Here is a 55,469-nt window from a genome sequence, read left to right on the forward strand (position 1 = left end):
GGACATGCCGGCCCCCTTTCAGTCCTGCGGTCGCTGACGGTAGCGTCGGGGCGCTCCCGTCGGAGGAAGCAGCCTCCACCTGAATACCGGCGGCGAAGCTGCGGCAAACGCGGTTCCAGCAGAATGTCACATGTCGGCAACACGCTGTAGCGCCAAGTCGACAAATCTGCGCAGGAAAGAGGGGGTGTGCGGCTTTTCGGCCATGTGTGAGTACTACCCGATCCGGTTACGCCTCGATCCGATTTGCGGATCTCAGGCGGGCGAAGCTTCTCGCCAGCAGTCGCGACACATGCATCTGTGAGACGCCCAGCTCGGCGCTGATCTGGGACTGCGTCAGATTGTTGTAGTACCGGAGCAGCAGGATCCGCTGTTCGCGCTCGGGCAGTTGTACGAGCAGGTGCCGTACGAGGTCGCGGTGCTCGACGCCGGCCAGTGCCGGGTCCTCGTACCCGAGCCGGTCGAGCAGCCCGGGCAGCCCGTCGCCCTCCTGGGCGGCCTCCAGCGAGGTCGCGTGGTACGAACGCCCCGCCTCGATGCAGGCCAGCACCTCGTCCTCGGAGATGCGCAGGCGCTCGGCGATCTCGGCGGTCGTGGGGGAGCGCCCGTGGGCGGTCGTGAGGTCCTCGGTGGCCCCGCTGACCTGCACCCACAGCTCGTGCAGCCGCCGGGGCACGTGCACCGTCCTGACGTTGTCGCGGAAGTACCGCTTGATCTCGCCCACGACGGTCGGCATCGCGAACGTCGGGAACTGGACGCCCCGGTCGGGGTCGAACCGGTCGATCGCGTTGATCAGCCCGATCGTGCCGACCTGTACGACGTCCTCCATGGGCTCGTTGCGGCTGCGGAAGCGGGCCGCGGCGTACCGCACCAGCGGCAGGTTCGCCTCGATGAGGGCGCCCCGTACGCGGTTGTGCTCGGGCGAGCCCGGGGCCAGCCCTTTCAGCTCCCCGAAGAGCACCTGTGTGAGGGCCCTGGTGTCCGCACCACGGCTCTTGGGAGTGCTCACCGGGGGATCGGGCGCGGTCTCCGGCGGGAGGGGCTGGAGCTGCTGGGGCGGAGCTTGAGGCGCTGTACTGGCCGGCACGGTCACGCCACCCCTTTTCTCGGTCAACCACGACAACTCATCCGTCAAAAGCGGTCATAGCATCACAAGACATGTGCACTGTGTGCAAGCACCGTATAACTCCGTGTTGACGGCAACTCGGGTCTTAAACATGCGAAAACCCCGCACCGGAGCGGTGCGGGGCCTGCCGGTGCGGGGGATCAGAACTCGTAGTCGGCGATCACCCACGTGGCGAATTCACGCCACTGTCCGGCGGCCGCCTGGTGGGCGGGGTGCTCGATGTACCGCTTCAGCGCATCGCGGTCTTGGACCGCCGAGTTGATGGCGAAGTCGTACGCGATGGGCCGGTCGGTGATGTTCCAGGCGCACTCCCAGAACTCCAGCTCGGGGACGACCCCGTCGAGCTCCTGGAAGGCCTTCACGCCGGCGACGACGCGCGGCTCGTCCCGCTCGACACCCTCGTTGAGCTTGAAGAGGACCAGATGGCGGATCAAGGGGCACTCCTACTGGATCAGCTGGGTCATGAACTCGCCGACCCCCTGGGCGGCGCTGGACACGCCTTCGAACCCTACCTGGACCAGGTCGGCCGCCCGGGCGGGGGAAGTGATGATCGTGTACAGCGCGAAGGAAACGAGCACGTACAGCGCGATCTTCTTCGTTTGCACCATCGGTGCGGCCTCCCCTGCCGGTCCCGTGAGTCGCGTGAGTCTAACCGCACAACGCGAAAGCCCCGACTCGGGGAGTCGGGGCTCTCGTTCTGAGCGGTAGCGGTGGGATTTGAACCCACGGATAGCTTGCACCATCACACGCTTTCGAGGCGTGCTCCTTAGGCCACTCGGACACGCTACCGAGAGAGAGCTTAGCCCACACCGGGGCGTGCTCCGAAATCGGTTGGTCAGCGGTCCCGGAAGAAGGCCGTCAGCCGGTCCGCGCACTCCCTCTCCAGCACGCCCTGGATCACCTCCGGCCGGTGGTTCAGCCTCCGGTCCCGTACGACGTCCCAGAGCGAACCGGCGGCGCCCGCCTTCTCGTCGAGCGCCCCGTACACCACCCGCTCCACCCGGGACTGCACGATCGCGCCCGCGCACATGGTGCACGGCTCCAGGGTGACGACCAGCGTGCAGCCGGTGAGCCGCCACGCGCCGAGCGCGTGCGCCGCCCTGCGGATGGCCAGCACCTCGGCGTGCGCCGTGGGGTCGCCCGTCGCCTCGCGCTCGTTGTGGCCCGTCGCGAGCAGCGAGCCGTCGGGAGCCAGCAGGACGGCGCCGACCGGCACGTCACCGGCCGCCGCCGCCCGCGCCGCCTCGTCCAGTGCCAGGCGCATGGGCGCCCGCCACCGGTCCCGCACCGGGTCGGGTTCGGGTCGTTGTTCCTCAGTCACTGCCGGGGTCACTACTGGACGGTCTCCAGTACGTCGGCCGCGCCCAGCGCGTCGGCGATCTCCGCCAGCGCGTCCGTGCCGAGCGCCAGCAGCTCCTTCTCGGAGAGGCCCAGGTCCGCGAGGACCCCCGGCTCCCCGAGCGGACCCGCCGGTACGGCGCCGCCGTCGTCCGCCCTGATCTCCTCCTCGTCCGTGTCCTCCATGGCCTCGTCCGGTTCCCCGTCCTCGGTGCCGTCGAGATCGACGAGCTCCTCCAGGACGTCCGGGTCCTCGGGGTCCCGGCCGAGCAGTTCGTCCGTGAGCAGGATCTCCCCGTACGAGGAACGGGCGGCCGCGGCCGCGTCGGAGACATAGATGCGCGGGTCCTCCTCGCCGTCCACCCGGACGAGGCCGAACCATGCGTCTTCCTGCTCGATGAAGACGATCACCGTGTCGTCGTCGACCGCTGCCTCGTGGGCCAGATCGGTCAGGTCGGACAGCGTTTCCACGTCGTCGAGCTCCGTGTCGCTCGCTTTCCACCCGTCTTCGGTGCGCGCGAGCAGTGCGGCGAAGTACACCGTGACTCTCCCACTGGTCTTGAGAAGTGCCGGTTGGAGTTCCTCCCGGCCGGAGGGTGTCGCTGGTCGGGGAGAAACCGAATCGCAGCTCCGAGCCCCGCCCACTCGGAATCGTGGCAGAAGAAAGCGTTCCGCGAGAGGTCTTCCGCTCTTGCGTCGTGTACCAGTCCTGCGAGAGGCCCCCTACCAGCGGAAGGTGCGCATCCGCATCTGCTGCCGCATCCGGGCCGCCCGGGCCCGGCGCGGCTGCACCCGTTCGCGCAGCGCCTTCGCCTCGTTGAGCTCGCGCAGGAACTGGGCGCGCCGCCGCCTGCGGTCCGCCTCGCCCGTGGTCTCCCGCTGTTCCGGATCGCCTTCCCGCCGCTGATCCTGGTCCCGGTCTCCGTCCGGCATCGGCCACACCACCCCAAGCCCGCGTCTGCCCTCACCCCACCTTCCCTCCGCCCGGCGTGTTGATGCCAGCACGAGGGGCCCCTACTGCCCGGTTACTGTTGACGTCATGCGGATCCACGTCGTCGACCACCCGCTGGTGGCGCACAAACTCACCACGCTGCGCGACAAGCGCACCGACTCCCCGACCTTCCGGCGCCTCGCCGACGAGCTGGTCACCCTGCTCGCGTACGAGGCCACCCGGGACGTGCGCACCGAACAGGTCGACATCGAGACCCCGGTGACGGCGACGACGGGCGTGAAGCTGTCCCACCCCCGCCCCCTGGTCGTACCGATCCTGCGGGCCGGACTCGGCATGCTGGACGGCATGGTGCGGCTGCTGCCGACGGCCGAGGTGGGCTTCCTCGGTATGATCCGCAACGAGGAGACGCTCCAGGCGGAGACATACGCGACCCGCATGCCGGAGGACCTCTCCGGCCGCCAGGTGTACGTCCTCGACCCGATGCTGGCCACCGGCGGCACGCTGGTCGCGGCGATCCGCGAGCTGATCAAGCGCGGCGCGGACGACGTCACGGCCGTCGTGCTGCTCGCCGCGCCCGAGGGCGTCGAGGTCATGGAGCGCGAGCTGGCCGGCACCCCGGTCACCGTCGTCACCGCCTCGGTGGACGAGCGGCTCAACGACCACGGCTACATCGTGCCGGGGCTCGGCGACGCGGGCGACCGGATGTACGGCACCGCCGGCTAGCGGACCGCCGTACGTCCCGGCACCCCGGTCATCAGCACTTCGCGGAGGGCGCGGGCGCGGGCCTGGCCAGGACGGCCAGCGCCTCGTCCGCGTCCTTCTTCTTCGTCAGGGTCTTGAAGCCGGAGCCCAGGATCAGGTCGACGTCGGCGCCCTTGCGGGCGTCGGCCTTCCGCGCGGCGCCCTTGAGCTGCGTACCCAGCACGGGCATGACGCCGGACACCGCCTTGGGCGCGCCGAGCAGTATCCCGGCGCCCTTGACCTTCTTGTCGTACTCCGGCGGCGCGTTGCCGACCTTGCCGATGGCGAAGCCGCGCTTCTTCAGCTCGTCGGCCGTCTCCTTTGCGAGACCGCTGCGCTTGGTCGCGTTGTAGACGTTGACCTTGATCGCGCGGGGCTTGGGCAGGGCGGCGGCGCGGGCCGGCGCGGACGTCGCCGCCGGTCTGTCGCAGCTCTTCACGCGCCCGGCGGCCGAGGTCTTCGTCGTGCCCCCGGTGAAGACGTCGATGAGCTGCAACGTCCCCCAGCCGGCCAGACCGAGGGCCACGAGGGAGGACACCACCACGAGGATGGTCCTGCGCCGGTTCCGGGGGCGGCGCATGCGCGGGAACTTGTCGCCCGTAATGCGGTACTTTCCGCCCATGCCGGGGGGAGTCAGCATGCTCATGGGCGCAGCGTAGTGCGCACGGGGAGCAATGCCTACTAAATGATCAATGACACCGGGCAGGCCAACCCGTAAGGCCCAATCGGGACAGCTGTTCGGGTCGTCGCGTACCGACGGGCCGGGGCGTCACATGCCGTCGAGTTCGAGGACGCGCGCGTGCAGCACCTGGCGCTGCTGGAGCGCGGCGCGGACCGCGCGATGCAGCCCGTCCTCCAGGTACAGGTCGCCCTGCCACTTCACGACGTGGGCGAAGAGATCGCCGTAGAACGTCGAGTCCTCGGCCAGCAGTGTCTCGAGATCCAGCTGGCCCTTGGTCGTCACCAGCTGATCGAGGCGGACCGGGCGCGGCGCGACATCCGCCCACTGCCGGGTGCTTTCCCGGCCGTGGTCGGGATACGGCCGGCCGTTTCCGATGCGCTTGAAGATCACACGGAAAGCCTACCGGGCAAGCGGCTCCGGGCGCAGCCATGAGGACGGGGTGCAAACGTCGTATTCAGTGCGGAAACGGGACCGAATCACGAGCGGAACGGTGCCCTCCGGTGATGTGGCCGGGTGTGGTGACCGCGTGGGGGCCCGCGTTCCACCGCTCGGGCGGGCCGGGCGGGGCATTCCCCCGTTCGGAGTACCCCGCGTCCCGGGGGTCACTTCGCCGGGGGCTTCTTCGCCGCCTTCTTGGCCGCCGCCTTGGCCTCCTGCTTGAACGCGCGGACCTTCGTCAGGGACTCCGGGCCGGTGATGTCCGCCGCCGACCGGAACGACCCCTCGTCGCCGTACGCGCCCGCCGCCTCCCGCCAGCCCTGCGGCCGTACGCCGAGCTGCTTGCCCAGCAGGGCCAGGAAGATCTGCGACTTCTGCTTGCCGAAACCCGGAAGCGCGTTCAGCCGGGCCAGCAGTTCCCGGCCGGTGGCGACATCGCGCCAGATCGCCGTCGGGTCGCCGTCGTACTCGTCCACCAGGTACTGACAGAGCTGCTGCACGCGCTTGGCCATCGACCCCGGATAGCGGTGCACGGCCGGCTTGGCCGACAGCAGCTCGACGAACGCCTCCGGGTCGTACGCGGCGATCTCGTGGGCGTCGAGGTCGTCGCCGCCCAGCCGCTGGGCGATGGTGTACGGGCCCGCGAACGCCCACTCCATGGGGATCTGCTGGTCGAGCAGCATGCCGATCAGGTCGGCGAGTGGGCTGCGGCCGAGCAGTTCGTCGGCCTCCGGTTGCTGGGCGAGGCGGATCTCAGGGCTCATGCCCCGATGATCACCCGGACGGGGCCGCGGCGCACACGCCCGCCGGGCGGACCGGCGCGAGGCGTCCGATCATCGGAGGGCGACCCTCCGGAAGGACCGGCCCATGTCCGACACACCGCCTCGGCCTCCGGGTGATCCCGGGTGGGGCCCTAGCCCGCCGGACGGCGGCCTCCCTCCGCCCGGCTGGGCCGGCTACGCGCCGCCGCCCCGCAGGCGCCGCGTCTGGCCGTGGGTCCTCCTCGGCCTCGTCGTCCTCTTCGCGGGCGGCTGCATCGCCGTCATCGCCACGGTCGCCACGGTGATCGACGACGAGTCGACCCGGACCGCGAAGGTGAGGTACGCCGTGACGGGCGACGCCAGGGGCGTCACCATCAGGTACACCGTCTGGAAGGACGGGAACGCCTCGTCGGTGACCCTCTCCGGCGTGCGCCTGCCGTGGCGCGAGGAGGTGGAGACCACCGGACTCCTGAAGGGCGGCTCGCTGGCCGTCACCACCGGGCCCTCGGGGGGCACGGCCGTCTGCTCCGTGACGGTGGACGGCGTGACGCCGCAGACCGCCAGGGCCACCGGCAGGTTCGCGACGGCGACCTGTGACGACTTCTGAGCCGGTGCGAGCCGGCCCCCGGCGCCTCCCGTGCCTGTGCGGCGGACGCTTCCCCGCGCCGCGTCCGGCATGACTGTCAGACCCCCGTGGAACGCTTTACCCAGTCGGCCGCACCGGGGTGGGGATCATGGTCTCGTACGACGATTGCGACACGTGCGGAATCCCGCACGCCAGATGGCGCGAGGCGCTGCGCATGACGCTGTGCGCCCGCTGCGAACGGACCGGCGGCGACCGCGCCGCACGGGAGCCGGTGCTGCTGGGCGAGGTGCTGGCGGCGACCGCCGCGCTCCTGAGTCCCACCGCACAGGACGCGGCCCTGTCGGCCGGGCTGCCGGGCTTGGCCGGGTTGTCGGGTACGCGTGTCCCGCCACCCGTGCCCGAGGACGGCGCGGCGCCCGTTCCTCCCAGCCGGGCCGCATGATTCTCTCGTATCCGGGATATCCTCTCTGGTATGAGAACTCCAGTGGAGGAGCGTCTGGCGGAGAGGCTCGCCGCCCTCCGGATCGAACACGGCTGGTCGCTGGACGAACTGGCCGGCCGCGCGGGCGTCAGCCGCTCCACGCTCTCGCGGCTGGAACGGGCCGAGATCAGCCCGACGGCGTCCGTGCTCGGCAGCCTGTGCGCGGTCTACGGGCGCACGATGTCGCGCCTCCTGGCCGAAGTGGAGTCCGAGCCGCCGCAGCTCGTCCATGCCGACCGCCAGCTCGTATGGCGGGACGAGGAGTCCGGCTTCACCCGCTGCTCGGTCTCCCCGCCGCACCCCGGCCTGCGGGCCGAGATCGTGGAGGGCGTCCTGCGGCCGGGCGCGGACATCGCGTACGACGGACCGCCCGTGCCGGGCATCGAGCAGCACATCTGGGTGCTGGACGGCGGCCTGGAGATCACCGCGGGCGACCAGGTCCACGAGCTGCGCACCGGGGACTGCCTGCGCTTCCGGCTCTGGGGCCCGTCGCGCTTCCGCTGCCCCGGCCCCGCCGGCGCGCGCTACATGGTGGCGGTGGTCCAGCCGTGACCCACCACGCTCCCGCGCATCCCGCACGCCCCGCGGCCGTTCACGTGATCACCCGCCTGTCCGCCGACGAGTTCCGCGCCGAAGTGCGGAACCTGGCCGGCGTGCTGGCCGACGCGGTCGACGACAACGCGTCCGTCGGCTTCCTGGCCCCCTTCGGGCCGGACGAGGCCGCCGCCTGGTGGGCCGCCCAGCAGCCGGCGGTGGCCGACGGCAGCCTGCGCGTGTGGGCGGCCCGCGGACCGAGCGGCACAACGGGCACCTTCGCCCTGTCCTTCAGCCCCAGGCCCAACGGCCGGCACCGCGCCGAACTGGTCAAGCTCATGGTCCACCGCGGCGCCCGGGGCCAGGGCCTGGGCCGCGCGCTCCTCGACACCGCGGAGCGCGAGGCCGCCCGCGCGGGTGCCACGCTCCTGCTCCTCGACACGGAGGGCTCCAGTCCCGCCGAGCGCCTCTACCGCTCCGCCGGCTGGACCCACTACGGCACCGTCCCCGACTACGCGGCCGACCCGGCCGGCACGCTCAAGGCGTGCAGCTTCTTCTACAAGCGCCTGGCGGGAGGATCCGCGCCCGGGGGCCCGCCGCCCAAGTGATCACCCGCGGGCCTTGCCCGGCCGGTGAGCGGGGCGCACGCTGAACGTATGGCTGCGCAGGAGGGCCCGACGCTCATCACCTCCGTACAGCGAGCCTTCCGCCTGCTGGAAGCGGTCGGCGCGCACAGCGGCGGCGCGCCCGCGAAGCAACTGGCGCGCGAGACGGGCCTGCCGCTCGCCACCGCCTACCACCTGCTGCGGACACTGGCCCACGACGGCTACGTACGGAAGCTCGACGACGGCGGGTTCGTCATCGGGGACCAACTGGGCGCGCTGCACGCCGGAAGCCGCGGACAGGCGCTGCTCAGCCGTATCCGCCCCACGCTCGCCGCCCTGCGCGACGAACTGTCGGCCGCCGCCTATCTGACCTTCTACGAGGACGGCGAGATCCGGGTCGCCGAGATCGTCGACGGACCGCGGGCGCCGCGGGTCGACCTCTGGGTGGGCTTCGAGGACGCCGGACACGCCACCGCGCTCGGCAAGTGCGTCCTGCGGGAGCTGGACGAGGAGGCCCGCGCCGACTACCTCTCCCGGCACTCACTGGCCGACCTCACACCCCGGACCATCACCCACCGGGCCGAACTGCTGCGGCGACTCGAAGCCCCGGTCACCGCCCCGGCCGTCACGGACCTGGAGGAGTACTCCCTCGGCACGGTCTGCGTCGCGGTGCCCGTCTACAGCGGCGACCGCCTCGGCTCGCTCGGCATCTCCATGCCGGCGGACCGGCTCTCCCGCGTCGACGAGGTACGCGCACGTCTGCTGCCCACCGCCGGCCGCGTGACCAGGGGCCTCTCGCTCACTATCTGAAATCCCCGTCCTTGTGGGCACCCGCCCCGAGCCTGTTTGCTGGACGAAAGGGACATTCGGCACCAAGTGTCGCCACCGGGGAGAGGATCGCGGACCACCGTATGAGCAAGGCCCCAGACCACCCAGACCATGCAGGCGGCCGGTGGCCGACGAGGCCGTCCCCGGGGATCCGGGCAGGAGCCGCCGCGCGGTACGCCACCTGGGTTCCCCCGATCGTCGTCTCCGCCGTCGTACTCCTCGCCCTGACGACCGGATCCGCGCCCACCTGGCTGCCCCTGCTCGCCGCCGGACCGGCGCTGGCCGCCACCACCGGCCGGCCGCGCGGAGTCCTGTACGTCGGTCTCCTCGCCGCCGTACTGGCAGCCGTGCTCGGTGGCCGCGCCGGAGTACCGGGCCGCGAGCTGGCCGTCCACATCGCGGCGCTGCTCGCCGTGACGCTGGCGGGCGCCCTGGCCGGCGGGCTGCGCGTACGCCGCGAACGGGTCCTCGCGGACGTCCGCTCGGTCGCCGAGGCCGCCCAGCACGCCCTGCTCAAGCCCGTGCCCGCGCGGGTCGGCCCGTTCCAGGTGGCCGTCCGCTACAGCGCCGCTGCGGCGGAGGCCCGCATCGGCGGCGACCTGTACGCCCTGGTGCCGACTCCGTACGGGGTCAGGCTCATCGTCGGTGACGTACGCGGAAAGGGGCTGCCCGCGGTGGGCACGGCCGCCCTGGTGGTCGGCGTCTTCCGGGAAGCCGCCTACGACGAACCCGACCTGCTCGACGTCGTCGCCAGGATCGAGCGGAGCCTGGCGCGCAACCTGGGCGCGGACGACTTCGTCACGGCCGTCGTCGTCGGCTGCCCCGGCGCCGGACGCATGGAGGTCGTCAACTGCGGGCACGCCCCGCCGCTGGTGGTCCGCGGGTCCCGCGTACGGGCCGTCGAGCCGACCCGCCCCGCCCCGCCGCTCGGCCTGCGGGCCCTCACCGGCGAGACCCCGAGCCTCCAGGTGCTGCCCTTCGCCGACGGCGACCAACTGCTGCTCTACACCGACGGGGTCACCGAGGCCCGCGACCACGACCGGGCCTTCTACCCCCTCCTCGACCGGGCGGCGCGGCACCTCTCGGACGAGCCGTCCCGCACCCTCACCGCACTCCACGCCGACCTGCTGGCGCACGTCGGCGGCCGGCTCCACGACGACGCGGCGCTGCTCCTGCTCCGGCAGCCGGCCACCGCACCGGCGGACGGCCCGCGCCCGCAGGCCCCGGCCGGCGAACCGGCGCACCTCCCGGCCGAAGTCCGCTGAGCGCCGCCCCCCGTCACCGCACGACCAGTCGCAGAACCTCCAGCGGACTCCAGTGCCCGGCGGCCCCGGGGCAGGCCGCCACGTAGGCCGCGACGGTGGCCTCGTCCCACGCGCCCGTCTCCAGCAGCCCGGTGGCCAGGTGCCGCACGTACGCGGCGGACGGCCTGGTCCACTCGACCTCGTCGGCTCCCCACGGGGCGGTGAAGGTGAGCACGGGCGTGCCGTCGACCGTGCCGGGGCACACGAGCGTCTCGTAGCGCCCGCCCCCGAGCGCCGACCTGCCCTCGCGCAGCACGTCGCTCAGGTCGAGATCGACGCCCGGCTCCCGGTACATCTCCTGGGCGGCGATGTCCGAGAACTGCCCGGCCGTGACGAGATGCACCCGCGCGAGAACCCGTCCGCGCCCCGCGGGATCGAAGAAGGCCCGGCCCCCGCCCCACACCGGCGACTCGGTGGCGAAGTACAGCGCGCCCGCCGGCTCGACCGCGACGGACGCCGCCGGCGCACGCCGGTCCCTGCACCCCGGGTACGTCCTGGACCCGCCCGGCGGCCGGCCGCCCGCGAGGTAGAACGTCAGCCGGTCCAGGTGCGTGTTGGACCCGTACGACATGTACCAGACCCGCGACGGCACGCCGCCCGCGTACCGCTCCCCGTCGACGACCCGCGCGCGAACCATGGCCCTCCCCCCTCTTCGAGACCCGGCCGGGGCGGCTGAAGCCTTCCAGCCGCGGAGGATACGAAATCCGCAGCTCTGCGAGTGTCGCCCGGACGCCGCGCCGCCACGGGCGAGCGGTCGGGGTCGCTCGAAAAAATGTGCGGGAGCCGGGGACAACCCTGCCCCCGGCTCACGAGTCACACAGGCGTCCGACTTCTCGCCTGATCCGCCTTGGTCCGGAAGGGGCCCTTTTCTCTGTGATGACTCGTACCCGGCTGTCCGCGCTGGCCGCGACGGCCGCGCTCGCCACCGCCGGCGGCCTGATCACCGCCGCCCCCGCCTCCGCGGCGGTCACCTGCGCCTCTCCCGTCTGGAAGGCGCAGTACTTCGGCAACTCCACCTTCAGCGGCACGCCGAAGCTCACCGCCTGCGACACCGCCATCAGCGAGGACTACGGGTCCGGCGACCCGGCCGGCGTCACCCTGCCCAAGGACAACTTCTCCGTCCGCTGGTCCCTCACCCGGGACTTCGGCTCCGGCGGCCCGTTCCGGCTCTCCGCCGCCACGCAGGACGGCATGCGCGTCTACGTCGACGGCGAGCGGAAGGTCGACCTGTGGAAGAACGTCTCCACCACCGCCCGTAAGACCGTCGACCTGAGCCTGTCGGCCGGTAAGCACACGATCCGCGTGGACTACGTCGCCTGGACGGGCGTCGCCAACGCCGCCTTCACGTACACCCCGCGCACCGAGTCCGCCGTCGACACGGTCAAGCCGCTCGCCCCGGCCGGCCTCACCGCCGCGTACGACTCGACGACGGCCCAGGCCACCCTGCGCTGGACCGCCAACAAGGAGATGGACCTCGCCGGGTACCGCGTGTACCGCCGGCTGGGCGCCACGAGCTGGGCCAAGGTCAGCGGCACGTCGCTGCTGACCACCCGGTCCTTCGTCGACGCCCCGCCCGCCACCGGCCAGACCTTCCTGTACGAGGTCCGCGCCGTCGACAAGGCCGGCCGCGAGTCCACCGGCAGCGCGGACGTGACGGCGACGACCGTCGACCGCACCGGGCCGGCCGCCCCCACCGGACTCACGGTCGCCACCGGCGACGGGTGGTCGGACACCCTGAACTGGCAGGCGGTCGCCGACTCGGCGAAGTACGAGGTGTACGCCTCGTCCGCGGCCACCGGACCGTTCGAGCTGCGCGGTACGACGACCACGACGTCGTACCGGACCAGCACCGCCGTGAACACGAACACGTACTACCGGGTCCGGGCCCTCGACGCGGCCGGCAACCCGGGGGCGTACGCGACGGTCACCAGCGACGGTGTCGACCGGATGCCACCGAAGTCCCCGACCGGCGTCACCGCCGGCGCCCGTCCCGGCTACACCAACGTGCACTGGAGCCAACCCGACGGTTTCCAGGAGGACTGGGACAACGGCGGGCACTACCGCGTGTACCGCTCGCCCGGCAAGACGTTCGACCCGACCGCGCGCACCCGGGTGACCTGCGTCGAGGAGGAGAGCGACGAGGCGAGCAACGGCGGCAACTGCTACGACGTGGACATGCCCGCGAACACGTACGTGACGTACGCCGTCACTGCGGTGGACCCGGACGGCAACGAGTCGGCGTACTCCGCGCCGGTCGTCGTCCGCACCGGCGACACCGTGGCGCCCGGCCCGGTCACCGGCGTGAAGGTCACCCCGCGCAACGACGGCATGCTGGTGAGCTGGGCCGCCTCGCCCGAGGACGACATCGACGAGTACGTGGTGTGGAGGGGGGCCCGGCAGGCCGACGGCACGGTCAAGTGGCTCGGCCCCGACACCTGCTCGGAGGGCACGAGCAACTGGCTCGCGATTCTCTGCGGCAACCTGCCGGACGGCGGGACGCACGTGTACGCGGTGATGGCCAAGGACCACTGGGGCAACACGCTGCACCCGAGCGACCCGGAGGTCACCGTGGTCGAGGCCACCGAGCTCGACGTCCGGCCGTCCGTGACCGTCACCCGGGACTGGAGTCTCGGCGGTCTGGGCCACAACCGGACGGCCACCCGTCCGTCCGTCGACTGGCAGTGCACCGACACGGCCCGCTGCGCCACGGTCACCGGCTACCGCGTGAGCCGGTGGAATCCTGCGACCAAGGCGTACGAGACCCAGCACGAGGGACTGCTCCCCGCGGACGCCCGGACGTGGGAGGACGCCGCGGCGACGAAGGGGAACACGTACTTCTACACGCTGGAGGCCGTGACGGCCGACGGCGCCGTGGTGGGGACGTACCCCTGGTACACCGTCTTCCAGGACCGCGTCTGATGGACCTGGGGGGCCTGTCGTCCGGATCCTGCCGGGCTCGTCCGGACGACAGGCCCTGACCGGACCGGTCAGCGACGGCCGTACGGGCCGCCGGAAAGCCTCAGCGACTCCCACTGAGGCGGAAACCGGAACGGAGAATCACGAAGGGCCCCACCGCTCAGCGGTGGGGCCCTTCGTCTGCCCTGGCGGGCGAGTGCGGAGGATACGAGATTCGAACTCGTGAGGGGTTGCCCCCAACACGCTTTCCAAGCGTGCGCCCTAGGCCACTAGGCGAATCCTCCGCCGCAAACAATACAAGACGTTGAGGAGTGCTCGCGAACGCGTTGCGGGCGGTCGCCGCCGGGTCGGGGTCCGGGTCGTTTTCACGGGGGGCCATCCGCTAGGGTGGGGGCCAGCCCCTCACGTGGCGCTATCTCACCGAACTCCCCCAGGGCCGGAAGGCAGCAAGGGTAAGTGAGCTCTGGCGGGTGCGTGGGGGGCGCTTGCGTTGGGCGGGACCGGTTGTCAGCGGGTCCCGATAACCTCGTATACGTGTCGTCCCTTGCGCTCTACCGCCGCTACCGTCCCGAGTCGTTCGCCGAGGTCATCGGGCAGGAGCATGTCACTGCCCCGTTGCAGCAGGCCCTGCGTAACAACCGGGTCAACCACGCGTACCTGTTCAGCGGGCCGCGGGGCTGTGGAAAGACGACCAGCGCCCGCATCCTCGCCCGCTGTCTGAACTGCGAGCAGGGGCCCACGCCCACCCCGTGCGGTGAGTGCCAGTCGTGCGTCGACCTCGCCCGCAACGGCCGGGGATCGATCGACGTCATCGAGATCGACGCCGCGTCGCACGGTGGCGTGGACGACGCCCGTGACCTGCGGGAAAAGGCGTTCTTCGGGCCGGCGAGCAGTCGCTACAAGATCTACATCATCGACGAGGCCCACATGGTCACCCCGGCGGGTTTCAACGCCCTGCTGAAGGTGGTCGAAGAGCCCCCGGAGCACCTCAAGTTCATCTTCGCGACGACGGAGCCCGAGAAGGTCATCGGCACGATCCGCTCGCGTACGCACCACTACCCGTTCCGCCTGGTGCCGCCCGGGACGCTGCGCGACTACCTCGGCGAGGTGTGCGGCAAGGAGGGCATCCCGGTCGAGGACGGCGTACTGCCCCTGGTGGTCCGGTCCGGGGCGGGCTCCGTGCGCGACTCCATGTCCGTCATGGACCAGCTGCTCGCCGGCGCGGCCGACGACGGTGTGACATATGCCATGGCGACCGCCCTCCTCGGGTACACCGAGAGCTCGCTGCTCGACTCGGTCGTGGACGCCTTCGCGGCGGGTGACGGAGCTGCCGCGTTCGAGGTCGTGGACCAGGTCATCGAGGGCGGCAACGATCCCCGCCGCTTCGTGGCCGACCTGCTGGAGCGGCTGCGGGACCTGGTGATCCTCGCCGCCGTGCCCGACGCCCGCGAGAAGGGCCTGATCGACGCGCCCGCCGACGTCGTGGAGCGGATGCAGGCACAGGCGTCGGTGTTCGGCGCGGCGGAGCTGAGCCGCGCCGCCGACCTGGTGAACACCGGCCTCACCGAGATGCGCGGCGCCACCTCGCCGAGGCTCCAGCTGGAGCTGATCTGCGCCCGGGTGCTGCTGCCCGCCGCCTTCGACGACGAGCGCTCGTTCCAGGCGCGGCTCGACCGGCTGGAGCGCGGCGGCGCCGGCGGCGCGTTCATGGCCGCTGCCGCCGCTCCCGGCCCGGCGATGGGCTACGTACCGGGCGCCCAGGCACACCAGGCCCCCGCGGCGGCCGGCGGCGTGCCCGGACCCGCTCCTGTGGCGCCCGCTCCCGCGACGCCGGCCCCTGCGGCCGCCCCGGCGGCCGAGCCGCCCGCTCCCGCTCCCGCTTCCGACGGCGGCCAGCGCCCCGGCGCGTGGCCCGGTGCGGCGGGACCGGGGGCCGGTGCGGCGGACACCGCGGGGCGCCGGCCCGGTGGGTGGCCCACCGCATCCGCCCCGGGCCAGGGCCGCCCCGAGCCGCAGCCCGCGCCCAGCCAGGCCCCGGCACCCGCCCCGGCCGCCCAACCGGCTCCGGCTGCCGCGCAGCCGTCCGCGCAGGGCGCCGTACAGGTGCAGAACATGTGGCCGGGCATCCTGGAGGCCGTCAAGAACCGGCGGCGCTTCACCTGGATCCTGCTGAGCCAGAACGCCCAGGTCAGCGGCTTCGACGGGACGACACTCCAGATCGCCTTCATCAACGCCGGCGCCCGCGACAACTTCGCGAGCAGCGGCAGCGAGGACGTCCTGAAGCAGGCCCTGGCCGAGTCCTTCAACGTGCAGTGGAAGATCGAGTCGATCGTCGACCCGTCCGGCGGTGGCGGGGGCGCCCAGCCCCCCGGCGGCGGAGGCGGCTTCGGCGGCCGGCCCCCGGCCCCGGCTCCCGCCCCGCGCCCCGCCCCGGTCCAGCAGGCCGCGCCCCCGGCCCCGCAGCGCCCGGCGCCCGAACCGCCCTCCGCGAGCGGCGGCGCGTATCCGGCGAACCCGGCCCCCGCGCCCGCGCCGCCCCCGCCCCCGCCGATGGCGATCGAGGACGACGTACCGCAGGAGGACGACGCGGACCTCGTCGACTCGGCGCTCTCCGGGCACGACCTCATCGTGCGGGAGCTGGGCGCGACGGTCGTCGAGGAGTTCACGAACGAGTAGCCCGGCGGGGGGAGCGCGGCGCGCGGGCTAGGCTGCACACCGTGAAGGTCCTCGTCATCGGCGGCGGCGCCCGCGAACACGCCCTGTGCCGCTCTCTGTCCCTCGATCCCGACGTCACCGCGCTGTACTGCGCCCCCGGCAACGCCGGCATCTCCGAGGTGGCCGAGCTGCACCCGGTCGACGCCCTCGACGGCGCGGCCGTGGCCCGGCTCGCCGGCGAGCTCGGCGCCGGTCTGGTCGTCGTCGGCCCGGAGGCGCCGCTCGTCGCGGGCGTCGCCGACGCCGTGCGCGCCGCCGGCATCCCGTGCTTCGGCCCGTCCAAGGAGGCCGCGCAGCTGGAGGGCTCGAAGGCCTTCGCCAAGGACGTGATGGCCGCGGCGAACGTCCCCACCGCCCGCAGCTACGTGTGCACCACCCCCGAAGAGATCGACACGGCCCTGGACGCCTTCGGAGCGCCGTACGTCGTCAAGGACGACGGCCTCGCGGCCGGCAAGGGCGTCGTCGTGACCGACGACCTCCAGGCGGCCCGCCGGCACGCGCTGGCCTGCGACCGCGTGGTCATCGAGGAGTTCCTCGACGGTCCCGAGGTCTCCCTCTTCGCGATCACCGACGGCGTGACCGTCCTCCCGCTCCAGCCCGCGCAGGACTTCAAGCGCGCGCTCGACGGCGACGAGGGCCCGAACACCGGCGGCATGGGCGCGTACTCCCCGCTCCCGTGGGCCGACCCCAAGCTGGTCGACGAGGTCATGGCGACCGTCCTCCAGCCGACGGTCGACGAGCTGCGCCGCCGCGGCACGCCGTTCTCCGGTCTGCTGTACGCCGGTCTGGCGATCACCTCGCGCGGTGTACGGGTCATCGAGTTCAACGCCCGCTTCGGCGACCCCGAGACCCAGGTGGTCCTGGCCCGCCTGAAGACCCCGCTGGCGAGCGTGCTCCTGCACTCCGCCAATGGCACGCTCGACGTCGAGCCGCCGCTGACCTGGCGCGACGACGCGGCCGTGACGGTCGTCATCGCCTCGCACAACTACCCGGAAACCCCCCGCACGGGCGACCCGATCCAGGGCCTCGACGAGGTCGCGGCCCAGGACGCGCCCCACGCGTACGTCCTGCACGCCGGAACCCGGCGCGAGGGTGACGCGGTCATGAGCGCGGGCGGCCGCGTGCTCTCCGTCACGGCGACCGGCAAGGACCTCACCCTGGCCCGGGAGCGGGCGTACGCGGCGGTGTCCCGCATCCGCCTCGACGGCTCGCAGCACCGTACGGACATCGCCGAAAAGGCCGCGTCCGACGCCTGATCCCGCGCCCCACGACGTCAGCAGCTTTCCCCAAAGCCATTCCATCGAGTGACCGCTCGGCCATCCGGCTGACGGCCGTGCCACCCCCAACTAGGGTGCGGCGCAGGCATTCCGGCACTTGGCCCACCGACATTGCGATGTCAGTGGCGGGTGCCACAGTGGGGGAATGAGCAAAGCCGTCGCAGGGCGAAGGGGGTGACGTCCGGCCGTGTCCGGTACCGGTATGGGTGTGGAGAGAGGCGCGCAGTCCGCGCGTTCCAGGGCTCTCGCCGTGCTGCGCGTCCGCAGCACGGCGCTGGCCGTCGCCCTGCTGCCCGCGGCCGTCGCCGTCGTCCTGTTCGCGGGCGGCGCCACGGGCCACGCGGTCGGCGGGGGCTGGGACGCCGCCCGCTGGGTGACGACCGCCGTCGCGGTCGTGGCCCTGCTGGTGGCAGCCGCGGTCGGCACGGTGATCGCACGGGCCAGACCCGCGACGACCCCGACGGTCGAGATCGCCGAGCGCTCGGCGCCCGACCTCTACCGGCTCGTGCGCGACCTGGCGGACCGCCTGGAGGTGCCGGCCCCGTCCGCGATAGCGCTGACCCCGGACTGCGACAGCTGGCTGGAGGACCGTACGCATCCGGCGTCCATACCGGGCGCCGCCCCCGGCCGCCGCCGTGCCGCCGCGGCGCCCGTGCTGGTCATCGGGTCCCCGTTCCTCTGGTGGATGCGGGTGGCCGAGCTGCGGGCGGTACTGGCCCCGGTCGTCGCCGGTACGGGACCGTCCGCGCATCCCGACATAGCCGCCGCCCGCCGTTTCGTACGGGGCCTGGACGCCGCGGTCGCCGAGGCGGCCGCACCGCACCGCACCCCGCTGCTCCGCTGGCCCCTGCGCTTCGTCGGCTGGGTCTCGAAACTCCTCCTGCGCGGCTGCCGCGGGCACGCCGCCGAGATGGAACGAGGCGTCGCCACGGCCGCGTCGGAGCGCGCCCAGACCGTCGACTACGGCCTGCGCATCGTCGCCCAGGAGCAGGTGGGCCTGGCCTACGCGGGCTGGGACCGCCTCCTGACCCGCGTCGCGCTTCCCGCCTGGCGCATGGGCCGCTGGCCCTCCAGCCTCGACGCCGGCGTGGTCTCCGCGCTCACCGAACTCTCCCGCCGCGACCGCCTGGCCGAAGGCTTCGCCTCCCGCCTCGGCGAACGCCCGGCGTGCGACCTCCTCGAAGAGCCCGGCTCCGTCGACGAGGCGGCCTCGCTCCTCGCCGCCCGTCTCTTCCACGGAGGCCCCGCCGAGCCGGGCCCCGACTGGTCGCCGGTCGACTGGCAGCAGTACCCGGAAGAGGTCGTCGACCGCAAGTGGCGGGCGGACGCCGCACGCCTGCACCGGGTCCTGGACACCATCGGCGTACGCCGCGCCACGGCCCCCACGCTCTCCCGCGTGATGGACCACCTGTCGTCCGACGGCGCCACCCCCGAGGCGGAGACCCTCGCCGCCGCCATCGGAGCGGCGGTGGCCCGCGAGGAGGCGGCCGCACCGCCCCCGGCACCGCTCGCCCCGAACGAGGGCGACCCCTGGAGCACGGACCCGCTCCCGCTCTTCCCCCTCGTACCGCCGAGGACGGGCCGTGACCTGCTGGCCGACCACGTCACCGCGATGGTCTGCTGCGCCGCGGTCGACACGGCGGGAGCGGCCCCGGGCCTCGACTGGCTCGACGGCCCCGCGCTCCTCGTGGACGGCGAGCGCCGCCAGGACCTGGCCCCCCGCGTCCTGACCCTGGTGGAAGACGGCGACGCCGCACCCCTCCGCTCCTGGCTGGCCTCGGTAGGAGTACGCCCGGAAAAAACAGTCCGCCTGGTCTGACCCCCACACGCCGCCGTGAGGAGACGCCCCGGCCCGGCACCGACCCCGAAGCCTTTGGCCCGGGTCGGCCCTATCCGCCGCGCACCGCAACCCGTTGCCAGGGGGGAAGGGGCGCCCGGGCGCGGCACCGATCCCGAAGACCGCGGGCAGGGCCGGCCCGATCCGCCGCGTGCGGCAACACGTTGGCGTGAGGGGACGTGCCGGGGCGCTCCCCGCAGGGCGTTGAACGCAACCACGCCACAGGGCCCGCAGCGGTGCCCGAACGTTCGACGCCCGAGGAGACGCCCGGGCGCGGCACCGATCCTGAAGCCCGCGAGCAGGGCCGGCCCACCCGCCGCGTGCGGCAACACGTTGGCAGGAGGGGACGTGCCGGGGCGCTCCCCGCAGGGCGTTGAACGCAACCGCGCCGAAGGGTCCGCAGCGGTGCCCGAAGGTTCGACGCCCGAGGAGACGCCCGGGTGCGGCACCGACCCCGAAGCCCCGGGCAGGGCCAGCCCCACCCGCCGCGCACCGCAATACGTTGCCAGGAGGGCACCGACCCCGAAGCTCCCGCCTCAGGCCGGCCACCGCCCCGCACCCCCCAGCGGTCGCAACGCCCCCGCCAGCCCCACACGCACCCCCCACCGCGCTTTATCACGCCATCCGCTTACCGGAGCCCCCCGTTCCGTTAACGTCAATTCGCGACGAACGGTGACGGAGTGCGTGCGTTATGTGATGTGCTGGGGTCCAGTAGCTGACAAGTGGCGCATCACAGTTGTCTCGGGGGCTAGAGGGAGGGAAGCGGCATGGGGGACGAGTTCATCCGGCGCTGGGAATCGGGCGCGCTCGCGCATGCCGTGTCCGATCCCTTCGGTCAGGGCCCACTGCCCTGGCTCCGCGGCAGCGAGCACTACTTCGGCGACAGCGGCCAGGTGATCCCCTGGTACGCGGAGCCCACCGAGGGCGCGGACCACCGCGACCCCGTAACCGGCGCCCGCCTCCCGCAGCGCCGCTCCGCGCTCACCGGCGGCCCCCGCACCGCCGACGACGTACGCCAGCAGATCAAGGGCTTCGCGTCCCCCGGCGCCGCCGCCCCCGGCGAGGCGATCGACTTCCACATCACCGTCGACCCGCCCCAGCAGTTCTCCGTGGACATCTACCGGATCGGCCACTACGGCGGCGACGGCGCGGCGAAGATCACCACCAGCCCCCGTCTCTCCGGCATCGTCCAGCCGACGCCGCTCGCCGCCGACCGCACGGTCTCCTGCCACCACTGGTGGCTGTCCTGGCGCCTTCAGATCCCGGACTTCTGGAACATCGGGGCGTACGTGGCGGTGCTGACCACCGCCGACGGCTACCGCTCGCACATCCCGTTCACGGTGCGCGACAGCCACCCCGCGGACCTGCTCCTGCTCCTGCCGGACATCACCTGGCAGGCGTACAACCTCTATCCGGAGGACGGCCGGACCGGCGCGAGCCTGTACCACGCGTGGGACAGGATGGGCCGGCTGCTGGGGGAGGAGGACGCGGCCACCACGGTCTCCTTCGACCGTCCGTACGCGGGCGCCGGCCTCCCCCTGCACGTGGGCCACGCGTACGACTTCATCCGCTGGGCCGAGCGCTACGGCTACGACCTCGCGTACGCGGACGCCCGCGACCTGCACGCGGGCCGCATCGACCCCACCCGCTACCGGGGCCTGGTGTTCCCGGGCCACGACGAGTACTGGACGGCGCCCATGCGCCGCGCGACCGAGCTGGCGCGCGAGGCGGGCACGTCGCTCGTGTTCCTGTCCGCCAACACGATGTACTGGCAGGTCGAGCTGTCGCCCTCGGCCTCCGGCACACCGGACCGCCTCCTGACGTGCCGAAAACGCCGCGGCCCGGGCAAGCCGGCCCTCTGGCGCGAGGTGGACCGCCCGGAGCAGCAGCTCCTGGGCATCCAGTACGCGGGAAGGGTCCCCGAACCGAGCCCCCTGGTCGTGCGGAACGCGGACCACTGGCTCTGGGACTCGACCGGCGCGCACGAGAACGACGAGATCGAGGGCCTGGTGGCGGGCGAGGCGGACCGCTACTTCCCCCGTACGGCGCTGCCGGAGCACCGGGGCCGCATCCTGCTGGCCCACTCCCCGTACCGGGACGGCGAAGGCGCGCTACGCCACCAGGAGACGTCCCTCTACCGGGCTCCCAGCGGCGCGCTGGTCTTCGCGTCCGGCACCTTCGCGTGGTCCCCGGCCCTGGACCGCCCCGGCCATGTGGACCCCCGCATCCAGCGCGCCACGGCGAACCTCCTGGACCGCATCTGCAAACGCGACTGACCAGCCCGCAGCCGCACCCGCGCACGCCCCCGCACACCGGCCCGCACCCACACCCGTCACACCCGCCCGAAGCGATTTCCCAGCACATCCCCCTGCCCCGCCCGACGCCTCCGCGAGCCCCCGCCCCCGCGCCCCCGCCCCGCATACGGGAGAATCGGAAGCGTTCCTGGATCAACCTACGCGGAGGAACCGTGTCCGGATTCGTAGAAAAGCCCGAGCCGCTCCAGCTCCCGGGCCTGACCCACCTCCACACGGGCAAGGTGCGTGACCTCTACCAGAACGAGGCCGGCGACCTCGTGATGGTGGCAAGCGACCGCATTTCCGCGTACGACTGGGTGCTGCCCACGGAGATCCCCGACAAGGGCCGGGTCCTGACCCAGCTCTCGCTCTGGTGGTTCGACCAGCTCCGTGACCTCGCCCCGAACCATGTGATCTCGACGGACCTCCCCGCCGGAGCGCCGGACGACTGGGCCGGCCGTACGCTCGTCTGCAAGTCCCTGAAGATGGTCCCGGTCGAGTGCGTGGCCCGCGGCTACCTCACCGGATCGGGGCTCACCGAGTACAACGCGTCCCGCACGGTCTGCGGCCTGGCCCTCCCCGAGGGCCTGTCGGACGGTTCGGAACTCCCGGCCCCGATCTTCACGCCCGCCACGAAGGCGGCCGTGGGCGACCACGACGAGAACGTCAGCTACGAGGAAGTGGCCCGCCAGGTCGGCGCCGAGACGGCCGCCCAGCTGCGCCAGATGACCCTCGCCGTCTACAACCGGGCCCGCGACATCGCCCGCGACCGGGGCATCATCCTCGCCGACACGAAGTTCGAGTTCGGCTTCGACGGCGACGAGCTGATCATCGCCGACGAGGTGCTGACCCCGGACTCCTCCCGCTTCTGGCCCGCCGCCACCTGGGAGCCGGGCCACGCCCAGCCGTCGTACGACAAGCAGTACGTCCGGGACTGGCTGACCTCGCCCGCCTCCGGCTGGGACCGCAAGGCGGAGCTGCCGCCGCCCGCGCTGCCGCAGGAGATCGTCGACGCGACGCGGGCGAAGTACGTGGAGGCGTACGAGATGCTCACCGGCACGAGCTGGTCGTAACCGGACCAGACCAGCCCCAACCCGACCTCGGTGAGTACGGGCCGGCCGGCTCAGCAGCCGGCCGGCCCGACGCCAAAGCGCAAGGCCCCAGCGCAAGGCCCCAGCGCAAGGCCCCAGCGCAAGGCCCCAGCGCCGGGCGAGCAGCTCCAAGGCGCAGCGGAAAGCCCCCACCGCGACGCAACGCAGAAGGCCCCGATCGCAATGACCGGGGCCTTCTGACTCTGAGCGGACGACCAGGTTCGAACTGGCGACCTCAACCTTGGCAAGGTTGCGCTCTACCAACTGAGCTACGTCCGCATGCACCGCGTTGCCGTGTGCGATGCCAACTATACCCAACCTCGCTCGCGTGCGAGCCGCACCGCCGCATGACGATTCTCCGCACCCAGCTTCGAGGCGGCCGAGGACAGATAGTTGCGCACCGTCCCGGGCGACAGCGCGGCCCGCTCGGCGATCTCCGCGACCGGCGCCCCGTCCGCCGCGAGTTCTAGTACTTCCGCCTCGCGCACGGTCAGCGGCGAGTCGCCGGCGGAGATCGCGTCGGCAGCCAACTCCGGGTCCACGTAACGGTTTCCGTCCCGTACGCTCCGGATCAGCTCGGCCAGCCGCTGCGCGCTGACGGTCTTCGGCACGAACGCCCGCACGCCCGCCGCCAGCGCCCGCTTCAGGTGCCCCGGCCGCCCGTGGCTGGTCACGATCATGCAGCGGCAGTCGGGCAGCTCGGTGCGCAGTGCTGTGGCCACACTCACACCGTCCGCGCCCGGCATCTGGAGATCGAGTACGGCGACGTCCGGCCGGTGCGCCCGCGCCATCGCCAGCGCCTCGGGCCCGGTGGCCGCCTCGGCGACGACGACGAGGTCGTCCTCGAGGCCGAGCAGCGCGGCGAGCGCACCCCTGATCAAGTGCTCGTCGTCGGCGAGCAGCACCCGCACCCGGCCGTCGGGAGATCCGCTCACCGCAGCGCCTCCTGCACCAGGGGCACCTCGGCCGTCAGCCGGAACACGCCGTCGGCGGCGGGCCCCGCGCGCAGCGTCCCGCCGACGGCGGTCAGGCGCTCCCGGAGTCCGGCGAGGCCCGAGCCCGGAGCACCCGCGGCCGACACGTCCCCCGCCCCGTCGTTCTCCACGACCAGCACCGCCTTCCCCTCCCCGGCCGTCAGCCGCACCGTGCAGCTCCGCGCGTCGCCGTGCCGCAGCACGTTGGTCGTCGCCTCCCGTACGACCCACCCGAGCGCCGACTGCACACCGGCCGGCAGGTCGTCGGCGAGCCGTGCCCGGTCCACCGCGCAGTCGATTCCCGCCGCGCCCAACACGCCCCGCGCCCCTTCCAGTTCGGCGGCCAGGTCCGCCTCGCGATATCCCCGTACGACTTCCCGCACCTCGCGCTGCGACTCCTGGGCGATCCGCTGCACCTCGGCCATCTGATCGGCGGCCTCCGGCCGGCCGCGCCGGGCGAGCTGCACCGCCAGTTCGCTCTTGAGCGCGATGACGGCGAGGTTGCGGCCCATGACGTCGTGCATGTCCCGGCCGAACCGCAGCCGCTCCTCGGCGACCGCGAGCCGCGCGGCCACGTCGCGGGCCTGGTCCAGCTCGCGGATGACGGCCATGAACCAGGCCGACGACCGCGTCGTCAGCAGCGCCACCAGTCCCACGAACACCACGACCACCACCGACGCCACAGCCGACGGCGCGGTCGCCCCCGTGGCGGCCAGCGCCCCGGCGATCAGCGCCGCCGCCAGCAGCGTCCCGAGCAGCAGCCGCCGCAGGGTCGACAGCATGAACGTCGACATGGCCGCCGTGAGCAGGGTGTACGGGAGTATGCCCACCACCGCCATGCCCTCGTCCCGCACACCGCCGGTCGCGAGTAGGGCCAGTACGAAGCCCACCGAGACCGCGCCGAGCGCCAGCGCGACGGCGGCCGAGCGCCAGGGCGTGGGCGCCCCCTCGATGTAGTGGGCCAGCCCGTGGTGGATGGTGTGCATCGCGACCGCGCACTGGGCCACGCACAGGGCGGCCAGCCCCTGGGCGAGCGCCACCGCGTCGGGGTCGGAGCGCAGGCCGTCGGCGAGCTGCGGCACGACACCCACCGACATCAGCCACGGCAGCGCGTACAGCAGCACCCGCATGTACAGGTCGAGCTTCCCCGCCTGGCTCCGCTTGCCCCAGAACCCCTTCATCCCCGCCCCCGGTCCTTCCCCACCCGACCCGTACCGCCGTGGCCGCATCCGGCCCGTACCGCCGCAGCCGCCGCGCGACCTCCGCCGCCACGTCCGTCCCCGGCCCCTACCGCCGCGGCTCCCACCGGAACCACCGCCGCACAGCGACCACCGACAGTACGGCCCACGCCGCCGCCGTGCCGACGGCCCCCAGCGCCTCGTACGCCCCCAACTGCCCGCTCCAGCCGCCCCGCACGAGTTCCACGGCCGGCGAGAGCGGCAGCAGCTCGCAGACCGAGGCCACCCGGTCCGGCAGCAGTTCGAGCGGTACGACGACCCCGGAGCCCACCATCGAGATCAGCATCATCGGCATGATCGTGAGCTGGGCGCCCTCGGCGGACCGCGTGAACGCGCTCGTCACAGCCGCCGCCGTGGCGGCGACCACGAGCCCCAGCGGGACCCCCACCACCACCCACAGCGGATCGGCCGGCATGTCCATCCCCAGGACCGCCGCCCCGGCGACCACCAGCACCACGCACTGCGCCAGCCCCGCCACCAGCGTGGCCGCGGCCGTCCCGGTCAGGATCTCCGCGTCGCCCGGCTCCCCGGTCCGCAGCCGCTTCAGCACGAGCTCCTCGCGCCGCACCACGTAGACCGTGACCAGCGCCGAGTACACCCCGAAGAGCAGCACGAACGCCACGGCCATCGGCATCATCGCCGCCCCCAGCGACAGCCCCGCCCCGGCGAGCTCCATGCCCTCGACGACCGGCTTCATCGCGTACGTCATGGCCAGCGGCAGGACCAGCGCCGTGAGGAGCACCGCCTTGTGCCGTACGAGCAGGGTCAGTTCGGCGCGCGTCAGAGCCGCCAGTCGTCCCGCCACAGCCGTACTCGTCGCCGTACTCATCGCGCGGCCACCCCTTCCCCGTCCCGCTCTTCCTTCTCCGCCGCGCCCGCGATCTTCAGGAACGCCTCCTCCAGCGACGCCGACCGCACGTCGAGGCCGCGCAGCTCCACCCCGGCGGCGTCCGCCCAAGTCAGCAGTCCGGTGGCGGAGTGCTGGAGCCGGTCGGTGAACAACCGGGCCGTCCGCCCGGTCAGCACGTGGCCCGTGACGCCCAGTTGCCCCAGCGGCGGCAGGTCGCCCAGGTGGTAGCCGTCCGGCAGCTGGAAGGAGATCTGCGACGGGTACCGCGCCACGACCTCGTCGACCCGTCCCTCGGCCGCGATCCGCCCCTCGTGCAGGATCGCCAGCCGGTCGGCGAGTTCTTCGGCCTCCGCCAGGTAGTGGGTGGTCAGCAGCACGGTGGTCCCCCCGTCGCGCAGCTCCCGCACCAGCTCCCACGTCTCGCGCCGCCCCTGCGCGTCGAGCCCGGTCGTCGGCTCGTCGAGGAAGAGGACCTCGGGCCGTCCGAGCAGCGCGGTGGCCAGGTCCAGCCGCCGCCGTTCGCCGCCGGAGAGCTGCTTGACCCGTACGTTCGCCCGCTTCCCGAGCCCGACCAGGTCCAGCGCCTCACCCACCGGCCGGGCCCCGCTGGTGCACCCCGCCCACATCCGGACGGTCTCGCGGACGGTCAGCTCGGAGGGGAAGCCGCCCTCCTGGAGCATGACGCCGACCCGGGGGCGCACCTTGGCGCGCTCGGTGTACGGGTCGTGCCCGAGCACCCGGACGCTGCCGCCGCTGGGGCGGGCGAGGCCCTCCAGGAGTTCCAGGGTCGAGGTCTTGCCGGCCCCGTTCGTGCCGAGCAGCGCGAAGAGCTCGCCGCGCGCCACGGAGAAGGACAGCGAACGGACGGCCTCGAAGCCGCCGCTGTAGACGCGCCGCAGCCCTTCGGCGTCGATCACGTAGTCATTGCTGGTCATGTCTCAAGGTTTCCGCCGGACCGGGGCGGGCGGCAGTGCGGCGTGTCATCGGCGCACATGACAAATGTCAGCACCGGACAAGTCGGCACCGGACAAGTCAGCGCAGTTCGCCGTGCAGCACGACGAAGGCCCCGGTCGCAATGACCAGGGCCTTCGTACTCATGGAGCGGACGACGAGATTCGAACTCGCGACCCTCACCTTGGCAAGGTGATGCTCTACCAACTGAGCCACGTCCGCATGGGTTCCATCACTGTACCCGATCCACAGAAGTGGAAGGGAAGCGATGTAGAGCGGGTGACAGGAATTGCACACTGCGCCTCCCCCCTGGAAGGGGGGTGTTCTACTACTGAACTACACCCGCACGCTGCTCGGGGACCGGCCCTTCGGCCTTGCCCCTCGGCGTGCTCCAGACTCTAGCCGATCACCGGGGGTGGAACGCAAGTCGGCTGCTCCGCCGGCTGCGGACATCGCGTCCCCACCCCCGGGCGGGCCGTCAGGAAGCCTCCGCGAACGCCTCGTAGACCTTCTTCGGGATGCGTCCGCGGGCCGGCACGTCCATCTGGTGCGAGCGCGCCCAGGCGCGCACGGCCGCCGGGTCGGGCGCCACGGGGGTGTGGCGGTAGACCTTGCCCGACTTCGAGTGCTTTCGGGCCGCCTCGATGTAGGGCTCCAGCGCCGTGCGCAGTTTCTTTGCATTGGCGGGATTCAGGTCGATCTCGTACGACTTCCCGTCCAGGCCGAAGCTGACCGTTTCCGCTGCTTCCCCTCCGTCGATGTCGTCGGAGAGCGTGACCACTACGCGCTGAGCCACGGATATCGGTCCTTTCCTGCGGCACTACCGCGTCGGGCATCGCGCCTGACGTGCGGTGATGCCGGCCTTCCGGCTGTTTTGAAGCAATGCTGTCCTTCTCGCTATTCCTTTGTACAGCGAGAGGCATTGCATGGCGAAGCCCAGTTAATTCCGTCCGCGTGTCCTTACGCAATCGGAGGCGGCCGTTTTTTCGTGGATTTTTCCCGCGGTTGTCGGCGCCGATACCGGAACGTGATCGGCGTCAACGCATATCTACCCGCGTAGAATTTCAGGACGGGTACGCTGATGGAACCGCCTTCGCACCACACCACCACCGGGAGTGCCAGTGGCACGCGTCGTAGTCGACGTCATGCTCAAGCCCGAGATCCTCGACCCGCAGGGACAGGCGGTGCAGCGCGCACTGCCCCGTCTCGGCTTCGAGGGAATCGCGGACGTCCGTCAGGGAAAGCGTTTCGAGCTCGAGGTCGACGGGCCGGTCGATGACACCGCCCTCGCCCGCATCAACGAGATGGCCGAAACGTTCCTCGCCAACACCGTCATCGAGGACTTCACCGTGAAGGTGGAGGAGTCGAAGTGACCGCTCGTATCGGAGTCGTCACCTTTCCGGGAACGCTCGACGACAAGGACAGCCTCCGGGCCGTCCGGACCGCGGGCGCCGAGCCGGTCTCGCTGTGGCACCGCGACAAGGACCTCAAGCAGGTCGACGCGGTCGTGCTCGCGGGCGGCTTCTCCTACGGCGACTACCTGCGGGCCGGCGCCATCGCCCGCTTCTCGCCGGTGATGGAGACCGTCATCGAGCAGGCGCGGGCGGGCATGCCCGTCCTCGGCATCTGCAACGGTTTCCAGATCCTCACCGAGGCGCACCTGCTGCCCGGCGGGATGCTCCAGAACAACCACCTGCACTTCATCTGCCGCGAGCAGAAGCTGCGCGTGGAGACGAGCGGAACGGCCTGGACGGCGGACTACACCGCCGGTCAGGAGATCCACATCCCGCTCAAGAACATGGACGGCCGTTACGTCGCCGAGGAGCGCGTGCTCGACGAGCTGGAGGCCGAGGGCCGTGTCGCGTTCCGCTACCTGGACGTGAACCCCAACGGCTCGCTCCGCGACATCGCCGGCATCACCAACGCCGCCGGCAACGTCGTCGGCCTGATGCCGCACCCGGAGCACGCCGTGGAGCCGCTGGTCGGCACGGGACGCACCGACGGCCTCGGATTCTTCACCTCGATCCTGAAGAAGCTGGTCAACGCATGACTCTCGACACCGTCAAGCACGCCTCGGAAACCCCCGAGGCCGAGCAGCCCTGGAAGGAACTCGGCCTCAAGGAGGACGAGTACGCGCGCATCCGGGAGATCCTCGGCCGCCGCCCGACCGGCGCCGAGCTCGCCATGTACAGCGTCATGTGGTCCGAGCACTGCTCGTACAAGAGCAGCAAGGTCCACCTGAAGCAGTTCGGCGAGAAGGTTCCGCAGAACGACGCCATGCTCGTGGGCATCGGCGAGAACGCGGGCGTCGTCGACGTCGGTCAGGGCTACGCCGTGACCTTCAAGGTCGAGTCGCACAACCACCCCTCGTACATCGAGCCCTACCAGGGCGCGGCGACGGGCGTCGGCGGCATCGTCCGCGACATCCTCGCCATGGGCGCCCGCCCGGTCGCGGTCGTCGACCCGCTGCGCTTCGGCGCGGCCGACCACCCCGACACCCGGCGCGTACTGCCGGGCGTCGTCGCGGGCATCGGCGGCTACGGCAACTGCCTGGGCCTGCCGAACATCGGCGGCGAGGTCGTCTTCGACGAGTGCTACCAGGGCAACCCGCTGGTCAACGCCGGCTGCATCGGCGTCATGAAGCACGAGGACATCCACCTCGCGAAGGCGAGCGGTCCCGGCAACAAGGTCGTCCTGTACGGCGCCCGCACGGGCGGCGACGGCATCGGCGGCGTGTCGGTGCTGGCCTCGGAGACCTTCGAGTCGACCGGCCCCGCCAAGCGTCCCGCCGTCCAGGTCGGCGACCCCTTCCAGGAGAAGCTCCTCATCGAGTGCACCCTGGAGATCTTCCGCGAGCAGCTCGTCGCGGGCATCCAGGACCTCGGCGGCGCGGGCCTGTCCTGCGCGACCTCCGAGCTGGCGTCGGCCGGCTCCGGCGGCATGCGCGTCGAGCTCGACACCGTCCCGCTGCGCGACTCCTCCCTCTCGCCCGAGGAAATCCTCATGAGCGAGTCGCAGGAGCGCATGTGCGCGATCGTGGAGCCCGACAAGGTCGACCGCTTCATGGAGATCTGCGAGAAGTGGGACGTCATCGCCACCGTCATCGGTGAGGTGACCGACGGCTCGCAGCTGGAGATCTTCTGGCACGGCGAGCAGATCGTCGACGTACCGCCGCGCACCGTGGCCCACGAGGGCCCGGTCTACAACCGGCCGTACGCCCGCCCCGAGTGGCAGGACGCGCTCCAGGCCGACGACGCCAACAAGCTGGCCCGCCCGGCGAACGCGGCGGAGCTGCGCGAGCAGGTGCTCAAGCTCGTCTCGTCGCCGAACCAGGCGTCGAAGTCGTGGATCACCGACCAGTACGACCGGTTCGTGCAGGGCAACACGGTGCTCGCCATGCCCGAGGACGCCGGCATGGTGCGGATCGACGAGAAGACGAACCTGGGCGTCGCGATGGCGACCGACGGCAACGGCCGGTACGCGAAGCTCGACCCGTACACGGGCGCGCAGCTCGCCCTGGCCGAGTCGTACCGCAACGTCGCCGCGTCCGGCGCCAAGCCGCTCGCGATCTCGGACTGCCTGAACTTCGGCTCGCCCGAGGACCCGGACGTCATGTGGCAGTTCGCGGAGGCCACCCGCGGTCTCGCGGACGGCTGCCTCCAGCTCGGTACGCCGGTGACCGGCGGCAACGTGTCGCTCTACAACCAGACCGGCGAGACCGCCATCCACCCGACGCCGGTCGTCGCGGTGCTCGGCGTGATCGACGACGTGACCCGCCGTACGCCGGTCGCCTTCGCGGAAGAGGGCCAGCTCCTCTACCTGCTCGGCGACACGCACGAGGAACTGGGCGGCTCCGCCTGGTCCCAGGTGATCCACGACCACCTCGGCGGCATGCCGCCGAAGGTCGACCTGGACCGGGAGAAGCTGCTCGGCGAGATCCTGATCTCCGCCTCGCGCGACGGCATGATCGACGCGGCGCACGACCTGAGCGACGGCGGCCTGATCCAGGCGGTCACCGAGTCCTGCCTCCGGGGTGGGAAGGGTGCGCGGCTGGTGGTGCCGGACGGTCTCGACGCGTTCGTGTTCCTCTTCTCCGAGTCGGCGGGCCGGGCGGTCGTGTCCGTGCCGCGCAGCGAGGAGCTCCGCTTCACCGACATGTGCGGGGCGCGAGGTCTTCCCGCGACCCGGATCGGTGTCGTCGACGGCGACGCGATCGAGGTGCAGGGCGAGTTCAGCATCCCGCTGGACGAACTGCGCACGGCGCACGAGGCCACGCTCCCGGGCCTCTTCGCCTGAGCGACACCCCGAGCCGCCGTCCCGGCCCCGGCCAGTCCCACTGGCCGGGGCCGGGTTCTGTGCGGGCCTGGGCACTCCGTGCCCCGGAGCGGTTTCAGCCCCGGGGAAAGGGGCGGTGCCCAGGGGGCCGGAGCAGGGCCCCGACGCGGTGCCCCCGCGCTAATCTCGGGCCATGCCATCCGCCGCCCAGAAGCGCCCGCGCCCGCGCCGCTACGACGCCGCCAAGATCCGCGCCGCCGTCCTGACGCAGCTCGGCACCGTACAAGAGGCCGTACGTGATCTGACGCCCGCGCAGCTCGCGCTCCCCACGCACCTCGGCGACTGGACGGTCCGGGAGCTGGCCGCGCACATCGCCCTGGCGGTCGGCGCCGTCACCCGCTGTCTCGAAGCGCCGGCGCCGCCCGCGCAGGAAGTCACCCTCCAGCAGTGGCCGTTCGCGACCGCCGCGCACGCCGGGCCGATCGACGAAGCCACGAAGGCGCTCGCCGCGTCCGCGCCCGACCTCGACGCGCTGTACGAGCGGACCGGCGCCCGCCTCGCCGAACTGCTGCCAGCGGCCCCCGACGGCCGGCTCCTCGCGACCCGGGTCGGCGCGATGCGGCTGGACGACTACCTCGTCACCCGTACCGTCGAACTCGTCGTACACACGGACGACTTGAACCACGCCGCCGGACTCGCCGTCCCGTACGACCGGCAGGCCCTCGCCGCCTGCACCCGCCTGCTCGCCGACGCCCTCGCCGTGAAGGCTCCCGGTGGCGCGGTCGAGGTGCGCGTCCCGCCGTACGCGGTCGTGCAGTGCGTGGAAGGCCCCCGGCACACGCGCGGCACCCCGCCCAACGTCGTCGAGACCGACCCGCTCACCTGGATCCGGCTGGCCACGGGGCGTACGACGTGGGACGCGGCCGTCGACGACGCGAAGGTCGGAGCCAGCGGTGAACGGGCCCACCTGGCCGCACTGTTGCCGATCCTCGGCTGACTGTCGCCGAACCCCGGCCCGGCAACGAGTTGATCATGTACTGTTGCCGACGCCCAAGCAGGACGTACGCACCGAGGAGGTGAGCCCCATTACCGCTGTGTCAGGTCGGGTGCTCCCCTCTCGCGACCGCGCGGTCCACCGGACGTAGGAGCCGGACTCCGGGACCGAGGGAGCGCCCGTCGGCGTCCCGAAAGGCTTCCCATGTCCCTCCCCCCGCTTTCCCCCTCCGCCGTCGTCACCAGGCTCCGGGCCGCCGGCTGCGTGTTCGCCGAGGACGAGGCGGATCTCCTCGTCTCCGCCGCGCGCGACGCCGCCCACCTCTCCGCGCTGGTCGACCGCCGCACGGACGGGCTGCCCCTGGAACACGTGCTCGGCTGGGCGGAGTTCCTCGGCCGCCGCTTCGCCGTGGACCCCGGCGTCTTCGTCCCCCGCCGCCGCACCGAGTTCCTCGTCCAGCAGGCTCTGACCCTCGCCGCCGCGGGGGCCGTCGTGGTCGACCTGTGCTGCGGGTCGGGCGCGCTCGGCGCGGCGCTCGCCGCGTCGCTGGAGCGGGTGGAGCTGCACGCCGCCGACGTGGACCCCGCCGCAGTGCGGTGCGCCCGGCGCAACGTCCGCGCCGTCGGCGGCCGGGTGTACGAGGGCGACCTGTACGCGCCGCTGCCCGGGGCGGCGCTGCGCGGGCGGGTCGACGTACTGCTGGCCAACGTGCCGTACGTACCGACCGGCGAGATAGAGCTGCTGCCCCCGGAGGCCCGTATCCACGAGGCGCGCGTCGCGCTCGACGGCGGGGCGGACGGGCTCGACGTCCTGCGGCGGGTCACCGCGGAGGCGGGGCGCTGGCTGGCTCCGGGCGGTCACCTGCTGTTCGAGACGAGCGAGCGCCAGGCGTCCCGGGCCGTGGAGACCGTCGTACGCGGCGGCCTCGTCCCGCGGGTCGTCACCTCCGACGAGCTGTACGCCACGGTCGTCATCGGGACCAGGGAACCGGCGGGCGGGTGAGGAACGGGGAAGTGGAACCGAATGCCCCAGTGGTTCCGTCCCATCGCCATGGATACGTCGCGCACCCGCATCTGCGGCCCCCTCACCGGCGCCGTCACCGTACTCGCGCTCCTGACCCTGGCCGCCTGCGGCACGGAGTCCGGGTCGGACGCCGGGAGGGACGGCACCGTGCGGCCGGACCTCCAGTTGTCCGGCATCGACTGGACCGTCGACGGCGTGACCGTCGACGGGAAGAAGACGGCGGCTCCGGAGAAGGCCACCGTACGGATCGACGAAGGCAAGGGCCGGGCCGAGGGCCACACCGGCTGCAACCGCTTCGGCGCGGACGTGAAGGTCAAGGGCGACACGGTCACCGTGGGGCCCGCCGCGGTCACCCAGATCGCCTGCCCGAAGAACGTCGCGAAGTTCGAACAGCACCTCCAGCGCATGTTCACCGGAGAACTCAAGGCCAAGGTTGCGGACGACAGGCTGACGCTCACCACGGCCGACGGCGACTCGATCGCCCTGTCCGAGACGAAGCCCGCGCCCGACGCGCGGCTCCTGGGCACGGAATGGCTCGTGGAGTCGCTGCGGGACGGCGACACCACGAGTTCGCTGCCCGAGGCGGCGGCGGCCAAGGCGAAGCTGTTCTTCGGCGAGGACGGGTCCGTGGGCGGCAACCTGGGCTGCAACAACGTCTCGGGCCGGGCGAAGGTGTCCGGCTCCACGATCACGTTCTCCAAGATCGCCACGACCCGGAAGCTCTGCCCGCCGCCGGTGATGGACACCGAGGAGGCGCTGCTCCGGGTGCTGGAGGGCGACGCGAAGTACGAGATCCGCGAGAACGGCCTGTCCCTCACCGGGGCGGACGGCAAGGGCCTGGACGCGATGGCGATCACCAAGTAGCGGGCGGGCGGCGCGGGGCGGACGGCACCGGGCCGGGCCGCCGCGCGGCCCGGTGACGGGCACCCCGCTCGCCGGATTCCTCGGGAGTCGCCCAAGGGCACGTCACCGACCGGGCGCGGCACCCCCCGCCGGCGCCGCAGGACCGGCCGCCGGCCCCGCCGCCGCCAGACTCACGGCGACCGTGGCCTCCGCCTCCCCCGAGGCCACCACCTTCACCGACACCTTGCGCGCCGCGTCGGTCAGTTCCGTACCGGCCTTGAGCGCGTCCGCGTCGGCCTCCTTCCCCTCGCCCGGCGTCGGGTCGATCAGCGCCGATCTCGTGTAGTCGTCCCCCAGGACCCGGTAGACGTGGACGCCCCGGAGCGCCCCGTCGAGCGAGCCCGCCCGTGCCCGCAGTTCCACGACGAGCTTGTCCCTGTCGCCGAGCGGGACGCGCAGCGCGCGGACGCCGCTGCCCCCGCCGTGCAGCGGACGCAGGGTGTACGTACCGGACGTGGTCACGTCGGTCAGTTCGCCGGCCGCGAGCCACTTGTTGTGCATCACCTCCGGCGCCGACAGACCGGCCGCCGCCCCGCCGCCGCCCATGACCGACTTGTGGCTGTCGCCGTCCTCCTTGCACCCGGCCCCCAGGTCGCCTTCCGGGCAGCGCAGCCGCTTCTGGTGGTGGTACCCGAGGTTGTGGCCGAACTCGTGGACCAGCGCGTCGATCGAGAAGTGCTGCGACGGCATCCAGGTCTTCCCGCCCCCGACCGTGCCGAGGCCGGCGTACTCGCACTTGGCCTTCTCGTTCGGAAAGACGATCGAGACGTGGTGGTACGTGCTCTCTCCGACGCCCTTCGCCGCCAGGGCCTTCTGCGTCTCGTCCGCGATCCGGTCGTTGTCGCAGGCGGCGGCCATGGGGAGCGTGACGGGCCCGATGACCTGCTCGGCGCCGGCCGGCGCGAAGGCCGTCGCGCCGCGCGTGATCTCGTCGTAGTACGACGTCAGGGAACCGCTCTTCCCGTAGTACGCGGATTCCAGGGCCGGCTTCAGCTTCACCGTGTCGGTGAACGCGCTGTCGCTGAAGTTGACCATCACGACCTGCACGGTGCGCCGGTCGGCGGCCGTCCCGACGGCCCCGGCGGCGGGGGCCGCCAGCGACGCCAGTGCGACGCCGCAGGCCAGGGCCGACAGACGGACTCGGGAGGTCGACTGCATGTGGGGGGTTCCTTCCGCCGGGAAACGAAAACAGTGGGGGAGGAGATCGTGGTCACGCGCGGCACACGCTAAACCGCGAAATCTCCCCCGACGCCCCGGTTCGGTCAGGACCCCGCTCGGTCAGGACCCCGTTCCGTACGGCAGCAGCCCTGCGTCCGTCCGCTCCCAGGCGGCCCGCAGCTCGGCCAGCCGTCCGGGGCTCCGCCGCCGGCCGGGACAGCTTGTGGTCGTGCGAGGTCACAGGGTCTCCAGTGATGAAGGGCACACCGGGCGGGCTCCGTGACGGCGCGGATCAGCGCGCGGCGGGGCCGGGCCGGAGGCGGAGAACGGCGCGCGAGGGCGCGCCGGAGGAGAGAGGTGAACTACGGGGCGCGGCGGGAAGCGCGCCTACGCGCAGCGACAGATGGCGCTCGCGACACGGACCAGGTCGACGTGGCGGCGCTCCACAAGCGTGACCGGGAAGTCACCGAGGGGCTGCATGAGGCGGGAGCCTGACGGAGACACCGCGCACCTGTCAAGCGCCGGGTCCGCGATGCGGGCGGCGGCCCGTATCCCCAATTCGGACCAGTGGTCGATCTCGCCTACACTCGGTGGTGTGCCTCGTGGTGATGGACGACTCAACCACGACCTGCTCCCCGGTGAGAAAGGCCCCCAGGACGCTTGCGGCGTCTTCGGTGTCTGGGCTCCCGGCGAAGAGGTCGCCAAGCTCACCTATTTCGGACTGTATGCCCTGCAGCACCGTGGACAGGAGTCCGCGGGCATCGCAGTGAGCAACGGGTCCCAGATCCTGGTCTTCAAGGACATGGGACTGGTCTCGCAGGTCTTCGACGAAACTTCCCTCGGCTCCCTCCAGGGCCACATCGCGGTCGGTCATGCCCGCTACTCCACCACCGGAGCATCGGTGTGGGAGAACGCGCAGCCGACCTTCCGTGCCACCGCGCACGGATCGATCGCCCTGGGCCACAACGGCAACCTGGTCAACACGGCCAGGCTCGCCGAGATGGTCGCCGAGCTCCCCAAGGAGAACGGCCGCGCGACCCAGGTCGCCGCGACCAACGACACCGACCTGGTCACCGCCCTGCTGGCCGGCCAGACGGACGACGACGGCAAGCCCCTCACCATCGAGGAAGCCGCCGCCAAGATCCTCCCCGAGGTCATGGGCGCCTTCTCCCTCGTGTTCATGGACGAGGGCACGCTCTACGCCGCCCGCGACCCGCAGGGCATCCGCCCACTGGTCCTCGGCCGGCTGGAGCGCGGCTGGGTCGTGGCCTCGGAGTCCGCCGCCCTCGACATCTGCGGCGCCGCGTACGTCCGCGAGGTCGAGCCGGGCGAGATGCTCGCCATCGACGAGAACGGCCTGCGCACCTCGCGATTCGCGGAAGCGAAGCCCAAGGGCTGTGTCTTCGAGTACGTCTACCTGGCGCGCCCCGACACCGACATCGCCGGCCGGAACGTCTACCTCTCCCGTGTGGAGATGGGCCGCCGGCTCGCCAAGGAAGCCCCGGTCGAGGCCGACCTGGTCATAGCGACGCCCGAGTCCGGCACCCCCGCCGCCATCGGCTACGCGGAGGCCAGCGGAATCCCGTACGGCTCGGGCCTCGTCAAGAACGCGTACGTCGGCCGGACCTTCATCCAGCCCTCGCAGACGATCCGCCAGCTCGGCATCCGTCTCAAGCTCAACCCGCTCAAGGAAGTCATCCGCGGCAAGCGCCTGGTGGTCGTCGACGACTCGATCGTCCGCGGCAACACCCAGCGCGCCCTGGTCAAGATGCTCCGCGAGGCCGGCGCCGCCGAGATCCACATCCGGATCTCCTCCCCGCCGGTGAAGTGGCCGTGCTTCTTCGGCATCGACTTCGCGACCCGCGCCGAGCTGATCGCCAACGGCATGACGATCGAAGAGATCGGCACCTCGCTCGGCGCCGACTCGCTCTCGTACATCTCCATCGACGGGATGATCGAGTCGACGACCATCCCCAAGGCGAACCTGTGCCGCGCCTGCTTCGACGGCGAGTACCCGATGGAGCTCCCGGACCCCGAGCTGCTCGGTAAGCAGCTTCTGGAGACCGAGCTCGCGGCCGGCCCGGCGAACGCCGCGGCCGAGGCGCTCCGTCGCCCGTAACGCCCCCCTTTCACGACACGAAAGACCTTCCTCATGTCTGCTGAATCTGTTGGGCGTGCTCCGCACGCGGGCACTGGTGCCAGCTACGCGGCCGCGGGCGTCGACATCGAAGCCGGTGACCGCGCCGTGGAGCTCATGAAGGAGTGGGTGAAGAAGACGCAGCGCGCCGAGGTCGCGGGCCTCGGCGGCCTGGGCGGCTTCGCCGGTCTCTTCGACGCCTCCGCCCTCAAGCGCTACGAGCGTCCGGTGCTGGCCTCCGCCACCGACGGCGTCGGCACGAAGGTCGACCTCGCCCGCAAGATGGGCGTGTACGACACCATCGGCCACGACCTCGTCGGCATGGTCGTCGACGACCTGGTCGTCTGCGGCGCCGAGCCGCTGTTCATGACCGACTACATCTGTGTCGGCAAGGTCCACCCCGAGCGTGTCGCGGCCATCGTGAAGGGCATCGCCGAAGGCTGTGTCCTCGCCGGCTGCGCCCTGGTCGGTGGCGAGACTGCCGAGCACCCGGGCCTGCTGGGCGAGGACGACTTCGACGTCGCCGGCGCCGGCACGGGCGTGGTGGAGTACGACCGGCTGCTGGGCGCGGACCGTATCCGTAAGGGTGACGCGGTGATCGCCATGGCGTCCTCCGGACTTCACTCGAACGGGTACTCGCTGGTGCGCCACGTGGTCTTCGACCGCGCCGGCTGGTCGCTGGACCGCGAGGTCGAGGAGTTCGGCCGTACGCTCGGCGAAGAGCTCCTGGAGCCCACCAAGATCTACTCGCTGGACTGCCTGGCCCTCACCCGCACCGCCGAGGTGCACGCCTTCAGCCACATCACGGGCGGCGGCCTGGCGAACAACCTGGCCCGCGTGATCCCGGACGGCCTGCACGCCACGGTCGACCGCTCCACCTGGACCCCCGGCGCGGTCTTCGAGCTGGTCGGCACCGCCGGTCAGGTCGAGCGGCTGGAGCTGGAGAAGACCCTCAACATGGGTGTCGGCATGATGGCCGTCGTCCCCGGGGAGTCGGTGGACGTGGCCCTGGCGACGCTCGCCGACCGGGGCGTGGAAGCCTGGGTCGCCGGAGAGATCACCGAACGTGGAGAGCACACCACGGGCGCGACGCTCACGGGCACGTACGCGAAGTAGCGGCGCCGCGGTCGCCAATGGCAGCACAGAAACCCGGTCCGGGGCCGAGGCCCCAGGACCGGGTCACGTGTGTGATGCCTGTTCGAGGTGTACGGACGTCAAGCGCCGCGACGATGGGCCGAGGGACCGGACTCTTCCGTCGAGTCTTCGTCCTCGTCATCGTTGTACTGCGCCGCGTACTGTGCGTACGGGTCGTCTTCCTCGTCGTCGTCCTCGAACGGCTCGCCATTAGGCGGCTGTTGCGAAGTCGTCGAAGCGCCCAGCTCGTTGGCCAGACGCGACAGGTCAGTCCCGCCGCTGCTGTACTTCAGCTGGCGGGCGACCTTAGTCTGCTTGGCCTTTGCCCGGCCGCGCCCCATGGCTCGACCCCCTCGGTGACGGGGCTCGACGGCCCCAGAGTCTTGACACGCGTTCATGGTTCGGAACGGGCTCCCCTCGGAGAGACCGGTCCGTAGGGCATCAACGGTACCTGCTTCCGGGGCCATACGGTACGCCGCCCGCATGCAACGCCTCGGCACAGAACCCGCGAGGAGCCCTGTCCTCGCTGGTCAACTGCGATTTTAACCTCTTGTGGCGGGTCGACCCGCCGACGGGGGTGAGTCTTGTCTCCTCATGTCCCGCCGCCGGCCGGCCGACCCGCCCCACCGGTCAGCTCCGGCGCGCCTCGGCCATCCTCTGCTCGGCGATCCTGTCGGCCGCCGCGGCCGGCGGAATGCCGTCCGTCTTCGCACGTGCGAATATTGCCAGCGTGGTGTCGAAGATCTTCGCGGCCTGCACCTTGCACCGGTCGAAGTCGAAGCCGCGCAGCTCGTCGGCGACCTGGATCACGCCGCCCGCGTTCACCACGTAGTCGGGCGCGTAGAGGATCCCGCGGTCGGCGAGGTCCTTCTCGACGCCGGGGTGGGCGAGCTGGTTGTTGGCCGCGCCGCACACCACCTTCGCCGTGAGCGCCGCGACGCTCCCGTCGTTCAGCGCGCCGCCGAGGGCGCACGGAGCGTAGATGTCGAGCCCCTCGACGCGGATCAGCGCCTCGGTGTCCGCGACGACGGTGACGCCCGGGTGGCGGTCGGTCACGCGGCGTACCGACTCCTCGCGGACGTCGGTGATCACGACTTCGGCGCCGTCCTCCAGGAGGTGCTCGACGAGGTAGTGGCCGACCTTGCCGACGCCCGCGACGCCGATCCTGCGGCCGCGCAGCGTCGGGTCCCCCCACAGGTGCTGGGCCGAGGCCCGCATGCCCTGAAAGACGCCGAAGGCGGTGAGCACGGACGAGTCGCCGGCGCCGCCGTTCTCGGGGGAGCGGCCGGTGGCCCAGCGGGTCTCGCGGGCGACCACGTCCATGTCGGCGACGTACGTGCCGACGTCGCAGGCGGTCACGTAACGGCCGCCGAGGGAGTTCACGAACCGGCCGTACGCGAGGAGCAGTTCCTCGCTCTTGAGGGTGTCCGGGTCACCGATGATCACGGCCTTGCCGCCGCCGTGGTCGAGTCCGGCCATGGCGTTCTTGTACGACATCCCGCGGGCGAGGTTCAGCGCGTCGGCGACGGCCTCCTCCTCGCTCGCGTACGGGTAGAAGCGCGTGCCGCCGAGGGCCGGGCCCAGAGCGGTGGAGTGGATGGCGATGACGGCCTTGAGGCCGCTGGCACGGTCCTGGCACAGCACGACTTGCTCGTGGCCGCCCTGTTCCGATCGGAACAGGGTGTGCAGGACGCCGTCGGATACGTCGGTCACGGTGGTGACTCCCAAGTACGAGGCGCTTCGCCCTCCTGCGGGTGGGGAGGGCCGGTGGGCAAGAGAGTAAGACCTGGCGGGCCGTGTGCGGGCGGCAGTGCCGGGGATCACCCCCTGGCGGAGTACGCGTGGGACGATTTCCCTCCGGTTTCCTTCCGGTTCCTTCAGGTTTTTTCCGGTCCGACTGAGGAGCGCGCGTGGCCCAGGAGTCTTCGGTGATCGTCCCGTACGTCTCCTGTCTGCGGGTGTACGAACCGCTGGCCGCCTTCCCCGAGCCCGAACGCGAGCACTGGACGCGGTACGCGCAGCGCGAGCGGCTGCCCACCGCCCAGGACGAAGTGCGGCGCTCCCTCGCGGACTTGCTGCCCACTCCGCCCGTGCCGGTGCCGGTGCACGAGAGCGGCGACGCGTTCGTGACCGAGGTGGACGGGGTGGTGTGCGTGTGTCCGTGGCGGACGCGGCTGCGCGGGTGGCTGGCGCTGGAGGAGCTGCCCGGCCTCTTCCCGGAGCCGCTGCTCGACGCGGCGCTGCCGCCGCTGGTGCGCCGGCAGGCCGCCGCCGACTTCGAGCGCTGGCTGGAGCGCAACCCGGACGCGCGTCCGTGGATCAGGAGCTCGGCCTGGCACGTGCCGGTGCTCTGGTTCGCGCTCTTCGCGGGCGAGGAGCGGGAGTACGCGAAGGCCGAGGGCGAGGCGGCCCCCGTACTGCGCTACCGGACGCCGATGGCCCAGGCGAGGCGGCGGGTGGCGCGGGCCCTGAAGGCGCTGCGGGAGCATCTGGACGCGGAGGCCGGGGGACCGCTCGTCGAGGGCCTGGTGGACGTGGGGCGCTGGCTGGAGGAATTCCACCCGCGTTCACTGGTCGAGCTGGACTACGGCGGCCTGGCGTACGTACTTCCCGAGGAACATCTGGCCGGGGACCACTCCGCCGCGGACGTGGCCGAGGGGATCGCGGCGCTGCGGGCGGGGGACGGCGTGGCGGCCGGTGAGGCGTACGGGCGGCTCACGGAGCGGTGGCGCGTGGTGCGCGAGCGCCAGTTCGCGAACTGAGGGCGTACGGGCGGCTCCAGGCGGCCGGGACGTAGGTCCTGATCCGGGCCTTTGCCTCAAGCGTGACGGACAGCACTAAGCGGGCTCTTGCGCCCATCGCCCATCCTCATGCCAAAATAGGACAAGGAGTCCGGTGAGGGCTCCTTCCGTCCAACTAAGGGCGGATTAGCTCGGTATTGCGCGCTATGGGGGGTCTGGTGGCTCCTGATCGCTCTGTGACTGATCGTCACTGTGACGTGACTGTCCGCTATGGCATGGTCCATCGGCTTCGTCGCTGATGAACACCTGGGAGGGCAATTCCATCGGTTTGGCCGACGTGGCTGGACGGATGGTGTAGTTGTAGTGCCGAGGACAAGCCGTTCGTCCTATAACCGACTCGGCCCGCGTCCGCCATTTCGGGCAACGCGGGTCAAGGTGCAGAATTTAGAGGAAAGAACCGTGATGGTTCGGTTCTCCCGAGGAGGCCGCTCATGACCGCTCGCACCCCTGACGCCGAGCCGCTGCTGACCCCGGCTGAGGTTGCCACGATGTTCCGCGTGGACCCGAAGACGGTTACGCGCTGGGCCAAGGCAGGCAAGCTCACGTCCATCCGCACGCTTGGTGGACACCGGCGTTACCGCGAGGCTGAGGTCCGCGCACTGCTTGCGGGTATTCCGCAGCAGCGCAGCGAGGCCTGAACAACCGCATAACCCCGCTTTACCGGGCATTCCTCCGGGTCCCCCAACCCGGACGCCCACCTGAGCACCACACGACAGGCGTCTGCCCCAACAGGCGCCACATCCATGCAGGACGGGTGCGTCGTCGATCGCGCTGGACTCCGCCGGGTCCAGCGCGATCTTTTTTGTGCCCGTACAGGGCTGCGGGGGCCGCTCTGACCTGCGATCCGCCGGCTTTCCCGGAGGGGTGCGACAGTCCCCTCAAGGGGGTGCAATTGCACATATTAAATTGGCCGGTTGTAGGGAGGGTGTAAGTCCACTCGTTCCCAAAACTGATCGGGTGACACCCGTCACATGGCCCGGCTCTTGTGCATGCGCGGCCCACCGGCGATAGGGGTTCAGGCGTCCGGCGTTCCGGTGTGCTCGGTGTGTCCCGGGTGCTCGGCGCACTCCGTGCATTCGGTATGCCCGGTGGTCCCGGTGGTCCCGGCGTCCGCGGCCGGCTCCCTCTCGCCGTCCTGCCCGGCCCTCGGCGGCTGCGCCGGTTCCGGCTCCATGGCGAGCCGCAGGAGCCGGTGGCAGATGGGACAGTGCCGTGTGATGTGCCGGTAGCCCGTCGAGGCCGCCAGATGGGCGCGCAGCAGTGCGCGCGTCTCGTGCCTGGCCGTTGATGCCGCCATGCGTCACCTCCCGGGTGAGGGCCCCCCGTTGCCCTGATGCCTGGGTACCGGTGGCAGATGACGCAGTCAAGACGCAAGAAGGCCCGGATCCTTGGGATCCGGGCCTTCTTACTGCTTCCTACCGTGCGGTCCTGACGGGATTTGAACCCGCGGCCTCCACCTTGACAGGGTGGCGAGCACTCCAAACTGCTCCACAGGACCTTGCTTGCCGCGCCGTACCGCGTTGCGCTGCGAAGACAGACTGTACAGCAGGTCAGGGGGTGCGGGCGAACTCACTCAAGGCGACGGAGGAGTTACGGCGCCGCCGCGTCGATCGCCTTCACGATCCGCTTGTCCGAGACCGGCTGGGCCGTCCCCAGGGCGTGCGCGAAGTAGCTCACCCGCAGCTCCTCGATCATCCAGCGGATGTCCAGCACCTCGCGCGGCACGGGCCTGCCCTGCGGCAGCTGCTCCAGCAGCCAGGCGTACTCGTCCTGCATCTCGTGGACCTTCTCCATGCGCGTGGTGTCGCGCTGGACGGCCGTCGGCATCTGCTGGAGCCTGCGGTCGACCGCGACGAGATAGCGCATCAGGTCGGGCAGCCGGCGCAGCCCCGTCTTCGTCACGAAACCGGGCGGCACGAGGAACGCCAGCTGGTCGCGTACGTCGGCGAGGTTGTTCACCAGCGCCAGGCTGTTCGTCGCCTTCAGCCGGCGCTCGCACGCCTGCCAGGCCGCCAGGATCTGCTGGACCTGGTTCACCGTGCGCACGGTCGTGTCCACCAGGTCGGCGCGGACCTTGTCGTACAGCTTCCGGAACGACTCCTCGTCCCAGGCCGGACCGCCGTGGTCCGCGATCAGCTTGTCGGCGGCGGCCGTCGCGCAGTCCTCGAAGAGCGCCTGGATCGAGCCGTGCGGATTGCGGGAGAGGGCCAGCTTCTGCTGGTTGCTCAGCTTGTCCGAGGCGAACTTCGCCGGGTTGACCGGGATGTTCAGCAGGACGAGCCGCCGCGTGCCGAGCCACATCGCCTGCTGCTGCTCGGCCTCGGTGTCGAAGAGCCGTACGGCGACGCTCCCGCCCTCGTCCACGAGCGCCGGGTACGCCCGGACCGGCTGCCCGGCCCTGCGGGTCTCGAAGACGCGGCTGAGCGTGCCGAAGGACCAGTCCGTGAGGCCCGTACGTTCGACGGACTCGCCCGCGGGGCCCGCGGTCGCCGCGGCGGCCTTGGAGAGGGCCTGACGGGCCTTGGGGCGCAGCTTGAGGCGCAGCGCCTCCAGGTCCTTGTCCTCGGCCAGGTTCCTGCGGCGTTCGTCGACGATCCGGAACGTGATCTTCAAGTGGTCCGGGACGCGGGAGAGGTCGAAGTCGTCGGCCTCGACGGGGACGCCGACCATCCGCTTCAGCTCGCGCGCGAGCGTGAGCGGCAGCGGCTCCTGGAGCGGCACGGCGCGGTCGAGGAACTTGCGCGCGTAGTCCGGGGCCGGGACGTAGTGCCGGCGGATCGGCTTGGGCAGCGAGCGGATCAGCTCGGTCACGACCTCCTGGCGCAGGCCCGGGATCTGCCAGTCGAAGCCCTCGGAGGTGACCTGGTTGAGCACCTGGAGCGGGATGTGGACGGTCACGCCGTCCGCGTCCGCGCCCGGCTCGAACTGGTAGGTCACCCGGAACTTGAGCTTCCCCTGCCGCCAGGAGTCGGGGTAGTCGTCCTTGGTGACCGCCCCGGCCTTCTCGTTGATGAGCATCTCGCGCTCGAAGTCGAGGAGTTCGGGCTCCTCGCGCTTCTTGTGCTTCCACCACGAGTCGAAGTGCGCCCCCGAGACGACGTGTTCGGGGATGCGCTTGTCGTAGAAGTCGAAGAGCGTCTCGTCGTCCACCAGGATGTCGCGGCGGCGGGCCCGGTGCTCCAGCTCCTCGACCTCGGTGAGGAGCTTGCGGTTGTCCGCGTAGAACTTGTGGTGGGTACGCCAGTCACCCTCGACCAGGGCGTTGCGAATGAAAAGGTCGCGGCTCGTCTCCGGGTCGATCCGGCCGTAGTTCACCTTGCGCTGGGCGACGATCGGCACGCCGTACAGCGTCACCCGCTCGTACGCCATGACGGCCGCCTGGTCCTTCTCCCAGTGCGGCTCGCTGTACGTGCGCCTGATGAGGTGCTGGGCGAGCGGTTCGATCCACTCCGGTTCGATCCTCGCGTTGACCCGCGCCCACAGGCGTGACGTTTCGACCAGCTCCGCGGACATGATGAAACGGGGCTGCTTCTTGAACAGCGCCGAGCCGGGGAAGATCGCGAACTTGGCGCTGCGGGCCCCGAGGTACTCGTTCTTCTCGGTGTCCTTCAGCCCGATGTGGGAGAGCAGTCCGGCCAGCAGGGACTGGTGCACGGACAGCTCGGGCGCGTCGTCCTCGTTGACGTGTATGCCCATCTGCTTCGCGACCGACCGCAGCTGGGTGTAGATGTCCTGCCATTCGCGAATGCGCAGAAAGTTCAGATACTCCGACTTGCACATCCGCCGGAAGCTGGAGGAGCCGCGCTCCTTCTGCTGCTCCCGGACGTACCGCCAGAGGTTGAGATAGGCGAGGAAGTCCGACGTCTCGTCCTTGAAGCGGGCGTGCTGCTGGTCCGCCTGCTGCTGCTTCTCGGAGGGGCGCTCGCGCGGGTCCTGGATGGAGAGCGCGGAGGCGATCACCATGACCTCGCGCACGCAGCCGTTCTTGTCGGCCTCCAGCACCATGCGGGCCAGCCGGGGGTCGACGGGGAGCTGGGCCAGCTTGCGGCCCTGCTCGGTGAGCCGCTTCTTCGGGTCCTTCTCGGCCGGATCGAGCGCTCCGAGCTCCTGGAGGAGCTGGACGCCGTCGCGGATGTTGCGGTGGTCCGGCGGGTCGATGAAGGGGAACTTCTCGATGTCGCCGAGACCGGCGGCGGTCATCTGGAGGATGACGGACGCGAGGTTCGTGCGCAGGATCTCGGCGTCGGTGAACTCGGGGCGGGTGAGGAAGTCGTCCTCGGCGTACAGCCGGATGCAGATGCCGTCGGACGTACGGCCGCAGCGGCCCTTGCGCTGGTTGGCGCTGGCCTGGCTGATCCGCTCGATCGGCAGGCGCTGCACCTTGGTGCGGTGGCTGTAGCGGGAGATGCGGGCGGTGCCCGGATCGATCACGTACTTGATGCCGGGGACGGTGAGCGAGGTCTCCGCGACGTTGGTGGCGAGGACGATCCGGCGGCCCGTGTGGCGCTGGAAGACGCGGTGCTGCTCGGCGTGCGACAGGCGCGCGTACAGGGGGAGGACCTCGGTGTGGCGGAGGTTCCTCTTGTTGAGCGCGTCGGCGGTGTCGCGGATCTCCCGCTCGCCGGAGAGGAAGACCAGGATGTCGCCCGGCCCCTCGGCCTGGAGCTCGTCGACCGCGTCCGCGATGGCGGTGATCTGGTCGCGGTCGGAGTCGTCGCCCTCCTCTTCGAGGAGGGGACGGTAGCGGACCTCGACGGGGTACGTACGGCCGCTGACCTCGACGATCGGCGCGTCGCCGAAGTGGCGCGAGAAGCGCTCGGGGTCGATGGTCGCGGAGGTGATGACGACCTTGAGGTCCGGGCGCCGGGGCAGCAGCTGGGCGAGGTAGCCGAGGAGGAAGTCGATGTTGAGCGACCGCTCGTGGGCCTCGTCGATGATGATCGTGTCGTACTCGCGCAGCTCGCGGTCCGTCTGGATCTCGGCGAGCAGGATGCCGTCCGTCATGAGCTTGACGAAGGTCGCGTCCGGATTGACCTGATCGGTGAACCGGACCTTCCAGCCGACCGCCTCGCCGAGCGGGGTCTTCAACTCGTCCGCGATGCGTTCGGCGACGGTGCGGGCGGCGATGCGGCGGGGCTGGGTGTGGCCGATCATGCCCTTCACGCCACGGCCGAGCTCCATGCAGATCTTGGGGATCTGCGTCGTCTTGCCGGAGCCGGTCTCGCCCGCCACGATCACGACCTGGTGGTCGCGTATCGCCTCGGCGATGTCGTCCTTGCGCTGGCTGACCGGCAACGACTCCGGATACGTGATCTCGGGCATCTGGGCAGCACGCTGCGCCAGGCGGGCGGCGGACTTCTCCGCCTCGGCGGCGATTTCGTCCAGTACGGCCTGGCGGGCCTCGGGCTTGCGGATGCGACGGGCGCCGTCGAGACGGCGGCCGAGCCGGTGGGCGTCGCGCAGCGGCAGCCCTCCGAGCACGGTCTGGAGGTCGGCGAAGGAAGTAGACATACCTGATTCAGGATCTCACCCGCCGGTCGCGACTGGCGAACCGATTTCCGCGGGGCGCGGCCGGGGGAGCCTTTACGCTGTGGCGGACGTCCCCACACAGGAGATCCCGAGCCGATGCCCCAGGTCAGCCGCCGGCGCCGCGGTGCGGCGACCCCGAGTGGGCTGCTGGGCGCACTGCCTGCCCTGGTGCTGCTGATGCTCCTGGTGCTGTGCGCGGAGGCGGGAGGCGTCGGTCCGTCTGCCGGGCAGGCGCCGGCTCCCGCTCGCGCTCCGGGCACGGGCGCGGTGTCCGCCGCCGGTCCGGTGTCCGCCGCCGGCCCTGCGTCGGCTTCCGGGTCCGGTCCGGCGTCGGTGTCCGCACCGGGCGCGTTCTCGGTGTCGCCCACGGCCGCGGCCGCGGCGCCGGTTGTCACGTCGGCGGGGATGTCCGGATCCGATGCGGCGTCCGCGCCCGGTCCCCTTGCGGGACGGCCTACGGTCCCGGTTGCGGCTTCCCCGCCGGGCCCCGGTCCGGAGTCGTCCATGGTCCCGGTTGCGGCTTCCGCGCCGGGTCCTGTTCCGGAGCCGACCACGGTCCCGGTCACGGCGTCCGTTCTCGTGCCGGCGCGGGTGTCCGAAAGGGCTGCGGCGTCCGCCGGGGATACGGCCGCGCCTGCGGTCGCGGCCACCGGCACCGACTCGGCCGCACTTCCGGCCGCCGGCTCGCCGTCCGGCGGTCGTCAGGGGCCCGGCTGCCGTGACGGGCGCCGCGCCGCCGGGAGCGAGCCCATGGTGCCGCCGCGCCAAGGGGCGGCGTACGAGCTGCCGGGCGGCCTGCACCAGGCGTGGGCCGGCTCCGGTTCCTGGGGCGCCGAGGGCCTGGTCATGCGGCTCGCGCCGGGTCACCGGCCGCCGCCCCCGACCCCGCCGACCCCGATAGACCTCTCCGTCCTGCGGGTCTAGGCCGCGCCCGCGGCCCTCGTCCCACCCGCCGCCGGCCCGGGACGCCCGTACGTCCCGAACGGCGCAGGGGCCGGATCGCGCTGCGCGCGGGCACGGTCACGCCACCGCCCCGCACCCCTCACTTCCGCCTACCGCATTCCGTACAGGAGCCCTGAGACACCCATGACCTCCGCACCCCGCACGTCCCCCGGAACCAAGAAGTCCGCCGGCCGGGGCATCGCCGTCGGCGCGGCCGTCGCCGCTGCCGCCGTCCTCCTCGGCGTCGTCTCCTACACCGCCACCAAGCCCGGCGGATCCGGCGACGGGGCCGCCGCCGAGGTCTCCGCCGACCCGCAGGCCGGGCTCTACCCCGAGCTGGCCAAGCTCGCCCGCCGCGACCGGGACGACCCGCTCGCGCAGGGCCGGACCGACGCGCCCGTCGTGCTGATCGAGTACGCCGACTTCAAGTGCGGCTACTGCGGGAAGTTCGCCCGGGACACCGAGCCGGCCCTCGTGAAGAAGTACGTCGAGGACGGCACCCTGCGCATCGAGTGGCGCAACTACCCGATCTTCGGCAAGGAGTCCGACGCGGCGGCCCGCGCCGCGTGGGCGGCCGGCCGGCAGGGCCGCTTCTGGCAGTTCCACGCGGCCGCGTACGCCGAGGGCGCCAAGGAGAAGGGCTTCGGCCAGGCGCGGCTCGAGGCACTGGCCGAGGAGGCCGGGGTGAAGGACATCGCCCGCTTCACCCGGGACGCCGGCAGCGGGGCCGCCGCCGAGGCCGTGAAGGCGGACCAGGAGGAGGCGTACCGGCTGGGCGCCACCTCCACACCGTCCTTCCTGGTCAATGGCAGGCCGATTGCCGGCGCCCAGCCCGCCGGGACGTTCACGCAGGCGATCGAGGCGGCGGCGAAGGCCACGAAGGACGCGAAGGCGGGCCGGTGAGCGCCGACATCGGCTATCTCGCCGCCTTCCTCGGCGGGCTGCTCGCCCTGCTCAGCCCGTGCAGCGCACTGCTGCTCCCCGCCTTCTTCGCGTACTCGATCGATTCGACGTCACGGCTGACCGCCAGGACCGGCATCTTCTACGCCGGCCTGGCCACCACCCTCGTGCCGCTGGGCGCGGCCGGCTCGTACGCCGGACGGCTGTTCTACGGGCACCGCGACCAGCTCGTCCTCGCAGGCGGCTGGCTGATCGTCGCGCTCGGGGCGGCCCAGATCCTCGGCATGGGCTTCGCGTCCCGCCGTGCCGCCGCGCTCTCGGGCCGGATCAGGCCCACGACGGGGGTCTCCGTCTACGCGCTCGGGGCCGTCTACGGCCTCGCCGGCTTCTGCGCGGGCCCCATCCTCGGCAGCGTCCTGACGGTCGCGGCCCTCAGCGGCAGCCCGGTGTACGGCGGACTGCTGCTGGCCGTCTACGCGCTGGGCATGGCCGTCCCGCTGTTCCTGCTCGCGCTGCTCTGGGAGCGGTTCGAGCTGGGGAGGCGGCAGTGGCTGCGGGGGCGGGCGTTCACGGTGGGGCGCTTCGAGCTGCACACCACGTCCCTGCTGTCGGGCCTCTTCTTCATCGCCCTCGGCACGCTCTTCCTCGTGTTCGACGGAACGACGGCGCTGCCCGGCGTGCTGGACGTGGACGACTCGTTCGCCGTCGAGGAGTGGGTGAGCGGCCTCGGCGCGTCCGTGCCCGACGCGGTGCTCCTGACCGGCGTGGTGGCGGTGGTGGGCGTGGCACTGGCCGTGCGCACCCGCCGCCGCAAGGCGCCCGAGGAGGGATGACGAAAGGCCCCCGTCCACCGGACGGGGGCCTTCCAAGTGGTGGCTGGGGCCGGGATCGAACCGGCGACCTATCGCTTTTCAGGCGATCGCTCGTACCAACTGAGCTACCCAGCCACTCGGATCTCGCGATCCGCAGCGGTCCTGACGGGATTTGAACCCGCGGCCTCCACCTTGACAGGGTGGCGAGCACTCCAAACTGCTCCACAGGACCAAGCGTGGTGCGAGAACAAGTCTCGCACACGGTTGTGCGTGCCCCCAACGGGATTCGAACCCGTGCTACCGCCTTGAAAGGGCGGCGTCCTGGGCCACTAGACGATGAGGGCTAGAGCCCGCCTGGGCGCTTTGCAGCGCGTCGGGGACGTGAGAAGCATATGGGATGGCGGGACCGTTCGCCAAAACGGTTTACGGGGAGGGCCGGGGCGGCGTGGCGGACGGGGTCCCCGAGGTGGGGGCGCCCGGCCGGTTCTCCTCCGGGAGACGGCGGCTGACCTCGGCCGTCGTCAGGCCCAGGCCCCCCAGCGTGACCTCGTCCCACGCCTGTAGCCGCTTGGTCGAACGGTCCAGATAGAGCACCGACGTACGCACCTTCTCCGGCTCGTCGTTCTGGAGCGCGCGCAGGCCGCCGCCGCCCGTCGAGCCCTCGATCTTGAGGCGGGTGCCGTGCTTGAGCACCTGCGTCCTGCGGTTGTGCACGTGCCCTGCCAGGACGAGCGGGACGGTGCCGTCCGTCTCGCGGGCCGCGACCGGGTTGTGCGCCACCGCGATGTCGACCGGCGTACCGGCGCGCCGCTGGTCGCGCAGGGCGGAGGCGAGGCGTATTCCGGCCATGCGTTCGGCCGGGTCGCCCTGCGCCTCGACCGAGCGGTCCGGGGTGAACTGCGGGTCGCCGGTGCCGGCCACCCGGATGCCCGCCACGGTGACCGCCCGGCCCTCGTCGAGCACGTGGACGTTCTTGAGCCCTTCGAGGTAGTCCTGGGTGGCGAGCGAGTCGTGGTTGCCCCGGACCCAGACGTACGGCGCTCCCAGGTCGGAGATCGGGTCGAGGAAGCCGTTCTCGGCGGCGCTGCCGTGGTCCATGGTGTCGCCGGAGTCGATGATCAGGTCGATGTCGTACTGCTCGACGAGCGAGCCGACGATGTGCCAGGACGCCGGGTTGAGATGGATGTCCGAGACGTGCAGGACCCGCATCGTCGCCGGGTCAGGCTGGTAGGTGGGCAGCGTCGAGGTGGCGTCGTACAGCTTCGTCACGTTGGTGACCAGGCGCGCCAGCTCCTTCTGGTAGACGTCGAACTCGCTCACGATGCTGCGCGCGTTGCCAACGACCGAGGGCGCGGAGGACAGCAGGCCGGAGAACTTCGGCTCCAGGACCGACTTCGGGTTCCAGGTGGCGTACGCGCTGACGGCCGACGCCGTCAGCAGGGCCAGCGCGAGACCGCCCGCCGCGAGGGCGCGGCGCGGGCGGCGGTAGACGGCGAGGCCGAGGGCGGTGGCGCCGGACACCACGGCGACGCAGGAGCGGACGGCCAGCTCGGTGGCGCCGTCGGCGACGTCCCGGGTGACCTCCTCCTGGAGGCCGGAGAGGCGTTCGGGGTGTGCGACGAGGGCCTGGGAGCGGGCCGGGTCGAGCTGGTCGACGTCCACGTCCAGGCGCAGGGGAGCGGTGTGGGTGTCGAGTTCGAGGGCGCCCAGCGGCGAGACGTTGATCTTCGTGCCGCCGGCGGCGGACGCGCGGAGCGTCATGGTCGTGTCCATCGGACCGACCGGAGTACGGACACTGCCGACGATCAGCAGGCCGAGCCACGCGCCGCACAGCACCACGGCGGCGAGACCGAGCACCCGGGCGTAGGGGTGCGGGGTCTGTACGAGAGTGCTGGTGGGGGCGGTGTCACGGGAGCGGTAGTGGTGTCGCAGACGGGTCAGCGTGGCACGAAAGGGAGCGCGGGCCATTGGTCCCGTATGCCCGCACGGGACCGCGCCCATGCCCGGCGGCCACCGGCCCCACCCCGACGCGCGGAATTACGTGACAATGGCCGGGTGCTGGAGATGACGCGTGAGGAGTTCGAGGAACTGGTCGCCGAGGCGCTGGACAGGATCCCGCCGGAACTGACGCGGCTGATGGACAACGTCGCGGTGTTCGTGGAGGACGAGCCGCCGGCCGACCACCCCGACCACGGCCCCGACCTGCTCGGGCTGTACGAGGGAACGCCCCTGACGGACCGTGGCGAGTGGTACGCCGGGGTGCTGCCGGACCGGATCACGATCTACCGGGGGCCGACCCTGCGGATGTGCGAGTCCCGGGAGGACGTCGTCGCCGAGACGGAGATCACCGTCGTCCACGAGGTGGCGCACCACTTCGGGATCGACGACGAGAGGCTGCACGCGCTGGGGTACGGGTGAGCGGGGCGCCCGGCCCCGGTGACGCCGTCGACCCCGATGTCGACCTGCGGGTGCCCGCCCAGCGCGCCGAGACCGCCGGGCGCGGCATGTGGCGGGTGCTCGGCGCGGTCTCGGCCGGCGGGGTGCTGGGCGCGCTGGGGCGGCACGGGGCGGCGGTGCTCTGGCCGGGGAGCGTGTGGACGACCCTCGGCGTCAACGTGCTGGGCTGCGCGCTGATCGGCGTGCTGATGGTGCTGCTGGCCGAGCGGGGCCGGGGGCACGCCTTGGTCCGGCCGTTCCTCGGGGTCGGCGTCCTCGGCGGCTTCACGACCTTCTCGACGTACGCCGCGGACGTGGCCCGGCTGCTGGAGCGGGGGCAGGCGCTCACCGCCGCGGCGTACGCCGCCGGGACGCTCGCGGGGGCGCTGGGCGCGGTGTGGGCCGGGGTGGCGGTGACGCGGGCGGCCGTGGGCGGGGCCGGGGCGCCCTCGTGAGCTGGCTGCTGGTGGCGGTGGGGGCGGCCGTCGGGGCGCCGCTGCGGTACCTGACGGACCGCGCGGTGCAGGAGCGGCACGACTCGGAGTTCCCCTGGGGGACGTTCGCGGTCAACGCGGGGGCGAGCCTGGTGCTGGGGGTGCTGACGGGGGCGGTGGTGTCCTCGGGGACGTACGCGCTGCTGGGGACCGGGCTGTGCGGGGCACTCTCGACGTACTCCACCTTCAGCTACGAGACGCTGCGACTGGCCGAGCGGGGCCGGTGGCTGTTCGCGCTGGCCAATGCGGGCGGTTCGCTCCTGGTGGGGCTCGGCGCGGTCTTCCTGGGGTGCGCGCTCGGGCAGGGGCTCGCGGCGTAGGGCCGGTTCGGGGGCGGTCGGGCCCGGCGGGCCCGTGGAGGGCCGTGGTCCTCGGGGCGGCCGGCGGCCACGGGCGCCTTCGCCGCGGGCCGCCCGGGCGTTCTCCGCCGTCAACCTTGCGTGTCCCTTGTGGGCCAAAGGGAGTTGGGCAGTGAAACCCGCCCGCCGTGCCCCGGAGGTGCCGCTCGTGCGCCAGTTGCCCCCGCCTGTCCGATTGGCCCCAGCCAGATTCGCCGCCGCCGTCCTCGCGGTCGCCGCCTCCGCAGGCTGCATGAGCGTGAGCGACGAGGGAGGCAAGCCGGCGCCGTCCCGTTCGGCGGCCGGGCGGGAGGCGGCGGCGGCGGAGCACGACGGCGGCCGGGCGCAGACCGGGACCGGGATCGGCCGTACGAGCGGACGGGTCCAGGAGGACCGCGGCGGCGGCAGGAAGGCGAAGGACGACAAGGCGCGGGACGATCCGAAGAAGAGCCCCGGCGCGTCGCCCGGTGTCTCGGCCGCGCCCTCGAAGAGCCGCGAGGCCCTGCCCCGGGGCGGACACCCCCGGCCGAAGCCGCCGCGCCCCGGTGTCCCGGCGCCGAGTCACGACACGCCGGCGCCGACGCAGCCCCCGGAGCCTCCCGAGCCGCCCCCGGCCACCGAGCCGCCGCCCCCGGAGCCGTCCGAGACGGAGCCGACCCCGCCGCCGCCCTCGGCATCGCCGGCGGCGGACACGCAGACGGCGGCGATGGGGCAGCGGCGCGAACTGCGACGCGAACCGGAGGCATCGCCGCAGGTGGGGCCGGTGTAGCGACCCCGGTTTGCCAGAAGGGGGGGAGGGTGCGTATGGTTATAGATCGTTTGATCCCATTGCCCGGCGCCATTGAGTTCTCGTAAAGAACGAGGACCTGGAGCGCCCCGTGGCGCGTACTCTCCCTTACCGTGACTGACCGCACTGAGGCGGTCGATTTGCGATTGATTTGCGATTTCACGGAGTTTGGGCGCGTGCCGAGACTCCGAGAGGTTTCGCATTTCGTATGTCCATTTCCAGCACTGACCGCACCGCCATGCCCGAGAACGAGACGGTCGTAGAGGCCGCCGACGTCATCGAGGCCGCCGAGGTCATCACCGAGGCCCCCGCCGACACCGCCGAGCTCGCCGACAGCACCGAGCTCGCCGAGAGCGCCGACGCGATCGAGGCCGACGAGGCCGACGAGAACACCGAGCCCTCCGTGACCTTCGCCTCCCTGGGCCTGCCGGACGGTGTCGTCCGCAAGCTGGCGCAGAACGGTGTCACCAGCCCCTTCCCGATCCAGGCCGCGACCATCCCGGACGCCCTGGCCGGCAAGGACATCCTCGGCCGCGGCCGTACCGGCTCCGGCAAGACGCTCTCCTTCGGTCTGCCGACCCTGGCCCAGCTGGCCGGCGGTCACACCGAGAAGAAGAAGCCCCGCGCGATCATCCTGACCCCGACGCGTGAGCTCGCGATGCAGGTCGCGGACGCGCTTCAGCCCTACGGCGACGTACTCGGCCTGAAGATGAAGGTCGTCTGCGGCGGTACGTCCATGAGCAACCAGATCTACGCCCTGGAGCGTGGCGTCGACGTCCTCGTCGCCACCCCGGGCCGTCTGCGCGACCTCCTCAACCGGGGCGCCGCGTCGCTCGAGAACGTCCAGGTCGCCGTCCTCGACGAGGCCGACCAGATGTCCGACCTGGGCTTCCTGCCCGAGGTCACCGAGCTGCTCGACCAGATCCCCGGCGGCGGCCAGCGCATGCTCTTCTCCGCCACCATGGAGAACGAGATCAGCACGCTGGTCAAGCGCTACCTGACCAACCCGGTCACCCACGAGGTCGACAGCGCCCAGGGCAACGTCTCGACCATGACCCACCACGTCCTCGTCGTGAAGCCGAAGGACAAGGCGCCGGTCACGGCCGCGATCGCCGCCCGCAAGGGCCGCACGATCATCTTCGTCCGCACCCAGCTGGGCGCGGACCGCATCGCCGAGCAGCTCCAGGACTCGGGCGTCAAGGCCGACGCGCTGCACGGCGGCATGACGCAGGGCGCCCGTACGCGCGTCCTCGAAGACTTCAAGAAGGGCTACGTCAACGCCCTGGTCGCCACCGACGTCGCCGCTCGCGGCATCCACGTCGACGGCATCGACCTGGTCCTGAACGTCGACCCGGCCGGTGACCACAAGGACTACCTGCACCGCTCGGGCCGTACCGCCCGCGCCGGCAAGTCGGGCGTCGTGGTCTCGCTCTCCCTGCCGCACCAGCGCCGCCAGATCTTCCGCCTCATGGAGGACGCGGGCGTCGACGCCTCGCGCCACATCGTCGGCGGCGCGGGCGCGTTCGAGCCGGAGGTCGCCGAGATCACCGGCGCCCGCTCGCTGACCGAGGTCCAGGCCGACTCCGCGAACAACGCCGCCAAGCAGGCGGAGCGCGAGGCCAAGGAGCTCACCCGTGAGCTGGAGCGCGTCCAGCGCCGTGCGACCGAGCTCCGCGAGGAGGCCGACCGCCTTGTCGCCCGTGCGGCGCGCGAGCGCGGCGAGGACCCGGACGAGGCCGTCGCCGAGATGGCGAAGGCCGCCGAGGCGGAGCTCGCGGCCGCCGAGGCCGCAGCCGCCGTGCCGGCGCAGGTCCCGGACCGCCGTGACGACCGCGGCAACTACCAGCGCCGTGACGACCGTGGCGGAGACCGCGGCGGTGACCGTGGTGGCTTCCGCCGCGACGACCGCGGTGGCGACCGTGGCGGCTTCCAGCGCCGTGACGACCGTGGTGGCGAGCGCGGTGGTTTCCAGCGCCGTGACGACCGTCCGGCGGGTGGCGACCGTGGTGGCCGTCCGTTCGAGCGTCGTGACGACAACCGCGGCGGTGGCTTCCGCCGCGACAACGACCGCCGTGACGACCGCGGTGGCGACCGTGGCGGCTTCCAGCGCCGTGACGACCGCCCGGCCACCGGTGGCGGCTTCCGCTCCGGCGGCGCCGACCGTCCGTTCAACCGCGACCGTCGTGACGACCGTCCGGCCACCGGCGGCGGCTTCCGTTCCGGCCACGACCGCCCGCAGGGCCGTCGTGACGACCACCGCGGCACCGGCACGGCGACCGGCTCCTTCGGC

At 72.0% G+C, this 55,469-nt stretch carries 54 protein-coding genes, 9 tRNA genes and 1 other RNA gene (2 of these 64 running past the window's edge); 32 read left to right on the top strand and 32 right to left on the bottom strand.

The features are described 5' to 3' along the window. From ACWGH0_RS01075 to ACWGH0_RS01110, 8 genes are all read right to left on the bottom strand, one after another. Positions 1-6, bottom strand: partial view of an RNA polymerase sigma factor SigF gene (locus ACWGH0_RS01075; protein ID WP_453401987.1) — the beginning only. Its footprint begins 861 nt before the window's first position; the window shows 6 of its 867 coding nt (coding positions 1-6); its start codon is at positions 4-6; its stop codon lies beyond the left edge, outside the window. A gap of 220 nt (positions 7-226) precedes the next feature. Next, positions 227-1,084 (bottom strand): RNA polymerase sigma factor SigF, encoded by an 858-nt coding sequence (locus tag ACWGH0_RS01080; protein WP_453401988.1) that lies wholly within the window; start codon positions 1,082-1,084, stop codon positions 227-229. Positions 1,085-1,263: 179 nt separating this feature from the next. Then, the gene (locus ACWGH0_RS01085) at positions 1,264-1,557 is read right to left on the bottom strand and encodes a Dabb family protein (RefSeq protein WP_214921391.1); all 294 of its coding nucleotides are present in this window, start codon (positions 1,555-1,557) and stop codon (positions 1,264-1,266) included. 9 nt (positions 1,558-1,566) lie between these two features. After that, positions 1,567-1,731, bottom strand: coding sequence for a hypothetical protein (locus tag ACWGH0_RS01090; protein WP_453401989.1), 165 nt, complete (start codon positions 1,729-1,731; stop codon positions 1,567-1,569). A 94-nt stretch (positions 1,732-1,825) separates the two neighbouring features. Continuing rightward, a tRNA-Ser gene (locus tag ACWGH0_RS01095) sits at positions 1,826-1,912 on the bottom strand. Between the two features lie 46 nt (positions 1,913-1,958). Beyond that, positions 1,959-2,387, bottom strand: coding sequence for a tRNA adenosine(34) deaminase TadA (gene tadA / locus ACWGH0_RS01100; protein ID WP_453402062.1), 429 nt, complete (start codon positions 2,385-2,387; stop codon positions 1,959-1,961). A 68-nt stretch (positions 2,388-2,455) separates the two neighbouring features. Then, positions 2,456-3,001, bottom strand: a complete 546-nt coding sequence (locus ACWGH0_RS01105; protein WP_453401990.1) for a tRNA adenosine deaminase-associated protein — start codon at positions 2,999-3,001, stop codon at positions 2,456-2,458. 183 nt (positions 3,002-3,184) lie between these two features. Next, the gene (locus tag ACWGH0_RS01110) at positions 3,185-3,394 is read right to left on the bottom strand and encodes a hypothetical protein (protein ID WP_453401991.1); all 210 of its coding nucleotides are present in this window, start codon (positions 3,392-3,394) and stop codon (positions 3,185-3,187) included. Positions 3,395-3,500: 106 nt separating this feature from the next. On the opposite strand from ACWGH0_RS01110, the gene upp reads away from it, so the two are divergent. After that, positions 3,501-4,136, top strand: coding sequence for a uracil phosphoribosyltransferase (gene upp / locus ACWGH0_RS01115; protein ID WP_453401992.1), 636 nt, complete (start codon positions 3,501-3,503; stop codon positions 4,134-4,136). Between the two features lie 31 nt (positions 4,137-4,167). Here upp and ACWGH0_RS01120 read toward each other — a convergent pair whose 3' ends face one another. From ACWGH0_RS01120 to ACWGH0_RS01130, 3 genes are all read right to left on the bottom strand, one after another. Next, positions 4,168-4,800, bottom strand: a complete 633-nt coding sequence (locus ACWGH0_RS01120) for a LytR C-terminal domain-containing protein (RefSeq protein ID WP_453401993.1) — start codon at positions 4,798-4,800, stop codon at positions 4,168-4,170. Positions 4,801-4,923: 123 nt separating this feature from the next. Continuing rightward, positions 4,924-5,226 carry a type II toxin-antitoxin system VapB family antitoxin gene (locus ACWGH0_RS01125; protein ID WP_453401994.1) on the bottom strand — a complete coding sequence of 101 codons (303 nt, stop codon included), beginning with the start codon at positions 5,224-5,226 and terminating at the stop codon, positions 4,924-4,926. A 212-nt stretch (positions 5,227-5,438) separates the two neighbouring features. Beyond that, the gene (locus ACWGH0_RS01130) at positions 5,439-6,038 is read right to left on the bottom strand and encodes an HhH-GPD-type base excision DNA repair protein (protein WP_453401995.1); all 600 of its coding nucleotides are present in this window, start codon (positions 6,036-6,038) and stop codon (positions 5,439-5,441) included. A gap of 103 nt (positions 6,039-6,141) precedes the next feature. Here ACWGH0_RS01130 and ACWGH0_RS01135 point away from each other — a divergent pair, with 103 nt between their 5' ends. From ACWGH0_RS01135 to ACWGH0_RS01160, 6 genes are all read left to right on the top strand, one after another. Further along, positions 6,142-6,642, top strand: coding sequence for a hypothetical protein (locus ACWGH0_RS01135; RefSeq protein WP_453401996.1), 501 nt, complete (start codon positions 6,142-6,144; stop codon positions 6,640-6,642). A gap of 127 nt (positions 6,643-6,769) precedes the next feature. Beyond that, positions 6,770-7,063, top strand: a complete 294-nt coding sequence (locus ACWGH0_RS01140; protein WP_453401997.1) for a hypothetical protein — start codon at positions 6,770-6,772, stop codon at positions 7,061-7,063. A gap of 30 nt (positions 7,064-7,093) precedes the next feature. After that, positions 7,094-7,654, top strand: coding sequence for a helix-turn-helix domain-containing protein (locus tag ACWGH0_RS01145; RefSeq protein WP_453401998.1), 561 nt, complete (start codon positions 7,094-7,096; stop codon positions 7,652-7,654). After that, entirely contained in the window at positions 7,651-8,244 is a 594-nt protein-coding gene (locus tag ACWGH0_RS01150) for a GNAT family N-acetyltransferase (protein WP_453401999.1), read from the top strand. Before ACWGH0_RS01145 ends, ACWGH0_RS01150 begins: the two co-directional genes overlap by 4 nt. 48 nt (positions 8,245-8,292) lie before the next feature. Further along, a complete protein-coding gene (locus ACWGH0_RS01155; protein ID WP_453402000.1) occupies positions 8,293-9,051 on the top strand; it encodes an IclR family transcriptional regulator in 759 nt (252 codons plus the stop codon). A gap of 101 nt (positions 9,052-9,152) precedes the next feature. Next, positions 9,153-10,334: a PP2C family protein-serine/threonine phosphatase gene (locus ACWGH0_RS01160; RefSeq protein ID WP_453402001.1), complete on the top strand. Its 1,182-nt coding sequence runs from the start codon at positions 9,153-9,155 to the stop codon at positions 10,332-10,334. A gap of 13 nt (positions 10,335-10,347) precedes the next feature. Here ACWGH0_RS01160 and ACWGH0_RS01165 read toward each other — a convergent pair whose 3' ends face one another. Continuing rightward, the gene (locus tag ACWGH0_RS01165) at positions 10,348-11,010 is read right to left on the bottom strand and encodes a histone deacetylase (protein WP_453402002.1); all 663 of its coding nucleotides are present in this window, start codon (positions 11,008-11,010) and stop codon (positions 10,348-10,350) included. A gap of 239 nt (positions 11,011-11,249) precedes the next feature. Here ACWGH0_RS01165 and ACWGH0_RS01170 point away from each other — a divergent pair, with 239 nt between their 5' ends. Continuing rightward, positions 11,250-13,292, top strand: a complete 2,043-nt coding sequence (locus tag ACWGH0_RS01170) for a PA14 domain-containing protein (protein ID WP_453402063.1) — start codon at positions 11,250-11,252, stop codon at positions 13,290-13,292. Positions 13,293-13,488: 196 nt separating this feature from the next. Here ACWGH0_RS01170 and ACWGH0_RS01175 read toward each other — a convergent pair. Further along, positions 13,489-13,573: transfer RNA gene (locus ACWGH0_RS01175), tRNA-Ser, on the bottom strand. 109 nt (positions 13,574-13,682) lie between these two features. Here ACWGH0_RS01175 and ffs point away from each other — a divergent pair. From ffs to ACWGH0_RS01205, 6 genes are all read left to right on the top strand, one after another. Continuing rightward, positions 13,683-13,781: signal recognition particle sRNA small type (ffs, locus tag ACWGH0_RS01180), an RNA gene on the top strand. 42 nt (positions 13,782-13,823) lie between these two features. Continuing rightward, positions 13,824-15,965, top strand: a complete 2,142-nt coding sequence (locus ACWGH0_RS01185) for a DNA polymerase III subunit gamma and tau (protein ID WP_453402003.1) — start codon at positions 13,824-13,826, stop codon at positions 15,963-15,965. Positions 15,966-16,006: 41 nt separating this feature from the next. Continuing rightward, positions 16,007-17,260, top strand: a complete 1,254-nt coding sequence (purD, locus tag ACWGH0_RS01190; RefSeq protein WP_453402004.1) for a phosphoribosylamine--glycine ligase — start codon at positions 16,007-16,009, stop codon at positions 17,258-17,260. Positions 17,261-17,468: 208 nt separating this feature from the next. Then, the gene (locus ACWGH0_RS01195; protein ID WP_453402005.1) at positions 17,469-19,100 is read left to right on the top strand and encodes a hypothetical protein; all 1,632 of its coding nucleotides are present in this window, start codon (positions 17,469-17,471) and stop codon (positions 19,098-19,100) included. Positions 19,101-19,885: 785 nt separating this feature from the next. Further along, complete coding sequence (locus ACWGH0_RS01200) at positions 19,886-21,394, top strand: N,N-dimethylformamidase beta subunit family domain-containing protein (RefSeq protein WP_453402006.1); 1,509 nt, start codon at positions 19,886-19,888, stop codon at positions 21,392-21,394. A gap of 191 nt (positions 21,395-21,585) precedes the next feature. Beyond that, positions 21,586-22,485 carry a phosphoribosylaminoimidazolesuccinocarboxamide synthase gene (locus ACWGH0_RS01205; RefSeq protein ID WP_453402007.1) on the top strand — a complete coding sequence of 300 codons (900 nt, stop codon included), beginning with the start codon at positions 21,586-21,588 and terminating at the stop codon, positions 22,483-22,485. Positions 22,486-22,709: 224 nt separating this feature from the next. Here the strand turns inward: ACWGH0_RS01205 and ACWGH0_RS01210 are convergent. The 8 genes from ACWGH0_RS01210 to ACWGH0_RS01245 all read right to left on the bottom strand — a co-directional run bounded on the left by ACWGH0_RS01210 (position 22,710) and on the right by ACWGH0_RS01245 (position 27,312). Further along, a tRNA-Gly gene (locus ACWGH0_RS01210) sits at positions 22,710-22,782 on the bottom strand. Between the two features lie 29 nt (positions 22,783-22,811). Next, positions 22,812-23,438 (bottom strand): response regulator, encoded by a 627-nt coding sequence (locus tag ACWGH0_RS01215; RefSeq protein ID WP_453402008.1) that lies wholly within the window; start codon positions 23,436-23,438, stop codon positions 22,812-22,814. Further along, complete coding sequence (locus ACWGH0_RS01220) at positions 23,435-24,658, bottom strand: sensor histidine kinase (protein ID WP_453402009.1); 1,224 nt, start codon at positions 24,656-24,658, stop codon at positions 23,435-23,437. The genes ACWGH0_RS01215 and ACWGH0_RS01220 overlap by 4 nt, the downstream gene beginning before the upstream one ends. Before the next feature lie 106 nt (positions 24,659-24,764). Next, positions 24,765-25,544 carry an ABC transporter permease gene (locus ACWGH0_RS01225; RefSeq protein ID WP_453402010.1) on the bottom strand — a complete coding sequence of 260 codons (780 nt, stop codon included), beginning with the start codon at positions 25,542-25,544 and terminating at the stop codon, positions 24,765-24,767. Then, a complete protein-coding gene (locus tag ACWGH0_RS01230) occupies positions 25,541-26,500 on the bottom strand; it encodes an ABC transporter ATP-binding protein (protein ID WP_453402011.1) in 960 nt (319 codons plus the stop codon). The genes ACWGH0_RS01225 and ACWGH0_RS01230 overlap by 4 nt, the downstream gene beginning before the upstream one ends. Before the next feature lie 162 nt (positions 26,501-26,662). Beyond that, positions 26,663-26,738: transfer RNA gene (locus ACWGH0_RS01235), tRNA-Gly, on the bottom strand. Between the two features lie 52 nt (positions 26,739-26,790). Continuing rightward, positions 26,791-26,862: transfer RNA gene (locus ACWGH0_RS01240), tRNA-Gly, on the bottom strand. 132 nt (positions 26,863-26,994) lie between these two features. Further along, positions 26,995-27,312: a histone-like nucleoid-structuring protein Lsr2 gene (locus ACWGH0_RS01245; protein WP_453402012.1), complete on the bottom strand. Its 318-nt coding sequence runs from the start codon at positions 27,310-27,312 to the stop codon at positions 26,995-26,997. Positions 27,313-27,637: 325 nt separating this feature from the next. On the opposite strand from ACWGH0_RS01245, the gene purS reads away from it, so the two are divergent. The 6 genes from purS (at position 27,638) to ACWGH0_RS01275 (ending at position 33,672) form a co-directional block, all read left to right on the top strand. After that, entirely contained in the window at positions 27,638-27,889 is a 252-nt protein-coding gene (gene purS, locus ACWGH0_RS01250; protein ID WP_453402013.1) for a phosphoribosylformylglycinamidine synthase subunit PurS, read from the top strand. After that, on the top strand, positions 27,886-28,566 hold the full coding sequence (gene purQ / locus ACWGH0_RS01255; RefSeq protein WP_453402014.1) for a phosphoribosylformylglycinamidine synthase subunit PurQ: 681 nt from the start codon (positions 27,886-27,888) through the stop codon (positions 28,564-28,566). Before purS ends, purQ begins: the two co-directional genes overlap by 4 nt. Continuing rightward, positions 28,563-30,812: a phosphoribosylformylglycinamidine synthase subunit PurL gene (gene purL, locus ACWGH0_RS01260; protein ID WP_453402015.1), complete on the top strand. Its 2,250-nt coding sequence runs from the start codon at positions 28,563-28,565 to the stop codon at positions 30,810-30,812. The genes purQ and purL overlap by 4 nt, the downstream gene beginning before the upstream one ends. Before the next feature lie 172 nt (positions 30,813-30,984). Then, entirely contained in the window at positions 30,985-31,788 is an 804-nt protein-coding gene (locus ACWGH0_RS01265; protein ID WP_453402016.1) for a sterol carrier family protein, read from the top strand. Positions 31,789-31,989: 201 nt separating this feature from the next. Beyond that, a complete protein-coding gene (locus ACWGH0_RS01270; RefSeq protein ID WP_453402017.1) occupies positions 31,990-32,787 on the top strand; it encodes a putative protein N(5)-glutamine methyltransferase in 798 nt (265 codons plus the stop codon). Positions 32,788-32,835: 48 nt separating this feature from the next. Then, a complete protein-coding gene (locus ACWGH0_RS01275; protein ID WP_453402018.1) occupies positions 32,836-33,672 on the top strand; it encodes an META domain-containing protein in 837 nt (278 codons plus the stop codon). A gap of 102 nt (positions 33,673-33,774) precedes the next feature. Here ACWGH0_RS01275 and ACWGH0_RS01280 read toward each other — a convergent pair whose 3' ends face one another. Both ACWGH0_RS01280 and ACWGH0_RS01285 read right to left on the bottom strand, forming a co-directional pair. After that, the gene (locus tag ACWGH0_RS01280) at positions 33,775-34,869 is read right to left on the bottom strand and encodes a hypothetical protein (RefSeq protein WP_453402019.1); all 1,095 of its coding nucleotides are present in this window, start codon (positions 34,867-34,869) and stop codon (positions 33,775-33,777) included. Positions 34,870-35,256: 387 nt separating this feature from the next. Next, positions 35,257-35,349, bottom strand: a complete 93-nt coding sequence (locus ACWGH0_RS01285; RefSeq protein ID WP_453402020.1) for a putative leader peptide — start codon at positions 35,347-35,349, stop codon at positions 35,257-35,259. Positions 35,350-35,464: 115 nt separating this feature from the next. Here ACWGH0_RS01285 and purF point away from each other — a divergent pair, with 115 nt between their 5' ends. Continuing rightward, positions 35,465-36,988 (top strand): amidophosphoribosyltransferase, encoded by a 1,524-nt coding sequence (purF, locus tag ACWGH0_RS01290; protein ID WP_453402021.1) that lies wholly within the window; start codon positions 35,465-35,467, stop codon positions 36,986-36,988. 33 nt (positions 36,989-37,021) lie between these two features. After that, entirely contained in the window at positions 37,022-38,122 is a 1,101-nt protein-coding gene (gene purM, locus ACWGH0_RS01295) for a phosphoribosylformylglycinamidine cyclo-ligase (protein WP_453402022.1), read from the top strand. Positions 38,123-38,220: 98 nt separating this feature from the next. On the opposite strand, the gene ACWGH0_RS01300 is transcribed toward purM, so the two are convergent. Continuing rightward, positions 38,221-38,481 carry a DUF3073 domain-containing protein gene (locus ACWGH0_RS01300; RefSeq protein ID WP_069928096.1) on the bottom strand — a complete coding sequence of 87 codons (261 nt, stop codon included), beginning with the start codon at positions 38,479-38,481 and terminating at the stop codon, positions 38,221-38,223. 289 nt (positions 38,482-38,770) lie between these two features. Next, positions 38,771-39,853 carry a Leu/Phe/Val dehydrogenase gene (locus tag ACWGH0_RS01305; protein WP_453402023.1) on the bottom strand — a complete coding sequence of 361 codons (1,083 nt, stop codon included), beginning with the start codon at positions 39,851-39,853 and terminating at the stop codon, positions 38,771-38,773. Positions 39,854-40,050: 197 nt separating this feature from the next. Between ACWGH0_RS01305 and ACWGH0_RS01310 the strand changes: the two genes are divergently transcribed. Together ACWGH0_RS01310 and bldC are read left to right on the top strand one after the other, a co-directional pair. Then, positions 40,051-40,902, top strand: a complete 852-nt coding sequence (locus tag ACWGH0_RS01310) for a hypothetical protein (protein WP_453402024.1) — start codon at positions 40,051-40,053, stop codon at positions 40,900-40,902. Between the two features lie 470 nt (positions 40,903-41,372). Continuing rightward, the gene (gene bldC, locus ACWGH0_RS01315; RefSeq protein WP_003949541.1) at positions 41,373-41,579 is read left to right on the top strand and encodes a developmental transcriptional regulator BldC; all 207 of its coding nucleotides are present in this window, start codon (positions 41,373-41,375) and stop codon (positions 41,577-41,579) included. Positions 41,580-41,956: 377 nt separating this feature from the next. On the opposite strand, the gene ACWGH0_RS01320 is transcribed toward bldC, so the two are convergent. From ACWGH0_RS01320 to hrpA, 3 genes are all read right to left on the bottom strand, one after another. Next, positions 41,957-42,238 carry a DUF6274 family protein gene (locus ACWGH0_RS01320; protein WP_453402025.1) on the bottom strand — a complete coding sequence of 94 codons (282 nt, stop codon included), beginning with the start codon at positions 42,236-42,238 and terminating at the stop codon, positions 41,957-41,959. A 126-nt stretch (positions 42,239-42,364) separates the two neighbouring features. Further along, a tRNA-Asp gene (locus tag ACWGH0_RS01325) sits at positions 42,365-42,439 on the bottom strand. Between the two features lie 92 nt (positions 42,440-42,531). Then, positions 42,532-46,452, bottom strand: coding sequence for an ATP-dependent RNA helicase HrpA (gene hrpA / locus ACWGH0_RS01330; protein WP_453402026.1), 3,921 nt, complete (start codon positions 46,450-46,452; stop codon positions 42,532-42,534). Positions 46,453-47,220: 768 nt separating this feature from the next. On the opposite strand from hrpA, the gene ACWGH0_RS01335 reads away from it, so the two are divergent. From ACWGH0_RS01335 to ACWGH0_RS01345, 3 genes are all read left to right on the top strand, one after another. Then, positions 47,221-47,394: a hypothetical protein gene (locus ACWGH0_RS01335; protein WP_453402027.1), complete on the top strand. Its 174-nt coding sequence runs from the start codon at positions 47,221-47,223 to the stop codon at positions 47,392-47,394. A 162-nt stretch (positions 47,395-47,556) separates the two neighbouring features. Further along, entirely contained in the window at positions 47,557-48,315 is a 759-nt protein-coding gene (locus ACWGH0_RS01340) for a DsbA family protein (RefSeq protein WP_453402028.1), read from the top strand. Continuing rightward, complete coding sequence (locus tag ACWGH0_RS01345; protein WP_453402029.1) at positions 48,312-49,145, top strand: cytochrome c biogenesis CcdA family protein; 834 nt, start codon at positions 48,312-48,314, stop codon at positions 49,143-49,145. The genes ACWGH0_RS01340 and ACWGH0_RS01345 overlap by 4 nt, the downstream gene beginning before the upstream one ends. Before the next feature lie 37 nt (positions 49,146-49,182). Here the strand turns inward: ACWGH0_RS01345 and ACWGH0_RS01350 are convergent. From ACWGH0_RS01350 to ACWGH0_RS01365, 4 genes are all read right to left on the bottom strand, one after another. Continuing rightward, positions 49,183-49,259 (bottom strand) — tRNA-Phe (locus ACWGH0_RS01350). A 22-nt stretch (positions 49,260-49,281) separates the two neighbouring features. Continuing rightward, positions 49,282-49,356 (bottom strand) — tRNA-Asp (locus tag ACWGH0_RS01355). 39 nt (positions 49,357-49,395) lie between these two features. Next, positions 49,396-49,468, bottom strand: a tRNA-Glu gene (locus ACWGH0_RS01360). A gap of 79 nt (positions 49,469-49,547) precedes the next feature. Continuing rightward, entirely contained in the window at positions 49,548-51,092 is a 1,545-nt protein-coding gene (locus ACWGH0_RS01365; protein ID WP_453402030.1) for a metallophosphoesterase family protein, read from the bottom strand. An 87-nt stretch (positions 51,093-51,179) separates the two neighbouring features. On the opposite strand from ACWGH0_RS01365, the gene ACWGH0_RS01370 reads away from it, so the two are divergent. The 5 genes from ACWGH0_RS01370 to ACWGH0_RS01390 all read left to right on the top strand — a co-directional run. Then, positions 51,180-51,542: a metallopeptidase family protein gene (locus tag ACWGH0_RS01370; protein ID WP_189716198.1), complete on the top strand. Its 363-nt coding sequence runs from the start codon at positions 51,180-51,182 to the stop codon at positions 51,540-51,542. Positions 51,543-51,628: 86 nt separating this feature from the next. Next, a complete protein-coding gene (locus ACWGH0_RS01375) occupies positions 51,629-52,015 on the top strand; it encodes a fluoride efflux transporter FluC (protein ID WP_453402064.1) in 387 nt (128 codons plus the stop codon). Further along, positions 52,012-52,374, top strand: a complete 363-nt coding sequence (locus tag ACWGH0_RS01380; protein WP_453402031.1) for a fluoride efflux transporter FluC — start codon at positions 52,012-52,014, stop codon at positions 52,372-52,374. Before ACWGH0_RS01375 ends, ACWGH0_RS01380 begins: the two co-directional genes overlap by 4 nt. Positions 52,375-52,645: 271 nt before the next feature. Further along, complete coding sequence (locus ACWGH0_RS01385) at positions 52,646-53,161, top strand: hypothetical protein (protein WP_453402065.1); 516 nt, start codon at positions 52,646-52,648, stop codon at positions 53,159-53,161. A gap of 226 nt (positions 53,162-53,387) precedes the next feature. After that, positions 53,388-55,469, top strand: partial view of a DEAD/DEAH box helicase gene (locus ACWGH0_RS01390; protein WP_453402032.1) — the 5' portion only. 36 nt of this gene lie beyond the right edge of the window; 2,082 of the gene's 2,118 nt are visible here — the first part of the coding sequence; it begins with the start codon at positions 53,388-53,390; the stop codon falls past the right edge of the window.

This window comes from Streptomyces sp. NPDC054887 (assembly GCF_053610585.1).

Coding starts and splice junctions, on each gene's coding strand:
- upp (WP_453401992.1), top strand. CDS start 3,501: ATGCGGATCCACGTCGTCGACCACCCGCTGGTGGCGCACAAACTCACC.
- hrpA (WP_453402026.1), bottom strand. CDS start 46,452: ATGTCTACTTCCTTCGCCGACCTCCAGACCGTGCTCGGAGGGCTGCCG.
- purM (WP_453402022.1), top strand. CDS start 37,022: ATGTCTGCTGAATCTGTTGGGCGTGCTCCGCACGCGGGCACTGGTGCC.
- ACWGH0_RS01220 (WP_453402009.1), bottom strand. CDS start 24,658: ATGAAGGGGTTCTGGGGCAAGCGGAGCCAGGCGGGGAAGCTCGACCTG.
- ACWGH0_RS01170 (WP_453402063.1), top strand. CDS start 11,250: ATGACTCGTACCCGGCTGTCCGCGCTGGCCGCGACGGCCGCGCTCGCC.
- ACWGH0_RS01160 (WP_453402001.1), top strand. CDS start 9,153: ATGAGCAAGGCCCCAGACCACCCAGACCATGCAGGCGGCCGGTGGCCG.
- ACWGH0_RS01275 (WP_453402018.1), top strand. CDS start 32,836: ATGGATACGTCGCGCACCCGCATCTGCGGCCCCCTCACCGGCGCCGTC.
- ACWGH0_RS01110 (WP_453401991.1), bottom strand. CDS start 3,394: ATGCCGGACGGAGACCGGGACCAGGATCAGCGGCGGGAAGGCGATCCG.
- ACWGH0_RS01365 (WP_453402030.1), bottom strand. CDS start 51,092: ATGGCCCGCGCTCCCTTTCGTGCCACGCTGACCCGTCTGCGACACCAC.
- tadA (WP_453402062.1), bottom strand. CDS start 2,387: ATGCGCCTGGCACTGGACGAGGCGGCGCGGGCGGCGGCGGCCGGTGAC.
- ACWGH0_RS01145 (WP_453401998.1), top strand. CDS start 7,094: ATGAGAACTCCAGTGGAGGAGCGTCTGGCGGAGAGGCTCGCCGCCCTC.
- ACWGH0_RS01280 (WP_453402019.1), bottom strand. CDS start 34,869: ATGCAGTCGACCTCCCGAGTCCGTCTGTCGGCCCTGGCCTGCGGCGTC.
- ACWGH0_RS01340 (WP_453402028.1), top strand. CDS start 47,557: ATGACCTCCGCACCCCGCACGTCCCCCGGAACCAAGAAGTCCGCCGGC.
- ACWGH0_RS01165 (WP_453402002.1), bottom strand. CDS start 11,010: ATGGTTCGCGCGCGGGTCGTCGACGGGGAGCGGTACGCGGGCGGCGTG.
- ACWGH0_RS01270 (WP_453402017.1), top strand. CDS start 31,990: ATGTCCCTCCCCCCGCTTTCCCCCTCCGCCGTCGTCACCAGGCTCCGG.
- ACWGH0_RS01385 (WP_453402065.1), top strand. CDS start 52,646: ATGAGCGTGAGCGACGAGGGAGGCAAGCCGGCGCCGTCCCGTTCGGCG.
- ACWGH0_RS01135 (WP_453401996.1), top strand. CDS start 6,142: ATGTCCGACACACCGCCTCGGCCTCCGGGTGATCCCGGGTGGGGCCCT.
- ACWGH0_RS01200 (WP_453402006.1), top strand. CDS start 19,886: ATGGGGGACGAGTTCATCCGGCGCTGGGAATCGGGCGCGCTCGCGCAT.
- ACWGH0_RS01265 (WP_453402016.1), top strand. CDS start 30,985: ATGCCATCCGCCGCCCAGAAGCGCCCGCGCCCGCGCCGCTACGACGCC.
- purL (WP_453402015.1), top strand. CDS start 28,563: ATGACTCTCGACACCGTCAAGCACGCCTCGGAAACCCCCGAGGCCGAG.
- bldC (WP_003949541.1), top strand. CDS start 41,373: ATGACCGCTCGCACCCCTGACGCCGAGCCGCTGCTGACCCCGGCTGAG.
- ACWGH0_RS01320 (WP_453402025.1), bottom strand. CDS start 42,238: ATGGCGGCATCAACGGCCAGGCACGAGACGCGCGCACTGCTGCGCGCC.
- ACWGH0_RS01120 (WP_453401993.1), bottom strand. CDS start 4,800: ATGAGCATGCTGACTCCCCCCGGCATGGGCGGAAAGTACCGCATTACG.
- ACWGH0_RS01335 (WP_453402027.1), top strand. CDS start 47,221: ATGGTGCCGCCGCGCCAAGGGGCGGCGTACGAGCTGCCGGGCGGCCTG.
- ACWGH0_RS01285 (WP_453402020.1), bottom strand. CDS start 35,349: ATGCAGCCCCTCGGTGACTTCCCGGTCACGCTTGTGGAGCGCCGCCAC.
- ACWGH0_RS01300 (WP_069928096.1), bottom strand. CDS start 38,481: ATGGGGCGCGGCCGGGCAAAGGCCAAGCAGACTAAGGTCGCCCGCCAG.
- ACWGH0_RS01230 (WP_453402011.1), bottom strand. CDS start 26,500: ATGACCAGCAATGACTACGTGATCGACGCCGAAGGGCTGCGGCGCGTC.
- ACWGH0_RS01155 (WP_453402000.1), top strand. CDS start 8,293: ATGGCTGCGCAGGAGGGCCCGACGCTCATCACCTCCGTACAGCGAGCC.
- ACWGH0_RS01225 (WP_453402010.1), bottom strand. CDS start 25,544: ATGAGTACGGCGACGAGTACGGCTGTGGCGGGACGACTGGCGGCTCTG.
- ACWGH0_RS01375 (WP_453402064.1), top strand. CDS start 51,629: ATGTGGCGGGTGCTCGGCGCGGTCTCGGCCGGCGGGGTGCTGGGCGCG.
- ACWGH0_RS01090 (WP_453401989.1), bottom strand. CDS start 1,731: ATGGTGCAAACGAAGAAGATCGCGCTGTACGTGCTCGTTTCCTTCGCG.
- ACWGH0_RS01130 (WP_453401995.1), bottom strand. CDS start 6,038: ATGAGCCCTGAGATCCGCCTCGCCCAGCAACCGGAGGCCGACGAACTG.
- ACWGH0_RS01140 (WP_453401997.1), top strand. CDS start 6,770: ATGGTCTCGTACGACGATTGCGACACGTGCGGAATCCCGCACGCCAGA.